The organism is Curtobacterium sp. PhB137 (genome assembly GCF_003814955.1).
Lineage (GTDB): Bacteria > Actinomycetota > Actinomycetes > Actinomycetales > Microbacteriaceae > Curtobacterium.
On record NZ_RKQO01000004.1, the window covers coordinates 1,011,705 to 1,069,375 of the forward strand.

Annotated in this window: 48 protein-coding genes (2 of these 48 cut by a window edge); 39 read left to right on the forward strand and 9 right to left on the reverse strand. The window is 70.9% G+C overall.

Features of this window, described 5'->3' with window-relative positions:
• The 5 genes in view from EDF28_RS05275 to EDF28_RS05295 are tightly spaced (at most 12 nt apart) and all read left to right on the forward strand, a layout consistent with a single transcriptional unit that may run on beyond the window.
• Window positions 1-551 carry the 3' portion of an ABC transporter permease gene (locus EDF28_RS05275; protein ID WP_111085432.1) on the forward strand. Its footprint begins 430 nt before the window's first position, so the window shows 551 of its 981 coding nt (coding positions 431-981); the start codon falls outside the window, past its left edge; the stop codon is at window positions 549-551.
• Window positions 548-1,492: an ABC transporter permease gene (locus EDF28_RS05280; protein ID WP_123293511.1), complete on the forward strand. Its 945-nt coding sequence runs from the start codon at window positions 548-550 to the stop codon at window positions 1,490-1,492. Before EDF28_RS05275 ends, EDF28_RS05280 begins: the two co-directional genes overlap by 4 nt.
• Window positions 1,489-3,285 carry an ABC transporter ATP-binding protein gene (locus tag EDF28_RS05285; protein ID WP_123937402.1) on the forward strand — a complete coding sequence of 599 codons (1,797 nt, stop codon included), beginning with the start codon at window positions 1,489-1,491 and terminating at the stop codon, window positions 3,283-3,285. The genes EDF28_RS05280 and EDF28_RS05285 overlap by 4 nt, the downstream gene beginning before the upstream one ends.
• Window positions 3,282-4,151, forward strand: a complete 870-nt coding sequence (locus tag EDF28_RS05290; RefSeq protein WP_123937403.1) for an alpha/beta fold hydrolase — start codon at window positions 3,282-3,284, stop codon at window positions 4,149-4,151. The genes EDF28_RS05285 and EDF28_RS05290 overlap by 4 nt, the downstream gene beginning before the upstream one ends.
• Before the next feature lie 12 nt (window positions 4,152-4,163).
• Window positions 4,164-5,354, forward strand: coding sequence for a glycoside hydrolase family 1 protein (locus EDF28_RS05295; RefSeq protein ID WP_123937404.1), 1,191 nt, complete (start codon window positions 4,164-4,166; stop codon window positions 5,352-5,354).
• 13 nt (window positions 5,355-5,367) lie between these two features.
• On the opposite strand, the gene EDF28_RS05300 is transcribed toward EDF28_RS05295, so the two are convergent.
• Entirely contained in the window at window positions 5,368-6,567 is a 1,200-nt protein-coding gene (locus tag EDF28_RS05300) for an ankyrin repeat domain-containing protein (protein WP_123937405.1), read from the reverse strand.
• An 86-nt stretch (window positions 6,568-6,653) separates the two neighbouring features.
• On the opposite strand from EDF28_RS05300, the gene EDF28_RS05305 reads away from it, so the two are divergent.
• Both EDF28_RS05305 and EDF28_RS05310 read left to right on the forward strand, forming a co-directional pair.
• Window positions 6,654-8,330, forward strand: coding sequence for a GH39 family glycosyl hydrolase (locus tag EDF28_RS05305; protein WP_123937406.1), 1,677 nt, complete (start codon window positions 6,654-6,656; stop codon window positions 8,328-8,330).
• Entirely contained in the window at window positions 8,323-9,453 is a 1,131-nt protein-coding gene (locus tag EDF28_RS05310; protein WP_123937407.1) for an acyltransferase, read from the forward strand. Before EDF28_RS05305 ends, EDF28_RS05310 begins: the two co-directional genes overlap by 8 nt.
• Here EDF28_RS05310 and EDF28_RS05315 read toward each other — a convergent pair.
• The 4 genes from EDF28_RS05315 to EDF28_RS05330 are packed head-to-tail and all read right to left on the reverse strand — an operon-like array spanning window position 9,426 to window position 13,773.
• Window positions 9,426-10,322 carry a glycosyltransferase family 2 protein gene (locus EDF28_RS05315; RefSeq protein WP_185094135.1) on the reverse strand — a complete coding sequence of 299 codons (897 nt, stop codon included), beginning with the start codon at window positions 10,320-10,322 and terminating at the stop codon, window positions 9,426-9,428. The two genes, EDF28_RS05310 and EDF28_RS05315, sit on opposite strands and share 28 nt — an antisense overlap.
• A 33-nt stretch (window positions 10,323-10,355) precedes the next feature.
• Window positions 10,356-11,273 carry a glycosyltransferase family 2 protein gene (locus EDF28_RS05320; protein ID WP_185094136.1) on the reverse strand — a complete coding sequence of 306 codons (918 nt, stop codon included), beginning with the start codon at window positions 11,271-11,273 and terminating at the stop codon, window positions 10,356-10,358.
• Complete coding sequence (locus EDF28_RS05325) at window positions 11,270-12,349, reverse strand: polysaccharide pyruvyl transferase family protein (RefSeq protein ID WP_123937410.1); 1,080 nt, start codon at window positions 12,347-12,349, stop codon at window positions 11,270-11,272. The genes EDF28_RS05320 and EDF28_RS05325 overlap by 4 nt, the downstream gene beginning before the upstream one ends.
• Window positions 12,346-13,773, reverse strand: coding sequence for a polysaccharide biosynthesis tyrosine autokinase (locus EDF28_RS05330; RefSeq protein ID WP_123937411.1), 1,428 nt, complete (start codon window positions 13,771-13,773; stop codon window positions 12,346-12,348). Before EDF28_RS05330 ends, EDF28_RS05325 begins: the two co-directional genes overlap by 4 nt.
• 91 nt (window positions 13,774-13,864) lie before the next feature.
• Here EDF28_RS05330 and EDF28_RS05335 point away from each other — a divergent pair, with 91 nt between their 5' ends.
• From EDF28_RS05335 to EDF28_RS05340, 3 genes are read left to right on the forward strand one after another with little or no spacing between them, the layout of a single operon-like run.
• A complete protein-coding gene (locus EDF28_RS05335) occupies window positions 13,865-15,199 on the forward strand; it encodes a hypothetical protein (RefSeq protein WP_185094137.1) in 1,335 nt (444 codons plus the stop codon).
• A complete protein-coding gene (locus EDF28_RS19160; protein ID WP_185094138.1) occupies window positions 15,196-15,798 on the forward strand; it encodes a low molecular weight phosphatase family protein in 603 nt (200 codons plus the stop codon). Before EDF28_RS05335 ends, EDF28_RS19160 begins: the two co-directional genes overlap by 4 nt.
• Window positions 15,776-16,903 (forward strand): glycosyltransferase, encoded by a 1,128-nt coding sequence (locus tag EDF28_RS05340; RefSeq protein ID WP_123937412.1) that lies wholly within the window; start codon window positions 15,776-15,778, stop codon window positions 16,901-16,903. Before EDF28_RS19160 ends, EDF28_RS05340 begins: the two co-directional genes overlap by 23 nt.
• 78 nt (window positions 16,904-16,981) lie before the next feature.
• On the opposite strand, the gene EDF28_RS05345 is transcribed toward EDF28_RS05340, so the two are convergent.
• The gene (locus EDF28_RS05345; protein ID WP_185094139.1) at window positions 16,982-18,127 is read right to left on the reverse strand and encodes a glycosyltransferase; all 1,146 of its coding nucleotides are present in this window, start codon (window positions 18,125-18,127) and stop codon (window positions 16,982-16,984) included.
• 104 nt (window positions 18,128-18,231) lie between these two features.
• Between EDF28_RS05345 and EDF28_RS05350 the strand changes: the two genes are divergently transcribed.
• The 3 genes from EDF28_RS05350 to EDF28_RS05360 are packed head-to-tail and all read left to right on the forward strand — an operon-like array spanning window position 18,232 to window position 21,101.
• Entirely contained in the window at window positions 18,232-18,684 is a 453-nt protein-coding gene (locus tag EDF28_RS05350; protein WP_123937414.1) for a DUF3060 domain-containing protein, read from the forward strand.
• Between the two features lie 29 nt (window positions 18,685-18,713).
• Entirely contained in the window at window positions 18,714-20,210 is a 1,497-nt protein-coding gene (locus EDF28_RS05355) for a lipopolysaccharide biosynthesis protein (protein ID WP_123937415.1), read from the forward strand.
• Between the two features lie 15 nt (window positions 20,211-20,225).
• Window positions 20,226-21,101, forward strand: a complete 876-nt coding sequence (locus EDF28_RS05360) for a glycosyltransferase family 2 protein (RefSeq protein ID WP_123937416.1) — start codon at window positions 20,226-20,228, stop codon at window positions 21,099-21,101.
• 289 nt (window positions 21,102-21,390) lie between these two features.
• Here the strand turns inward: EDF28_RS05360 and EDF28_RS05365 are convergent, their stop codons facing one another.
• Complete coding sequence (locus EDF28_RS05365) at window positions 21,391-24,792, reverse strand: Ig-like domain-containing protein (RefSeq protein WP_123937417.1); 3,402 nt, start codon at window positions 24,790-24,792, stop codon at window positions 21,391-21,393.
• 263 nt (window positions 24,793-25,055) lie between these two features.
• On the opposite strand from EDF28_RS05365, the gene dnaK reads away from it, so the two are divergent.
• From dnaK to EDF28_RS19505, 7 genes are all read left to right on the forward strand, one after another.
• Entirely contained in the window at window positions 25,056-26,921 is a 1,866-nt protein-coding gene (gene dnaK, locus EDF28_RS05370) for a molecular chaperone DnaK (protein WP_123293529.1), read from the forward strand.
• Between the two features lie 2 nt (window positions 26,922-26,923).
• Window positions 26,924-27,583: a nucleotide exchange factor GrpE gene (locus EDF28_RS05375; protein WP_123293530.1), complete on the forward strand. Its 660-nt coding sequence runs from the start codon at window positions 26,924-26,926 to the stop codon at window positions 27,581-27,583.
• Between the two features lie 23 nt (window positions 27,584-27,606).
• Window positions 27,607-28,626, forward strand: coding sequence for a DnaJ C-terminal domain-containing protein (locus tag EDF28_RS05380; RefSeq protein ID WP_123937418.1), 1,020 nt, complete (start codon window positions 27,607-27,609; stop codon window positions 28,624-28,626).
• A gap of 125 nt (window positions 28,627-28,751) precedes the next feature.
• Window positions 28,752-29,162 carry a heat shock protein transcriptional repressor HspR gene (locus EDF28_RS05385; RefSeq protein WP_123293837.1) on the forward strand — a complete coding sequence of 137 codons (411 nt, stop codon included), beginning with the start codon at window positions 28,752-28,754 and terminating at the stop codon, window positions 29,160-29,162.
• Window positions 29,163-29,200: 38 nt separating this feature from the next.
• The gene (locus tag EDF28_RS05390; RefSeq protein ID WP_123937419.1) at window positions 29,201-31,606 is read left to right on the forward strand and encodes a M60 family metallopeptidase; all 2,406 of its coding nucleotides are present in this window, start codon (window positions 29,201-29,203) and stop codon (window positions 31,604-31,606) included.
• A gap of 148 nt (window positions 31,607-31,754) precedes the next feature.
• The gene (locus EDF28_RS05395; RefSeq protein ID WP_123937420.1) at window positions 31,755-32,900 is read left to right on the forward strand and encodes a class I SAM-dependent methyltransferase; all 1,146 of its coding nucleotides are present in this window, start codon (window positions 31,755-31,757) and stop codon (window positions 32,898-32,900) included.
• 99 nt (window positions 32,901-32,999) lie between these two features.
• Window positions 33,000-35,054: a lectin-like domain-containing protein gene (locus EDF28_RS19505; protein ID WP_123937421.1), complete on the forward strand. Its 2,055-nt coding sequence runs from the start codon at window positions 33,000-33,002 to the stop codon at window positions 35,052-35,054.
• Window positions 35,055-35,139: 85 nt separating this feature from the next.
• Here the strand turns inward: EDF28_RS19505 and EDF28_RS05405 are convergent, their stop codons facing one another.
• Window positions 35,140-35,970: an aldo/keto reductase gene (locus EDF28_RS05405; RefSeq protein ID WP_123937422.1), complete on the reverse strand. Its 831-nt coding sequence runs from the start codon at window positions 35,968-35,970 to the stop codon at window positions 35,140-35,142.
• A gap of 95 nt (window positions 35,971-36,065) precedes the next feature.
• Window positions 36,066-36,485 carry a pilus assembly protein CpaE gene (locus tag EDF28_RS05410; protein ID WP_123937423.1) on the reverse strand — a complete coding sequence of 140 codons (420 nt, stop codon included), beginning with the start codon at window positions 36,483-36,485 and terminating at the stop codon, window positions 36,066-36,068.
• A 256-nt stretch (window positions 36,486-36,741) separates the two neighbouring features.
• Here EDF28_RS05410 and EDF28_RS05415 point away from each other — a divergent pair, with 256 nt between their 5' ends.
• From EDF28_RS05415 to EDF28_RS05500, 19 genes are all read left to right on the forward strand, one after another.
• Complete coding sequence (locus tag EDF28_RS05415) at window positions 36,742-39,483, forward strand: glycoside hydrolase family 2 protein (RefSeq protein WP_123937424.1); 2,742 nt, start codon at window positions 36,742-36,744, stop codon at window positions 39,481-39,483.
• A gap of 112 nt (window positions 39,484-39,595) precedes the next feature.
• On the forward strand, window positions 39,596-41,092 hold the full coding sequence (locus tag EDF28_RS05420; RefSeq protein WP_123937425.1) for a sugar transferase: 1,497 nt from the start codon (window positions 39,596-39,598) through the stop codon (window positions 41,090-41,092).
• 171 nt (window positions 41,093-41,263) lie between these two features.
• Window positions 41,264-41,551 (forward strand): twin-arginine translocase TatA/TatE family subunit, encoded by a 288-nt coding sequence (gene tatA, locus EDF28_RS05425; RefSeq protein WP_123293839.1) that lies wholly within the window; start codon window positions 41,264-41,266, stop codon window positions 41,549-41,551.
• A gap of 115 nt (window positions 41,552-41,666) precedes the next feature.
• Window positions 41,667-43,067 carry an MFS transporter gene (locus tag EDF28_RS05430; protein ID WP_123937426.1) on the forward strand — a complete coding sequence of 467 codons (1,401 nt, stop codon included), beginning with the start codon at window positions 41,667-41,669 and terminating at the stop codon, window positions 43,065-43,067.
• A 53-nt stretch (window positions 43,068-43,120) separates the two neighbouring features.
• Window positions 43,121-45,289 carry an ATP-dependent Clp protease ATP-binding subunit gene (locus tag EDF28_RS05435; RefSeq protein WP_123937427.1) on the forward strand — a complete coding sequence of 723 codons (2,169 nt, stop codon included), beginning with the start codon at window positions 43,121-43,123 and terminating at the stop codon, window positions 45,287-45,289.
• Window positions 45,290-45,378: 89 nt separating this feature from the next.
• Window positions 45,379-45,933, forward strand: coding sequence for a DUF2231 domain-containing protein (locus tag EDF28_RS05440; RefSeq protein WP_123937428.1), 555 nt, complete (start codon window positions 45,379-45,381; stop codon window positions 45,931-45,933).
• A gap of 55 nt (window positions 45,934-45,988) precedes the next feature.
• On the forward strand, window positions 45,989-46,111 hold the full coding sequence (locus EDF28_RS19510; protein ID WP_260154542.1) for a hypothetical protein: 123 nt from the start codon (window positions 45,989-45,991) through the stop codon (window positions 46,109-46,111).
• A gap of 6 nt (window positions 46,112-46,117) precedes the next feature.
• Window positions 46,118-46,771: a response regulator transcription factor gene (locus tag EDF28_RS05445; protein ID WP_123937429.1), complete on the forward strand. Its 654-nt coding sequence runs from the start codon at window positions 46,118-46,120 to the stop codon at window positions 46,769-46,771.
• On the forward strand, window positions 46,768-47,934 hold the full coding sequence (locus EDF28_RS05450) for a HAMP domain-containing sensor histidine kinase (protein ID WP_123937430.1): 1,167 nt from the start codon (window positions 46,768-46,770) through the stop codon (window positions 47,932-47,934). Before EDF28_RS05445 ends, EDF28_RS05450 begins: the two co-directional genes overlap by 4 nt.
• Before the next feature lie 47 nt (window positions 47,935-47,981).
• A complete protein-coding gene (locus EDF28_RS05455) occupies window positions 47,982-48,503 on the forward strand; it encodes a hypothetical protein (RefSeq protein ID WP_123937431.1) in 522 nt (173 codons plus the stop codon).
• Entirely contained in the window at window positions 48,500-49,561 is a 1,062-nt protein-coding gene (locus tag EDF28_RS05460; RefSeq protein ID WP_123937432.1) for a peptidoglycan-binding protein, read from the forward strand. Before EDF28_RS05455 ends, EDF28_RS05460 begins: the two co-directional genes overlap by 4 nt.
• Window positions 49,558-50,280 (forward strand): ABC transporter ATP-binding protein, encoded by a 723-nt coding sequence (locus EDF28_RS05465; protein ID WP_123937433.1) that lies wholly within the window; start codon window positions 49,558-49,560, stop codon window positions 50,278-50,280. Before EDF28_RS05460 ends, EDF28_RS05465 begins: the two co-directional genes overlap by 4 nt.
• Window positions 50,277-51,467, forward strand: a complete 1,191-nt coding sequence (locus EDF28_RS05470; protein ID WP_260154543.1) for an ABC transporter permease — start codon at window positions 50,277-50,279, stop codon at window positions 51,465-51,467. The genes EDF28_RS05465 and EDF28_RS05470 overlap by 4 nt, the downstream gene beginning before the upstream one ends.
• A 283-nt stretch (window positions 51,468-51,750) precedes the next feature.
• Window positions 51,751-53,076, forward strand: coding sequence for a sugar ABC transporter substrate-binding protein (locus EDF28_RS05475; protein ID WP_123937434.1), 1,326 nt, complete (start codon window positions 51,751-51,753; stop codon window positions 53,074-53,076).
• Between the two features lie 3 nt (window positions 53,077-53,079).
• Window positions 53,080-54,132, forward strand: coding sequence for a carbohydrate ABC transporter permease (locus tag EDF28_RS05480; protein ID WP_123937435.1), 1,053 nt, complete (start codon window positions 53,080-53,082; stop codon window positions 54,130-54,132).
• On the forward strand, window positions 54,129-54,986 hold the full coding sequence (locus tag EDF28_RS05485) for a carbohydrate ABC transporter permease (protein WP_243650121.1): 858 nt from the start codon (window positions 54,129-54,131) through the stop codon (window positions 54,984-54,986). The genes EDF28_RS05480 and EDF28_RS05485 overlap by 4 nt, the downstream gene beginning before the upstream one ends.
• 292 nt (window positions 54,987-55,278) lie before the next feature.
• Window positions 55,279-56,067 carry a DeoR/GlpR family DNA-binding transcription regulator gene (locus tag EDF28_RS05490; protein WP_123340051.1) on the forward strand — a complete coding sequence of 263 codons (789 nt, stop codon included), beginning with the start codon at window positions 55,279-55,281 and terminating at the stop codon, window positions 56,065-56,067.
• Window positions 56,064-57,059 (forward strand): 1-phosphofructokinase family hexose kinase, encoded by a 996-nt coding sequence (locus EDF28_RS05495; RefSeq protein WP_123937436.1) that lies wholly within the window; start codon window positions 56,064-56,066, stop codon window positions 57,057-57,059. The genes EDF28_RS05490 and EDF28_RS05495 overlap by 4 nt, the downstream gene beginning before the upstream one ends.
• A gap of 82 nt (window positions 57,060-57,141) precedes the next feature.
• Window positions 57,142-57,671 carry the 5' portion of a fructose-specific PTS transporter subunit EIIC gene (locus EDF28_RS05500; protein ID WP_123937437.1) on the forward strand. Its footprint extends 1,537 nt past the window's final position, so only the first 530 of its 2,067 coding nucleotides appear in the window; the start codon lies at window positions 57,142-57,144; its stop codon lies beyond the right edge, outside the window.

The following is a 57,671-nucleotide window of genomic DNA, read 5'->3' on the forward strand; positions in this document are numbered from 1 at the left end:
TCATGTCGACGTTCCCGTACTTCTGGACCGCCCTGCTCCTGCTGTTCTTCCTCGGCTACGTGCTGCACTGGTTCCCGACGACGGGTGCCTACTCGGCGACCACCACCCCGGGGCTCAACGGCGCGTTCGCGGCCGATGCCCTGCAGCACGCGGTGCTGCCAGCGGTGACGATCCTCGTGACGAGCCTCGGCGGCTGGATCATCGGCATGCGCAACGCGATGATCAACACCCTCGGTGACGACTACGTGACCTTCGCCGAGGCGAACGGTCTGCGCGGCCGCACCGTGGCCGTCCGGTACGCGGCGCGGAACGCGATCCTGCCGAACCTGACCGGCTTCGGTCTGGCACTCGGTGGCGTGGTCGGCGGTTCGGTGCTGGTCGAGCAGGTCTTCGGCTACCCCGGCATCGGCTACCTGCTGTTCAACGCCGTCATCGGGCAGGACTACCCGCTGATGCAGGCCCTCTTCCTGATGATCACCGTGTCGGTGCTCATCGCCAACTTCATCGTGGACGTCATGTACGGCGTCCTGGACCCGAGGACGCGCCGATGACCAACAACGCCACTGTCGCTGTCCGGACCCAGGACACCGACGAACAACAGGCTCCTTCCAAGTGGAAGAGCATCGCCCGCCAGTTCGGCGTCGTCTGGTCGAACTCGAAGGCCCGGATCGGCATCATCATCCTCGCGGTGTTCGTGCTCGTCGCGATCTTCGCGCCGCTCCTGGCCCCGTACGGTGCCAGCCAGAACGGCTTCGCCCGGTCCGCCGACGCGACCGCCGACCACTGGATGGGCACCACCGCCGCCGGCGAGGACGTCCTGTCCCAGATCATCTACGGCGCACGGATCTCCGTGATGGTGGGTGCCGTCGCCGGCATCCTGTCGACGCTCGTCGCCGTCGCGATCGGCCTCAGCTGGGGCTACGTCCGCGGGTGGATCGGCGAGGTCATCGGCTTCATCGTGAACCTGTTCCTGGTCATCCCGGGCCTGCCCCTGATGATCGTCATCGCGGCGTACCTGCAGAACGGCGGCATCGCGGTCATCATCGCGGTGATCGTCGTCACCGGCTGGGCCTGGGGCGCGCGCGTGCTGCGCAGCCAGACGCAGTCCCTGCGCGGTCGCGACTTCGTGACGGCGGCGCAGTTCTCGGGTGACGGTGCGACCCGCATCGTGTTCCGCGAGATCCTGCCGAACATGACCTCGCTCATCGTCGGCTCGTTCTTCGGAGCGGCCACGAGCGCGATCCTGGCCGAGGCGGGCCTCGAGTTCCTCGGGCTCGGCGACTCGTCGATCGTCAGCTGGGGCACGATCCTCTACTGGGCGCAGAACTCCAACGCGCTGCTCACCGGCCAGTGGATCCTGCTCTTCGCCCCCGGCCTCTGCATCGCGCTGCTCGCGATGAGCCTCACCCTGATCAACTTCGGCGTCGACGCCGTGTCCAACCCGCGGCTGCGCGAAGGCGCGCGCCCGAAGCGCAAGGAGGCGACCGCATGAGCGGCTCGCGTACGACGCAACCAGCAGACGGCCTGGAGGCGCGGGACGGCGCCGCCACGGGCCTCCCGTCCGACGGTGGTGACGCCCAGAGCGTCCTGCTGGACGTCCGCGACCTGTCGGTCGTGTACGAATCGGCCGGCCAGACGGCCGTCCAGGCGGTCGACCACGTGTCGTTCAGCTTGCGGAAGGGCGAGTTCGTCGGCCTCGTCGGCGAGTCCGGTTCGGGCAAGTCGACGCTCGGCTACGCGCTGACGCGTCTGCAGAAGCCGCCGGCGCGGACGAACGGCGGCAGCATCGTCTTCAACGGCCACGACATCCGTGACCTCGACGAGGAAGCGCTCCGGCAGCAGCGCCAGGGCGGCTTCGCGATGGTGCTGCAGTCCGGCATGAACGCGCTCAACCCGGTGCGCACCGTCCGGAACCACTTCATCGACATCTTCAAGGCGCACGGCCACGTGTCGCGCGACCGGTGGGACGCCCGGATGAAGGAGCTCATCGAGAAGGTGAAGCTGCCGACGTCGATGCTCGCCCGGTTCCCCGGGGAGCTCTCCGGCGGCATGCGGCAGCGTGTCTCGATCGCCCTGGCCCTGTCGCTCGAACCGCAGCTCATGGTGTTCGACGAGCCGACCACGGCACTCGACGTGCTCGTGCAGCACGCCGTCATGGACACGATCATCGAGCTGCAGCAGGCCGAGGGCTTCACGGCGATCCTGATCAGCCACGACCTCGGCATCGTGCTCGAGGCCACCGAGCGCGTGCTCGTCATGCACGAGGGCCGCATCGTCGAGGACGGCGGCTCGAAGGAGCTCCTGCGCAACCCGCAGGACGAGTACACGCAGATGCTGCTGTCGCACTACGCCGACCCGCGGGCCGAGATCGTGTCCCTGCCCGGGTTCCCGGACCGGTCGCAGCGTGCGACGTCCGGCGAGAAGCGGCAGGAGGCCACGTCGTCGTTCAGCACCGTCGGGTCGCGTGAGCGCTCGGCGGCGAAGAACCCGATCGTCGTCTCGAACATCGTGAAGACCTACCCGGCGCCGCGCCGCGGCGAGCAGCCCGTGCAGGCGGTGCGCGACGTGTCGTTCACCCTCGAGCCGGGGCAGTCGCTCGCCCTGGTCGGCCAGTCCGGTTCGGGCAAGTCGACCATCGCGAAGCTCCTGACCGGGGTCGAGAAGCCGACGACCGGCACCGTCCGGTTCGGCGACCTCGACGTCGCACGCCTGGGCAAGCGCGGCCTGCGGGACCTCCGCTCCGAGGTGCAGATGGTGTTCCAGGACCCGTACGCGGCGCTCAACCCGCTGCACACCGTGGAGTACACGCTGTCCCGCCCGATCGCGAACTACACGGACCTGACGGGGCAGGACGCCCGGCGCCGCGTGCTCGAGCTCCTCGAGACCGTGGGCCTGACCCCGGTCGAGCAGTTCGCGCAGAAGCTCCCGCACCAGCTCTCCGGTGGGCAGCGGCAGCGCGTCGTCATCGCCCGGGCACTCGCGTCCGACCCGCAGGTGATCATCGCCGACGAGCCGGTCTCGATGCTCGACGTGACGTTGCGCGCCGGCGTGCTCGCCCTGCTCGAGGACCTGCGCGAGCAGTGGGGCGTCTCGCTCCTCTACATCACGCACGACCTGCTCAGCGCGCGGCTCATCACCGACGACATCATGGTGCTCCACGAGGGTGCCGTGGTCGAGCGGGGACGGACGGCCGAGGTGCTGCAGAACCCGCAGGACCCGTACACGATCGCCCTGCTCGACGCCGTGCCGAACCCCCGCCGCGCCCTCGCGGAGGGCCGGCTGTGACCACGCTGCACGACTTCCCGGCGGTGCCGGCGTTCGGCCACCTGCCGACGCCGGACGGGGTCGACGTCGTCGGGATCGACCTGCCGATCGGCCGCCTCACGGCGTACCGGATCGTGCCGTCCGGGGTGTCGAAGGGCGTCGTGCTCATCGTCCCGGGCTACACCGGCTCCAAGGAGGACTGGCGCACGTTCCTGCCGCTCCTCCGCGACGCCGGGTGGTCGGCGGTGGCGATCAGCCGCCGTGGACAGGCCGACTCGGTCTCGCCCGACGACCGCACGGCGTACACGCTCGAGCAGGAGGCCGCCGACGTCGTCCGTGTCGCCGAACTGCTCGACGACGGCGCTCCGGTCCACCTCGTCGGCCACTCGCTCGGCGGCGTGATCGTCCGCGCCGCAGCGATCGCCTCGCCGACGTCGTTCCGCGACGTGACGATGTTCTGCTCCGGCCCGCACGGCTGGTCGTACCGCAAGGCCGCCGAGAAGACGATCGTCGCCGACACGGGCTCCAACCGTGCGCTGTTCGACGCGCAGAACCCGCTCTGGGCCGGCCGCCCCGACGCCGAACTCCCCGACGACGCCCGGATGGTCCGCGAACGCTTCGACCACACGAGCGTCCTCAGCGTCCTCGGCGGCGCGGCGGTCCTCGAGGACCGCGCCGACACCACCGAGGAACTCCGCGCGACCGGACTGCCGGTGCTCGTGGCGCACGGCGTCTGGGACGGCGCCTGGCCGATCCCGTGGCAGGCGGACATGGCGTCGCGTCTCGGTGCGTCGTACGAGGTGATCGCCGAGAGCTACCACGGCCCCCAGATCGAGAACCCGCTCGGCACGGTCGCCGTCTTCGATGCGTTCATGAACGCCCACTGAAAGGACCCCGTCATCAGCACGCTCGACTTCCCGAAGGGCTTCCTCTGGGGCGCCGCCACCGCCGCGCACCAGATCGAGGGCAACAACGTCAACTCGAACTGGTGGGTGCACGAGCACGAGCCGGACACCACCATCGTCGAGCCGTCCGGCGACGCCGCGGACAGCTACCACCGCTACCGCGAGGACATCCGGATCGCCGCCGAGCTCGGCCTGAACTCGTACCGGTTCAGCATCGAGTGGGCGCGCATCGAGCCGGAACGCGGGTCCGTCAGCCGCGCCGAGATCGACCACTACCGCCGCATGGTCGACGCCTGCCACGAGTTCGGCATCGAGCCGATCGTCACGCTCATGCACTTCACGGTGCCCCGCTGGTTCGAACGCGACGGCTTCTGGCGCGCACCCGACGCGGCCGACCTGTTCGCCCGCTACACCGAGGCCGCGCTGCCCGTGGTGTCCGACGGTGTCCGGTACGTCTGCACGATCAACGAGCCGAACATCGCCGCGATGCTCGCCGGCGGCGAGGACGCGTCGAACCTGGTGGCGTACGGCCTGCCGAACCCGGACCTGGGCGTCGCCGACGCCCTGCTCGAGTCCCACAAGCGTTCGCGGGAGGTGCTCTCCCAGGTGGATGGCATCCAGAGCGGCTGGACCGTCGCGACGCAGGCGTTCAAGTCCAACGGTGAGCCCGGCGCGGACGCGATGCTCCGCGAGTACGGGTACCCGCGCGACGACTGGTACCTGGAGAACGCCGCCGGCGACGACTTCCTCGGCGTGCAGGCGTACACCCGGACCTTCATCGGCGCTTCCGGCCCGTTGCCCGTGGCGGACGACGTCGAGACGACCCTGACCGGCTGGGAGTTCTACCCGGAGGCCTCGGCCGACGGGCTGCGCAGCGCGTGGGAGCTGTCCGGCGGTGTCCCGCTGATGATCACCGAGAACGGCATCGCCACCGCCGACGACACCCGTCGACAGGCGTACACGCAGGGCGCGCTCGAGGGCATCCACCGCTGCATCGACGACGGCATCGAGGTCCTCGGCTACCAGCACTGGTCGCTCCTGGACAACTACGAGTGGGCGTCCGGCTTCCGTCCGACCTTCGGCCTGGTGTCGTGGGACCCGGAGACGTTCGAGCGCACGCCGAAGCCGTCCGCGCACTGGTACGGGAAGGTCGCCCAGGCGAACGCCATCGAGACGGCGGAGTAGCCCGCCGGCTCGATCAGCTCCCCGAGTAGTAGTGCGCCAACTGCTCCGCGACCGCTCGGTCGCGGAGCAGTTCTGCGCGAGCGGTGGCGGTCGAGCCCTCGTCGTCCTCGGCGTTCACGTCGACGTCCAGGGCGAGCACGGACCGCACCGTGTCCAGGTCACCGGAGTCGACCGCGGCGATCAGCAGGGACGCGCCCCGTGAGCCGAGCGCCCTGGTGTCCGCACCCGCGGCGGCGAGCGAACGCACGATCGCGGCGTGGCCACCCCAGGCGGCGCGGACGATCGGGGTGTTGCCGTCGGTGTCCCGGGCCTCCAGGTCGGCGCCCGCAGCCACGAGCACGTCGATCGCCCGACGTGCATCGCGGTCGATCGCCAGCGTCAGCGGCGTCCGCCCCTCGGTGTCGGTGAGTTGCAGCGACGCGCCGCGGCGCAGGAGTTCCTCGAGCATCTCGGGCCGGTCGAACCACGCGGCGGCGTGCAGCGGGGCGACGCCCCAGCGCGGGTCGACGTCGTCGACGTCACTCGCGTCGTCGGCCAGGTGCAGTCCGCCCAGGTCGCCGTACGCGGCGGCACGCACCACCTCGGTGGCGTACTCGACCCAGCCGTCCGGCACCGGACCGTGCCAGCCGCGCGCCGGCCGTGCATCGAGCTCCGTGTAGACGGACTCGGGCACGCTGCGGATCGCGACCCGGACGCCCCGGAAGCGGATCGCGACCTCGCCGACGGGGGAGACGAGCAGGCGGAGCTCCCACTGGTCGAGCTCGTGCAGGTACTCGAGCTCACCGCGCACGACGTGGGCGTCCCCGGCGAGCAGTGCTGCGGGGTCGGTGTGGGGTGGGTCCACCACCGCGTCGCGGAGTCGGAGCGTGACCTTGGCGTGGTTCCACCGGCGCCACAGGCCGTCGGGGGTGTCGAGCACCTCGTCGTTGCGGACGATGACCTCGGTGTGCACGACGACCGGGTCGGGGACGCCGTGGCCCGGCAGGTCGACCGCCGTCCCGGTGTCGTCGTCGTCCTCGTCGTCCGGGTGCGCGGGGTCCGGGTGCTCGACGTCCCACCGTGCGATGCGGGAGTCCGTCCACTTGACGGTCAGGAGTGCGGCGACGGCCGGGGGAGCGTCCTCGAGCACGCGGGCGACGTGTTCCCGCTGCCCGTCGAAGTCCTCGAGGGAGACGTAGCCCACGGACGGCCAGTTCACTCGACTCCATCGCACGGCCCGAGACTAGTTGACGCCACTTCCGAACTCGGCGTCATTCAACATGTTTGGCGTCGGTACCGGCACCGGGCGAGCGTGGTGGGATGCCATCGACCCACGTCCCGTCCGACTCCCGACCTCCCGCGACCCGTCCCCGCAGGAGAGCCTCCGGCGTCGTCGTCCTCGCCGCGGCGACGACCCTGCTGCTGTTCGCCGAAGCGACTGTGCGGCAGCCGGCCCACGCCGCCGGAGCATCGACGGCGACCGCTCGACCGACGATCCAGCCGATGTCGGCCAACGGTCTCTTCGCACCGGATCAACCGGTCACGTTCGCAGTCGGTGCCGCGGGGACACCGGCGCTCGCGGACGTGGGCTGGCGGATCACCGACGCCAGAGGCGTGCTCGTCGAAGCCGGCGACGCCGTCGTCGGTTCCTCCGGACGAGCGGAGATCCGTCCGACTCGACGTCTCAACGCGGGCACGTACCGCGTGACGGCGCACGGCCCCGCTCTGCCCGAGACGTCCTTCCGGTTCGTCCGGACGCCGGGCGTCGAGCACCGTGACGCCTTCTTCAACGTCACGATGAACGGCTCGCCCGGGCCGGTCGCCGCGGCGCTCCCGACACTCGACGGGCTGGGCGCCGCGGGCTTCCGCCAGGACCTGCAGTGGTCCACCGTCGAGAAGGTGCCGGGCGTGTTCGACTTCCGTAGCACTGATGCGCGAGTGGACCCCATCGTGCGCGACCGTGGCGTCGCTCCGCTGTTCGTCCTCGACTACGGTCACATGGCGTACACCGGCGGCGCGATGACCCCGCCGGACGTCTCGGACCCGGCGCAGACAGCAGCCTGGCGCCGGTTCGTGTCCGAGGCGGTGACGCACATGCGCGACCGGTACCCGGACGCCGACCGCTCGTTCGAGATCTGGAACGAGTGGACGAACACCCACGGCACCCGGTCCGCCGACCCTGCCGCGTACATCGCGCTGTCACGGGTCACGGCCGCGACGATCAGGAGCGTCGACCCGGATGCACGGATCGTCGGGCCGGCCGAGAACGCCGTGTCGTCGGGCGAACTCCGCTGGCTCGACGAGTGGTTCCGGCTCGGTGGTGCCGACCACATCGATGCGATCAGCGTGCACCCGTACAACCAGCCGTACGCGCCGGAGCACTGTGTCGCGACGAACCCGTGCATCGAGAACGCGCTTCGTTGGCTCCGGGACAAAGCGGCGAAGTACCCCCGTGCGAACGGCGAACCGTTGCCGATCTGGATCACCGAGGTCGGATGGCCGACCCCGAACGGCAGGCCAGGCTGGGTCTCCGAGGACGACCAGGCGGCGTTCCTGGTCCGGACCCACGTGCTCGCCGCGCAGTACGGCGTCGAGCGGGTGTTCTCGTTCGAGATGGCCGCCCCGGACCAACCTGATCCGGACGGCAGTGCCAGGACCTTCGGGCTCGTCGACGCGCCGAGCCGCGCGTACGAGCCGAAGCCCGCTGCCGCTGCGTACGCGACGATGCAGCGCCAGCTCGCCGGCATGCGGTTCGCCGGTCAGTTCGTGACGGGTGCCGTGCGCGAAGCCCGGTTCGTCTCGGCCGACGGCACACGCTCGGTGCGGGTCGTGTGGCAGACCGCTGACCGGTTCGACGAACTGCCCATCAGTGTGGGTCTGCCCGGCGACGGCACCATCGTCGACGCCTACGGGGGCACGAAAGCCGTCCGGGGAACCGGTGGCAAGCTCGCGATGTCGGCGACGTGGAAGCCCCGGTTCGTGGTCTGGAATGGGTGAACCGGCGGACCGCCTCACGCAACTCGACGGGCTCCGCGGCCTCGCGGTCCTGCTCGTCGTCGCGTCGCACACCGCAGAGTCGGTCGTCCCCTACGGCGGGGTCGTCGGGGTGACGACCTTCTTCGTGCTCTCCGGCTTCGTGATCACCCGGGCGCTCCTCGACGAGGCCGAGCGTGCCGGGCGGATCCACCTCGGCCGGTTCTGGCTCCGCCGCGCGGCACGGCTGCTCCCGGCGTGGACGGCCGTCCTGGTGGTGGTGACCGTCGCGGTGATCGTGCTGGCAGACCCGATCCGCGGTGATCTGCCCCGCGTCCTCGCCACCGTCGGGTCCTACACGGGCAACCACGCCCGGGTACTCGGCGTCGAGCTCGGACCGTTCGAGCACACCTGGTCGCTCGCCGTCGAAGAGCAGTTCTACCTCGTCTGGCCCCTCGTCCTCATCCTGCTCGGCGTCCTCGCCCGCACTCGGCCCCGCACTGCCGCGGTCGCGCTCTGCGGACTCGTCGGTGCTGCGGTCACCTGGCGGGTCGTCGGCACGGTCGTGCTGCCGTACGACCGCCTGGCGTACGGGCTCGACACGAGCGCCGCCGCCCTGCTCGTGGGTGCGCTCGCCGCGTTCGCCGTGCGCACGGGCAGTCTCCGCGGTCTCGGTCAGATCGACTTGCGGACCGGACGTCCGAGCGCCGTCGTGCTCGGGGTCGGCGGCGTGGGCGCGACACTGCTCGTGGTGCTGTCGGCGTGCACGCTGCCGATCACGGTCGGGTCCCTGCCCGGTGCGGCTCGCTGGGTCGAGACGGCAGCGGTGGCGGTCGCAGCGCTCGTCGTCGTCGCAGGGGCGCTCGGTGGTGCTCCCGCGCTCGACCTGGCGATCGCCCGCTGGTTCGGGACCATCTCGTACGGGCTCTACTTGTGGCACTACCCGCTGCTCCGAATCGAGCCCGGGGGTGACCCGTCCACCGGTGTGGTGCGCCTGGGGCTCGCTCTGGTGGGCATCGGTGTGGCCTCGGCATCGTGGTACCTGCTCGAGCGGCCGGTGCTCCGCGCGACACGGTCGTGGGGCAGACACCCCACGACCCGTCCCGCGGCCGGCGCACCTCAGCGCGTGCGTGGGTGCACGGGGTGACGGTGCCCGGCGTCATCGCGGCCGAACCACCCCTGCCACCGCCCGGCGAGCTGGGCGTGCTGTTGCTCGACCGCGGCGGCGTCGCGCCGGACGCGAGCGATCACGAGCGCGACCACCGATCGGCTGACCCAGTAGCTCGCCTGCCCCCAGCAACCGTGCTTCCGGAGCACTCGCCCGAACCCGCGGTTGTACCGCCTGACCTTTGCGAGGACCGCGGTGGTGGGTCCGTCGTCGCGGAAGTCGCCGTGGTGCACGTACAGGTCCGCGTCGAAGTCGACCCGCACCCCGGCCTCGACCGCGCGCATGACCAGGTCGTTCTCCTCGCCGGAGCCGAAGGGCTCCACACCCGACCCGAGCGTGTCGTCGAAGTCCCCGATGTCGTCGAGGACCTCTCGCCGGAAGAACACCCCGGAGCAGATGACGGTGCGCGGGACGTCCCGCACCCGGATCCGTCGGGATCGCCCGAGCCACCGGAGCATGGTGCCTCGGCCGGTCGCGTCCTTCGTCGGGATGCACAAACCGCCGAGCCGGGGTTCTTCGTCCACCCTGCTGAACCGGGCATCGATCGCGGACAGCACGCCGGTCGGGTACCAGCAGTCGTCGTCCGGGAACCCGACGAGGTCAGCGCGGAGCATTCGCATCCCAGCGTTCCGGGCGGTACTCACACCGCTGGCGCCGGGCTGGTGGATGTACTCACCGTCGCCGTCCCGGATCATCGCCGCGAGCCGGTCGGGTACTTCGGGGACCGGGCGCTGCGCGACGACCGAGAGGAAGACCCGGTACGGCTCGGCTTGGATCGACCGGATCGCTCGGTCGAGGTACTCGGGCGGCCGGTTCGTGGCGATGATCAAGTGGAATCGATGGTGCATCGGGCCAGTGTCGTGGCGCATCTCGTCGGGATCCTACTTCTCGGTATGTTGTGGACGAAATACCACGGGTCCACAGGCCGGGTACACCCGGCCCTCGTCGTCCCGGCCCCGCCATCCCTGCAACCGAGCGCTCATCTGCGTGTGCTGGAAGCGCGCTCCGTGCCGGTCGCCACGGACGGTCCGGACGACGGTCCCGACCAGGCCGCGACCGATCCAGTACGCGGCCTGCCCGTACAGACCGTGCTTGCGGAGGACCCGACCGAAGCCGCGGTTGTACCGGCGGACCTTCGCGAGGGTCTCGGTCGTCATACCGGCGTCACGGAAGTCCGGGTGCCGCACCGAAAGGTCCGGCATGTAGCGCATCCGCGCACCGGAGGCGAGGGCGCGGAGGACCATGTCGGTCTCCTCGCCGGCCCCGAAGGGCGTTCCGGAGCCCGTACCGAGGTCCTCGTCGAAATCGCCGAGGCGTTCGAGGACGTCGCGACGCATGAAGATCCCCGAGCTCACGACGGTCCGCGGCACCCGCCAACTCGTGACGTCACCCGGGCGCCGGCGCCAGCGGAGCATCGTGCCCTGCTCGTCGCTTCCGCGGGAGGGGATCGAGGCCGCGTCGAGCCCCTGCGTCGCGAACCGGTGCGAGATCGTCGCCAGGACGCCGTCGGGGTACCAGCAGTCGTCGTCCGGGAACGCGATCACCTCACCGCGGAGTCGAGTCATCCCGGCGTTCCTGCCCCGGCTGACGCCACGGACGTCCGGCTGGTGCACGTGTTCGGCGTGCCCGGCGTCGATGAGCGGCTGCAGCACGGCCAGTGCATCCGGAGTCGGTCGCTGCTCGACGACGGTGACGAACACCGACACCCCGGCGCGCTCGATCGTCTCGAGGCAGCGGGCGAGGTGGTCCGGCGTCCGGATCGTCGAGACGACGAGGTGGAAGCGGTGGTCGGCGTTCACGCGTGGGCCTTCGTGCGGGCGAAGAGCTCGGCTGTCGGCGAGCCTGCGGTGTGCCAGTCGAGGAGGCGCTGCTGGACGGAGCCCAGCCGCTCCCGGAGCTCGGCCGTCCGGGCGCGGATCCCGTCACGGTGTCGGGTGGCGATCTGCATCTCGTGGACGAGCTCGTCGACGTCGTGGCCCACCGTGAGCGGCGCGGGGCCGTCCGTGACACTGCGCCAGAAGTCGTCACACTTCGACGCGTACGACAGCGGGACAGTGGGCACGTCGAGCGAAACCGCCGCGATGGCGCCGTGGAGTCGTTCGGACACGACCAGGTCGCATCCCGCGATGGCGGCCATCGTCGTCGGGACGTCGATGTACTCGTGCACGACCGCCGGTGTGCGCAGGCGGGCGGCCAACCCGTGCGCCGCCATGCGGTCGGCCCCGGACAGCGCGAACGCGACGACCTCGGTGGTGCCGGTCGCGGCCGCGTGCCGGTCGACCGCCTCGGCGATCGTGTCGACGTCGAACCTCGTGGTCGGATCAGATCCGATGCTGACGCCGATCCGGCCGTCGGGCCGGACGGTGCGTTGGACGTGGACGAGCTCGGGGTAGAGCAGCGCCGGATCGCCCACGACGTCGACCGGGCACAGGTTCGTGGTGACCTCGTGTTCGGTGAGCGGCCCACGGACACCGTGCAGCGCGAACCGGTCGAGCGAACGCCAGGCGTCCCACTGCTGCGGTTGTGTCCCGAGCGAGTAGCTGTCGTCGGCGGCAGCTGCCCCGAGACCGAGTCCGATGGTGCCGGTCGCGCCGAAGTACCGGGTCGCACGGTCGACGTGTCCGGCCCAGGACGCGAACCCGACGGTCGTGCCGCCACCGAGCAGCACGAGCCGCTCGCGGCCGATCAGCCGGGCGCGGTCGCGAACGAAGCGCGGTGAGCGGCGAGCGTAGTCCCGCCGGGTCAGGGGCGCCTCGACGTCCAAGGGGTGACGGAGCGCGGCACGCCAGGTCTCGTGCAGGAGGTCGTCGCCGAAGTTGCCGTACCCCTGCCAGCCGAGGTAGACGAACGATCGGGGCGGTGTGCTGCGGGTCATCGGGTTTCCTTCTGTTCGGTGGTGGCGGTCGAGTCGTTGCGTGCGCGTGACGAGCGGCGAGGGCTCTCGCTCACCGGCGCCGAGGGCTCGTAGTTGTAGTAGGTCTTCATGCGTCGCTGGGCTGGGAGGCGGTTCACCACGAGCCCGAGCAGTCGTGCGCCCACCTGCCGCAGGGTCTGCTCGGCCGCGACGAAGTCGGCGCGCCGTGTCTGTCCGTTGACGCTCACGACGAGCAGGACCCCGGAGCAGATGGCGCCGAGGACGGCGGGGTCGGTCACCGGGAGGAGCGGCGGGGCGTCGACGATCACGACGTCGTAGCGGGATTCGAGCTCGCGGACGAGGTCCGCCATCCGGCTGGAGCTCAGGAGTTCGCTCGGGTTCGGCGGCACCCGCCCCGCAGCGAGGACGTGCAGGGGGTTGTCCCCACCGACCTCCTGGATGGCATCGTCGAGCGCGACCTGTCGGGTGAGCACGGTGGACAGGCCGACGCGGCTCTCGATCCCCAAGTACGTCCCGGTCGTCGGGCGTCGCAGGTCGGCGTCGACGAGCAGGACCCGCGACCCGTTCTGCGCCAGCATGAGCGCGAGGTTCACGGCGGTCGAGGACTTGCCCTCGCCCGGGGTCGCGCTCGTCACGACGATGCTCTGCGGACCGCCGTCGAGGTTCGTGTACGTCAGGTGCGTCCGCAGCTGCCGGAAGCTCTCGGCCCGGGTGCTGTAGCGGTTGTCGACGGCGACGAGGGGGTGTTTCGCGATGGTGTCGTCCACCCCGAACTCGCCGAGCACACTCGCCGTGGTGAGGCGCCGGAGCGCGTCGAACGACCGCAGCCGGGTGTCGAGGACCTCGCGGAGGACTGCCTGCGCAACACCGAGTGCGAGGCCCGCGAGGACGCCGATCGCGAGGTTGACCGGGATCCGCGGAGCGAACGGCATCGTCGGTGCCTTCGCCTGCTGGAACACGCTCAGGTGGACGAGGTCGCTCTGCTGCGATGAGCGCTCGACCTCGTCCACGACGGCGACGAGCTGCGTGGTGACCGCGTTGGCGATCGCCGCCGCACGGGCCGGGGACGTGGACGTCGCGCTGAGCGAGATGATCACGGTCTCGTCGGTGGAGGACGCCGTCACGACCTTCGAGAGGTCGGTGCCGGCCGGGAGTCCGAGCTGCTTCGCCGCGGCGCCGAGGACGCGCGGGGTCAGCGCCAGCGCCGTGTACGACTTCACGCGCGCCGCCGAGAAGTTGTTGCCCTGACTGAGGTCGGTGACCGACGAGCCGGCGGCGACCGAGACGAAGACCTCGCTCGAGGCGCGGTACTCCGGCGCCTGCACGAGGGTGACGCCGACGGCAGCCGACGTGGCGAGGAGGACCAGCGCGAGCGCGGAGATCCATCGCCGTCTGATCACTTCGAGGAACTGCGAGAGCGTCACTGGGGGCCTTCCGGGAGGCGATCGGATGTGTGATACTTATCGTAGATGATATGAAATACCACCGCAAGCGACAGTGGAATGGAGGGGGATCATGCCGGTCCTCGGAGCCGTCTTCACGGCTGTGCTCGCCGTTGCGCTGATCGCCCGTCGGACGTGGCTCCCCGCGGTGATCGGCGTCGCCGGCGGCCTGCCGTACACGGCTGCCGTCGTCGCCGGAGGGAACGGCGTGCCCCTGTTCTCGGCTGCGGCGCTCGCGTCGGGCATCGCGCTCCTCGGGACCCGCCCGCTGCGCACCACGCACTGGTCGGCGAACGCGCTCGCAGCCTTCGTCGCGTGGGCGACCATCGCCACCGCCGTCGCCCCCTGGATGTTCGCCGGCATCCGTGTCCTCGTCCCTCGTGGCGGTGTGGACGGTCAGGTGCTGGACCCCGGGTACCTCACCTACTCGATCAGCAACCTCGCGCAGCTCGGGTACCTCTTGCTCGCGGTGTGCGCGTTGCTGTACCTCGTCCGCGTCGGGGCGACGGAGACCGCGCTCCGGATCGCGCTGGTCGTCGGCACGGTCGTGACCACCGTGCGCGGGGTGCTCGTGCAGGCAGGTGCGGACGTGCTGGCACCCCTGATGGACACGCTGCCGGGGGTCGCCTATGCGTGGGCGCTCCCGGGGGAGCGGTTGCGGGGGGTCTTCAGCGAACCGAGCGAGCTCGCAGCGTTCGCCCTCCCGGCCGCCGCGTACTTCGCCGTCACGGCACTGCGGTCGTCCGGCGGGCAGCGGATGATCTGGGCCGCGGCGAGTGCGTTGTCGTGCGCGAACCTCCTGCAGGCGGCGTCCGGCACCGCTGTCGTCGCCTCCGCCGTCGTGATCGCCGTCGGCCTGCTCGTGGTCGCCGTGCGGTACGTCGTCCGGGGTGGACGCGGCACCGTCTGGTTCGTCCTCGGGGGGCTGACGATCGCGATCGTGCTGCTCGCGGCCGGCCCGCAGCTCGCCGCACCGGTCGAGGCGATCGTGGACGACAAGGTCGGCAGTCAGTCGTACGACTCCCGGACCGGCGCGGACGGCTTCAGCTGGGGGGTCCTCGCCGACACCCTCGGCATCGGCGCGGGGCTCGGCGCGAACCGGCCGTCGTCCTTCGGGATGACGCTGCTGACCTGCGTCGGGATCCCGGGCACGATCGCGTTCGCCGTCTTCGCGCTCGGCGTGCTCGTGCGCGCGGCGCGGTCACCGGCGACCGTCCCGGCCTCGGTCGCGCTCGCCGCGGTGCTCGTCGCGAAGCTCGTCGGCACCCCGGACTTTTCGACGCCGATCCTCTGGCTGCTCCTCGCCGCATGTGCCTCGAGCGTCTGGCGCCCCGTCGCCGAGCCGCCGGAACCGGGACCGGACGCCGCCCGTGCACGACCCGTCACCCTGACAGGAGCCCATCAGTGATCTCGATCCTCATCGTCTGCGAGGGCAACATCTGCCGTTCGCCGTACGTCGAACGCGTCCTCCGGGCGCGCCTCGACGCAGTGCTGCCCGGAGTCTTCCGCGTGGACAGCGCCGGCACCGCTGCGACAGCGGGTACGCCGATGTTCCCGCGTTCCGCCGCCGCTGTCGGACAGGACGGCGGCGACCCGGGCGCCTTCGTCTCGACGCCGCTGACCGCCGCGGTGCTGCGCGACAGGGACCTCGTGCTCACGCTCGAGCGCGCGCACCGAGCGCAGGTCCTCGACCTCGCGCCGCACCTCCTGCGGCGGACCTTCACCATTGCGGAGTTCGACCGCCTCGTCCGCCCCCTGCTGGACGCCGATGCCGTCGACGAGCGGTTCTGGGCGGAACTCCCGCGCCTCGTGTCCCGCTTCCGGGTCGCGACGGCCCCGACCGACCCGGCGCTCGACGACGTCGCAGACCCGGTACGCGGCGACGAGCACGACTTCCTGACCATGCGCGAGCGGGCGATCTCCGCCATCGCGACCATCGCGGCGTGCGCGGAACGCGCCGCCACCGACCAGAACGGAGCCGACCGTGCGCGGACTGCTCGTCCATGAGTGGATCGAGGCGGTGGGCGGCGCCGAGCGTGTCGTCGACGCATTCGCCGATGCCTACCCTGCCGCCGACGTGTTCGGGCTGTGGAACGACGCCCCCGGGCGATACGCGGATCGGCGGGTGGTCGAGAGCGTCCTGGCGCGGTCGCCCCTCCGCGGCAGGAAGGCGCTGTCGATGCCGTTCCTCCCGGCCCTGTGGAGTCACGGCCTGCGCACCGTCGGCGAGTACGACTGGGCGATCGTGAGCTCGCACCTGTTCGCCCACCAGGCCCGTGTGACCGGGGTCGCCCCGGACCGGCAGTTCACCTACGTGCACACGCCGGCCCGGTACCTCTGGAACCCGGAACTCGATGCCCGCGGATCGACCATGCTCGCCCGCGCGGGTTCGCCGGCACTCCGCTCCGTCGACCGCCGTCGCGCCCAGGGGCTCCGTCACGTCGCCGCGAACAGTCGCTTCGTGCAGCAGCGCATCCGCGACACCTGGGGCATCGACGCTCAGGTGATCAACCCGCCGGTCGGCGTGGAGCGGCTCGCTGCGGTCGCCGACTGGGCGTCCGTGCTCGACGAGCGCGACCGCGCTGTCCTCGAGGCGCTGCCTGCCGACTTCGTCCTCGGTGCCTCGCGGTTCGTTCCGTACAAGCGCCTCGACGTCGTCATCGATGCCGGTCGGGCGTCCGGGCGTCCGGTGGTGCTCGCCGGCGACGGTCCGGATGCCGAGCGGCTGCGCGCGCTGGCTGCCGAGTCGAGGGTCGAGGTGCACTTCGTCTGCACGCCCTCCGACGCGATGCTCGCGGCGCTCCTGCAGCGTGCCGCGGTCTACGTGTTCCCTCCCGTCGAGGACTTCGGGATCCTGCCCGTCGAGGCGCTGGCCCTCGGCACGCCGGTGGTCGCGAACGCCGAGGGCGGGGCTCGCGACTCGGTGCAGGAAGGAACGAGCGGCACGCTCCTCCACGACCTCGCGGATTCGACCCTGGCCGCAGCGGTCGACGGTGCCGTGCGACTCGACCCAGCGGCCTGTCGTGCGCGCGCCACCGCGTTCTCGACCGAGCGGTTCCAGCGCGAGATCGCGGAGTGGACCGGCATCCCGGTGGGGGGCCGGACCGGCTGAGGGTCCGCGGGGGTGGACCGGACCGCCTGGAGGCCCGGTGCCGGTCCGTCGGACCTGCACCGGGCCTCCAGGCGGTCGCTACCTGGCTGCGCTCAGCAGGACGCGCTCGATCTGCGCCACGATGTGCGGCGTCGCGTAGCGCGCGGCGGAGTGGCGCCCGTTGCGGGCGAGTCGGTTCCGTTCCTGCTCGTCACCGGCCAACCGGAGGATCGCGTGCGCGAGGGCATCGACGTCGCCTGGACGGACGAGGAGCCCGTCCTCGCCGTGCGTGAGCACCTCGGCAGGGCCGCCAGCGTCCGCGGCGATGACCGGTCGACCGAGCGCCATCGCCTCGGTGACCACCTGCCCGAACGGCTCTGGGCGGCGGCTGGCGTGCACGAGCAGATCGCACGCGCTGATCTCGGCATCGACGTCCTGCCGGTGTCCCCGGAACTCGACCAGCGCCGTCAGGTCCAGCTCCGTGACCAGGGTGTGCAACTCGGCGGCGTGGTGGTCGTCGGTCCCGAAGTGCGCCGCGCCGATCAGCCGGAGCCGCGCATCGGGGTCGAGACCGAGCGCGCGGGCCGCGGCGAAGGCGCGGACCGCGATGTCCTGCCCCTTCCAACGGGTGAGCCGCCCGACCATGCCGATGGTGAACGGGCCGGGTGCCGACGGGGCGGCCTGGTCCGGGAGGTCCACGGGGCAGCCGATCACCGCGGGTGCCGGACCGGACCGGCCGAGGGAGCGGGCCGTCGTCCGTGAGTTGGCGATTCTGGCTGCGGGGAGCGTCGTCAGCGCCGCGCGGAGTACCAGGGTGTTCGCGCGGGAGGCACCGGCCGCTCCGACGACGTCGTGGACGTACGCCACGACGGGGATGCGTGCGAGCCGGCCGGCCAGTCCGCCGTACACGTGCGCTTTCGCCGAGTGTGTGACGACCACGTCGGCGCCGACGTCGCGGAGCCGTCGCGCGAGGGCCCGCGTGGAGCGGAGCGTCGACACTCCCTTCGCGAGGAGGCCCCCACCCGCATCGGCTGCGTGCTCGGTCACGGACGGGTCGAGCGCGACGACCTCGTGCTCGACGCCGAGCCCGGAGAGCAGGGACTCGAGTGGCCCGTGTTCACCGAGGACGACGATCACCTCGGTCTCGACCCGGGCGGCGGCCACCCGCGCCACGAGGAGCTCCGCCCCGGACAGTGCTGCGCTGTGGGTGAGCATGGCGACGAGCGGGAGGTTCCGGGTTGTCATGCATCTAGAATACCAGTATTCTATAGAGCGTGACATTGAAACGTCACCGGGGTGACAGTGCCAAGCGTCATCCGCCTCGCCGCGATCTCAGAACGGAACCCGACATGCGTCACACCTCCCGCACCGCCCGCATCGCCGCCACGACCCTGGCTGCGATCGGGATCCTCACCGTCGTCACGGCGTGCTCCGGCACCGGCGGCGACGAGCCCACCAAGAAGCCGACGGCCAGCTCGAGCGCCAAGGCAGACGACCGCTTCTCGACGCCGCCGGCCGACATCCAGAAGGCGACGGCGGAGTGCGCCGACGGCAAGGTCGTCATCGACCAGAGCAACAAGGACGTCACCGTGGGCGACTGTGCCTCGGTCGAGATCACCGCGAGCAACGCGGTCGTCCACCTCGGCAAGGTCGACGCGCTCGTCATGAGCGGCACCATCAACGACGTCGACGCCAAGGAGATCGGCAAGGTCACGGTCAGCGGCAACGGCAACCGGGTCACCACGGACGGCAAGCCGAAGGTCACGGACAAGGGCGCCGAGAACCTGTTCGTCACCCGCTGAGTCCGACCCGACCCGAACGGAGGACTGCCATGACCCGCACGACCCTGCCGGACTGGCAGTCCTCCGCTCCGCTCGCGACCGCGGCAGCCCGTGGCGGCATCGTCACCGCCGCCGGCACCGCGACCCGGTTCCTCGTGCAGCTCGTCACCGTCGTGGTGATCGCCAGGATCCTCGGCCCCGCCGAGTACGGGTTCGCGGTCGTCGTGCTCCTGCTCAGCGGTCTCGCCGAGCTCCTCCGCATCGGTGGCATCGGAGCCCTCGTCACCCGTGCGCCGCGCCTGTCCGCCGGCGTCGCCTCCTCGCTCCACCTCCTCAGCGCCGCAGCCGGACTCGCTGTCGGCGCTGCGCTGGCCCTGTCGGCGCCGGCACTCGCGGTCGTCCTCGGCTTCCCAGCGTCCGGCAGGTCCGTGATGCTGCTCGCGGTTCCCTTCGTGGCGGCCGGGGCCAGCGCGGTCCCCACGGCGCTGCTCGCCCGCAACCTCCGCTTCCGTGCCCTCGCCCTGCTCGAGGTCGCGTCGATGGTCTCCGGCGCCGCCCTGGCGCTCGTGCTCGCGATCGCCGGTGCGGGCTCATCGGCGCTCGTCGCCCAGGCGCTCCTCTTCTCGCTCGTGCTCGGCATCGGTTCGATCGCCGTGTGTCCCTGGCGCCCGACCCGCCCCGCGCGGTGGTCCGCCGTCCGGCCGGAACTCGCCTTCGCAGCGAACGTCACCGCGGTCCAGGTCCTCAACTTCGCGGCCCGCAACCTCGACAAGGTGATCGTCGGGGCGTCGTTCGGCCCGCTCGCCGCCGGCTTGTACGCACAGGCCGGGCAGCTGCTCACGATCCCGCTGGAGCAGGTCAACGGGCCGCTCCAGCGCGTCGCGGTCCCCGTGCTCGCCAAGGTCGCCGACGACCGCGAGCGCTTCCGGCGCTACTACCGGCACCTCACAGCCGTGACCGGGTACGTGCTGTGGCCGACCTTCGCGGTGCTGGCAGTGCTCGCCGACGCCGTCGTCACCGTGCTGTTCGGCCCCGCGTGGGCGGGCTCGGTACCGATCTTCCGCGTGCTGGTGCTCGCTGGCATCGCGCAGACTCTCGGCTACGTCACCGTCTGGGTGTTCGTCGCGACCGGCCAGGGCGCTCGTCAGACCATCTGGGCGCTCGTCAGCCGTCCACTCGTCCTCGCCTCGTTCTTCGTCGGCCTGCCGTGGGGCGTCACCGGGATGGCGTGGGCGTTCTCCGTCAGCTCGCTCGTCCTCGTCGTCCCCGGCTTCGTGGTCGCTGGTCGACGCCCAGGGCTCGGGCTCCGTGACCTCGTCGCGCCGATCGTCCGCCCCGGCATCGTGGCCGTGGCGGTGGGTGGTGTCACGCTCCTGACCCGGCTGCTCGACCTCGGCCCCTGGCTCGCGATCACGGTCGGCGGCGCTTCTGCGCTCGTCGTGCTCGCCCTTGCCGTCGTGCTGCCGGGTATCCGCCGCGACGTCATCGCGATGGCGCGCCACGTCGTGCCCGCCCGGTTCGGACGCACCACCGCAACCACACCCTGAGAGAGCGAGTCCGCCGTGCCCGTCTCCGCCGTGCCCGTCTCCGTCGTCGTCCCGGTCGGTCGACCCGACACCGCCCTGAGCGCGCAGCTCGGGGCGATCGCCGTGCAACAGCACGAGGGCGACGTCGAAGTCGTCCTCGCTGCCAACGGCGTCAGGCCCAGCGTCCTGCGCCCGTTCGTCGACGCCACGGAGTGGCCATCCGGCTGGGCCGTGCGCGTCGTCGACGCGACGGACGTCCGTGGGCCGAGCCACGCTCGCAACGTCGGCTGGCGCGCCGCACGACACGACATCGTGCTGTTCTGCGACGCGGACGACGTGCTCGAACCCGGATGGATCTCGGCGATGGCTGCGGCCGTGCAGCAAGACGGCATCGGCGGCGGCCGACTGGCGTACGACCTGCTCAACGCACCCGCGCTCGCGGCCCGGGTGACCGCGTCGACGACGGAGCTGCCCGTCAAGTTCCGGCACCTGCCCTACACGCCGAGCTGTGCGCTCGGCGTGACCCGCGCGCTGCTCGAGGCCGTCGACGGCTTCGACGAGTCCTTGCACTGCGGCGAGGACATCGACTTCTGCTGGCGGGTGGCTGCGGCTGGTTCGCCCATCGTCTTCGTCCCGCAGGCGGTCGTCCAGTACCGCTTGCGCAGCGCGGCCCGCGGTGCGTTCCGCCAGGCGTACCGCTACGGCGTCGACGATGCGCGCCTCCTGCGGGCACACCGCGCCGCCGGTGCACGGTGGCGCGCGGTCGACGGGGTCCGTGAGCTCGCATCGACGGTCAAAGCCGTTCTGCTCGCCGGCACCGGCCAGGAGGCCCGGATCACCGCCGCCTCGCGCGTCGGCGCTACCTGTGGCCGGTTCGCAGGCTCCGTGCGGCACCGCATCGCCGCCTTCTGATCGCAGTCCGCCGCTGAGCGGCCAGGCCGCCGCCCGTCGTCACGACGGGCGGCGGCCTTCGTCGTTGGTGAACGTGGGCTGTGGGCTGTGGGCTGTGGGCTGTGGCAGGGCGGTCGGCGGTCGGCGGTCGGCGGTCGGCGGTGGGTGGTGGGCCGGTGCGGTTGCGGTTGCTGGGTTGTCGTGCCGGTGCCGGTGCCGGTGCCGGTGGCGTTGCGCGTTGCGCAGGTGCCGGGGACGCCGAACGGCCCGACCCCTGGGTGGGGTCGGGCCGTCGGGTCCTGCTGGGGTGTTACTGGGTGACGTTGATGGTCGTGACCACCGCGTCGCCGATCAGGTTGCCCTTCGTGATCTGCTTCGTGTAGAGCACGTAGACCTGCGGGGTCAGCGTGCGGCTGATCGTGATGGACCACTCGCCTTCGGAGTTGACCGTGGCCTCGCCGAGTCGGCTCGTGGTGCCGCCGAGGACGACCTTCGAGCCAGCCTGGCCGGTACCGGTGAACGTGATGCCGGTTCCGGGGACCTGTGCGCCCTCGGCCGGGGTGTTCACGACGACCTGGGTCGCCGTGCCGTAGTCGAGCGTCGCCGTCTTGGCGGGGGAGACCTCACCGTCGACCGTCTGGGTGACGGTGAAGGTACGGACGCCCGCGACGGTGGCCGGGATCGACAGCGAGTACTTGCCGTCGGCACCGGTGGTGGTGCCGATGACGGTGCTGCCCTCGCGGACCACGACGGTCGCGCCGGTCTGGGCGTTGCCGCTGATCGTGGCCTGCTTCTCGACGTCGGCCTGGAACGAGCCGGCCGCGGTGAGCTCCATGACCTGCTTGTCCTGCACCGTGACGGTGATCTCGGCCTGCTTCGTCAGCCCGCCCTTGCTCGTCTGGAGCGCGTGCAGCTCGTAGAGGTTGGGGGTGAGCTGCCGGGAGACGTCGACCGTCCAGGCACCGTTGGCGACCTTCGTGTCACCGATCGACGAGGTCTTGCCGCGCATGTCGAGCTTGGCGCCGGTGGCGCCGGTGCCCGTGAAGCGGATCTGGCCGTTCGTCACGGTGGCGCCGTTCGCCGGGGTGGAGATCACCGGGGCGACGGGGTTGCCGTAGTCGAGCGAGCGGTTCAACGGGGCGGACACGGCGCCGTTGACGGTCTGGGTGACCGTGAACGTGTTGACACCGAACGCGGCCTTGGCCGGCGGGATCGTGATCGTGTACCGACCGCCGGTCGCCTTCGCGGTACCGACGATCGAGCCGTCAGCAGCCTTCACGGTGACCGTGGCGTCCATCTGGGCCGCGCCGGAGATCGTCGCCGGCAGGTTCTCGTCGGTGGTGTTGAACGCCGCCGTCGCGGTGAGCGGGGTGACCGCCTGCTCGTCCGTGACCGTCACGGTGATCGCCTGCTGGGTGGTCAGACCGCCCTTGGTGGTCTGCACCGCCCACAGGTTGTAGAGGTTGCTCGTCAGCGGGAAGTCGACCTTGGCGGTCCACTCGCCGTTCACGACGTCGCCGCTGGCGATCGCGTTCACGGTGCCACGGACGGTGACCTTCGCGCCGGTCTGACCGGTGCCGGTGAAGGTCAGGCCCTCCTTGTTGACGGTCGCGCCGTTCGCCGGCGAGGTGATGTTGATCGGCGTCGGCGTGCCGTAGTCGAGCGAGACGTTCACGGCTGCGGAGGTCTTGCCGTTCAGCGTCTGGGTGACGCTGAACTCGTTCACGCCGAACTGTGCGCGGTTCGCCGGGACCGGGATCGTGTAGCGGCCGTCGCTTGCGACGACGCGGCCGATCTCGTTGCCGAGGCTGTCCTTGACGACGACGGTCGCGCCGGTGGTCGCCGCGCCCGAGATCGTCGCGGGCTTGGTGACGTCCTGGTCGAAGGCGCCCGTGGCGGTCAGCGCCGTGGAGAACTCCGAGGCGTTGATCGTGAACGAGACGGGCTTCGAGTCGGCAGTGCCACGGACCGGGGTCTGCGTCGCGGTGAGGTCGTAGACACCGTTGCCGAGGTCGAACGTCGCCGGGGCGGACCAGTTGCCGTTGTCATCGACCACTGCAGCGGCCACGACGCGGCCGGACGTGCCCTTGACCTCGACACGTGCGCCCTTGTCACCCGTACCGGAGAACACCGGACGCTTCTGGTCGACCGTGGAGCCGTTCGCCGGGGTCTGGACGACGAGCGGGGCCGGGTTCGCCGGGGCCTCGGTGCGGATCGTGAAGTTCACGCGCTTCGTCTCGGCGGAGCCCGTGAGTGGGGTCTGGGTCACGCCGAGGTCGTAGAAGCCCTCGCCGAGGTCGAAGTCCGCCGGAGCGGACCACTTGCCGTCCTTGACCGTCGCCGAGGCGACGACACGGCCGGAGTTGCCCTTGACCTCGATGGTCGCGCCTTCGTCACCGGTACCGGAGAACGTCGGACGCTTGGTGTCCACGACCGAGCCGTTGGCCGGAGTCTGGACGACGAGCGGTGCCGGGTCGGCCGGGATCTCGGCTGCCTTGAGCGTCGTGATCGCGACGGGCGTGGTGGAGGTGTATCCCGGAGGTGCCGTGAACACGGTGAACAGGGTGGCGTCGGCTGTCGGCTGCGTGGTCGCACGGATCTTGAAGGTGCGGGTGGCGACGCCCTTGGCGACGTTCTTCTGCGTGACCGCGGAGACGTTGGTGGCCTTGTAGGTCAGCGTCTGGAGGCCGTTCGAGTTGGTTCCGGTGATCCACTCGTCCTTCCACACGCCGTTGTTCGTCCCGGCGGGGAGGTCGTAGACCTCGTAGCCGCGGGGCATGGTGAACAGCCAGGAGTACGAGGTTCCGCTCTCCATGTCGACGCCGGTCTCGCCGGTCTTGGCTCGTGCGTTCCAGGAGACAGTGCCCTGGGTGCCGTTGGCGAAGGCGTCGCCGGTGTTGGGCTTCCCGGTGAGGTTGTACGTCCCGAGCGTCGTCGAGGGCGCGCCGATGGTGATCGTGACGTTGACGCGGTCGACCTCGGTGCCGTTCACCTTCTGGATGATGGTGCGGCCGTTCGCACCGACGGGGAGGTCGCGGACGGTGAGGGACCACTTGCCGGTGCCGTCCGCGGTGGTCGCGAACGAGGTGCCGCTGACGGAGATCGCGGCGCCGGGGGTGGCGGTGCCGGAGACGACGGCAGTCTTCGCGACGTTGTCCACGGAGTCGACCTTCGCAACGAGTGGGGACTGCGCGGGGCGCATGTCCTTGCCGCTCGCAAGTTCAAGGCTCGACTGGTTGCCAGTCGACAAGCCTGAACCGTTGTGCCACATCGCCCACGGGGCCATCGCCAGCTGACCGGTGGAGTAGTAAGTGCCACTCTGAGCTTGAACCGAGTCGCAGGCTCCCATGAAGAACAGCCGTCCGCCGAAGTCCCAGCCAGGATTCTGTACGCAGCGACCGTCGCTGTTCTTGATGATGCCTGTTGATCCCTTGGCGGGGATCTCCCATCCTGGAGCGGCGTTCTGCAGTGCCGCTTCGTACGTCGAATACCACTTGGAGCCGAAGTTCTTATCAACAGCGGCGTACTGCTCGTTGAAAGGGTATTTGAAGACGATCTTGCCGGTCAGGCGATCACCCGATGCGGTGGGGGACGGGGCCGCGGAAGCGGCGGAGGCGGCCGGACCGAAGGACAAGCCGGAGACGAGCGTGGCTGCGGCGAGACCTGCCGCGCCGAAGGACTTGAGGGCCGTTGCCCTCTTCTTTCGAGACATGTGACGTTCTTTCGGGGAGGGCCGCCGTAAATCCGCGGCACGGTGGGGGATCGCAGTCCAGGACCTCTCGGCCAGCCTGCAAGCCCAGAATATCACATGGCATATGACATGCGAAACATTGCATGGCGCGCTGCTAGCTGGGAGTTGAGTGGGATCGACGCAACTTCGGCCGCCCTGAGTTGACGCGAGCCGGGTCCTGAGTAGAGTTGAGTCCATCGGACGCAAGTCCATCGACTTACCTCGAGCAAGAAGGAGCACCACACATGGGACGTGCAGTAGGCATCGACCTCGGAACCACCAACTCGGTCGTCAGCGTTCTCGAGGGTGGCGAGCCCACCGTCATCGCGAACGCCGAGGGTCTCCGCACCACGCCGTCGATCGTCGCCTTCACCAAGGACGGCGAGGTCCTGGTCGGCGAGACCGCCAAGCGCCAGGCCGTGACGAATGTCGACCGCACCATCGCGTCGGTCAAGCGTCACGTCGGCACCGACTGGACCACCGAGATCGACGGCAAGAAGTACACGCCGCAGGAGATCTCGGCCCGTACCCTCGGCAAGCTCAAGCGCGACGCCGAGCAGTACCTCGGTGAAGACGTCACCGACGCGGTCATCACCGTGCCGGCGTACTTCAACGACGCCGAGCGCCAGGCCACGAAGGACGCCGGTGAGATCGCCGGCCTCAACGTCCTCCGCATCATCAACGAGCCGACCGCGGCCGCTCTGGCCTACGGCCTCGACAAGGGCAAGGAAGACGAGCTCATCCTGGTCTTCGACCTCGGTGGCGGCACGTTCGACGTCTCCCTGCTCGAGGTGGGCAAGGACGACGACTTCTCGACGATCCAGGTCCGTGCGACCTCCGGTGACAACCGCCTCGGTGGCGACGACTGGGACCAGCGCATCGTCGACTACCTGATCAAGAAGTTCAAGGACGAGCACGGCGTCGACCTGTCCACGGACAAGATCGCCAAGCAGCGCCTGAAGGAAGCCGCTGAGCAGGCGAAGAAGGAGCTGTCGTCGCAGATGTCGGCGAACATCCAGCTGCCGTACCTGACGCTCACGGCCGAGGGCCCGCTCAACCTCGACGAGACCATCTCGCGCGCACAGTTCGAGCAGATGACCTCCGACCTGCTCGACCGCACCAAGAAGCCGTTCAACGACGTCATCAAGGAAGCCGGTGTCTCGGTCAACGACATCGCGCACGTGGTGCTCGTCGGTGGCTCGACCCGCATGCCCGCCGTGGCCGAGGTCGTCAAGCAGCTCACCGGTGGCAAGTCCCCGAACCAGGGCGTCAACCCGGACGAGGTCGTCGCCGTCGGCGCGGCACTGCAGGCCGGTGTGCTGAAGGGTGAGCGCAAGGACGTCCTGCTCATCGACGTCACGCCGCTGTCGCTCGGCATCGAGACCAAGGGCGGGCTGATGACGAAGCTCATCGACCGCAACACGGCGATCCCGACCAAGCGGAGCGAGACCTTCACGACCGCTGACGACAACCAGCCGTCGGTCGCGATCCAGGTCTTCCAGGGCGAGCGCGAGTTCACCCGCGACAACAAGCCGCTCGGCACGTTCGAGCTCACCGGCATCGCGCCGGCTCCCCGTGGCGTCCCGCAGGTCGAGGTCACCTTCGACATCGACGCCAACGGCATCGTGCACGTGTCCGCGAAGGACAAGGGCACCGGCAAGGAGCAGTCGATGGTCATCTCCGGTGGCTCGTCGCTGCCGAAGGAGGACATCGAGCGCATGGTCCGCGAAGCCGAGGAGCACGCGGCCGAGGACAAGGCCCGTCGTGAGGCCAACGAGCGTCGCAACCAGGCCGAGCAGCTCGTCTACTCGATCGAGAAGCTCATCAAGGAGAACGACGACAAGCTCCCCGAGGACGTCAAGTCCGAGGTGCAGGCCGACGTCGACGCCCTCAAGTCCGCGCTCGCCGGCGAGGACGAGGACGCCGTGAAGACGGCCTTCGACAAGCTCAACGAGTCGCAGGGCAAGCTCGGCCAGGCCATCTACTCCCAGCAGGACGCAGCAGCCGGTGCAGCCGGTGGCGAGCAGCCCGCGGGTGAGCAGCCGGCGGACGACGAGGACATCGTCGACGCCGAGGTCGTGGACGACGAGGACGACAAGGACAAGAAGTAGCGATGACGGACCCCAAGGACAACGCGCCCAACGAAGACGAACCCCAGGTCGAGGGCGACGCCACGAACGCGGCCGAGCCCGAGGACCTCATCGAGGCGGAGGGGCCCGACGTCGAAGTACCGACCGACGGCCCCGCCGCCGGCGGCCCGGCAACGGACGCGGCGAACGACCTCTCCCCGGAGGACCAGGCCCTGCTCGACGACGCCGCCCGCGGTATCCAGGAGGACAAGCTGTCCGACACGGACCGCGACCTCGTCGCCGAGATGCGTGCCGACATGCTCCGTGCGCAGGCCGAGCTGGTGAACTTCCGGAAGCGCGTCGAGCGCGACCGCGAGGCCAACCGCGAGGTCGCCATCGCCGAAGTGGTGCGGGCCCTGCTGCCGGCGCTCGACGACCTCACCCGGGCCGAGGCCCACGGTGACCTCGCCGAGGGGCCGATGCAGGTCATCGGCCAGAAGATCCGCGGGGGCTTCGACAAGTTCAAGCTCGTGCAGATCGGCGAGAAGGGTGAAGCCTTCGACCCGAACATCCACGAGGCGATCGTCCAGCTCCCGACCCCGGGTGCCACCGGCCAGACCGTGGCGGACGTCGTCGAGCCGGGCTACAAGCTCGGTGAGCGCGTCCTGCGTGCGGCCAAGGTCGCGGTGGCGGTCCCGGCCTGAGCCGGAACGGAAGGTAGGTACCAGTGGCCAGTCAGGACTGGTTCGACAAGGACTTCTACAAGGTCCTCGGAGTGTCGAAGGACGCGTCGGAGGCCGAGCTGAAGAAGACCTACCGGAAGCTCGCGCGGCAGTTCCACCCGGACTCCAACCCGGGTGACGCCGCGGCGGAGAACCGCTTCAAGGAGATCAGCGAGGCCTACTCGGTGCTCTCCGACAAGGAGCAGCGCCAGGAGTACGACCAGGTCCGTGCCATGGGCTCCGGCGCCCGCTTCACGGCGGGCGGCGGAGGCCAGGGTGGTGGCTTCGAGGACGTCTTCGGCGGGATGTTCGGGCAGCAGCAGGGCGGGGGCGGACAGCGCGTCCGCTTCGGCCAGGGCGGCCAGGGCGGCCCGGGCGGCGCCGGCGGCTTCGAGGACATCCTCGGCGGGATGTTCGGCGGCGGTGGTGGCTTCGGCCAGACCTCCGGCGGCTACCGCGGCTTCGGCGGACCGACGAAGGGCCGGGACGTCACGGCGTCGACGACGCTCGACTTCACCACGGCGATCGCCGGCGACACCGTCAAGCTGTCGCAGGGCAACGGTCGCCCGGTGAACGTCCGCATCCCCGCGGGGGTCGCGGACGGCCAGAAGATCCGGCTCCGCGGTCGGGGCGAACCCTCGCCCGACGGCGGCGAGGCCGGTGACCTGGTGGTCGCCGTCTCGGTCCGCAAGCACCCGGTGTTCGAGCGCGACGGGCTGAACCTCCGCGTGGACGTCCCCGTGACGTTCGTCGAGGCAGCGCTCGGCGCGACGATCGAGGTCCCGACGCTCGGCGGTTCGCCCGTCAAGCTGAAGGTCGCTCCCGGCACGCCGTCGGGTCGCGTCCTGCGCGTCAAGGGCCGTGGCGTCGCGACGAAGAACGGCACGGGCGACCTGCTCGCGACCGTCCAGGTCGCGGTGCCGTCGCACCTGTCGGACAAGCAGCGCGAGGCCGTCGAGGCACTCGCGGCGACCCTGCCCGACGAGAACCCGCGCGAGGACATCCTCGCGAAGGCGCGTGACTAGCGTCACGCACCGAATGCAGTAGACCCGGCCTGGAGGCGCGGCGCGGCTCCGTCAGGAAGCCGCACCGCGCCTCCAGGCTGGTTTTCACCCCACGCGAACGACGGAAGGAGCACGCCATGACCGACATGGACGAGAACTCGCCCGTCTTCGCGATCGCGGTCGCCGCGGAACTGTCCGAGATGCACCCGCAGACGCTGCGGCAGTACGACCGGCTCGGCCTGGTCGTACCCGGCCGTACTCGCGGCGGTTCCCGCCGCTACTCGATGCGCGACGTCGCGCAGCTGCGCGAGATCGCGCGCCTCGGCTCCGAGGGGGTGTCGCTGGAGGGGATCCGGCGGGTGCTCGACCTGGAGAACGAGAACAAGGACCTGCGCGACCGGGTGCGCGAGCTCGAGACCGCGTTGGCCGACCAGCTCATCAACCGGCCCGGCGCGCGCGTGTTCGCGGCGACGACGACGGGTGCCGCGGTGTCGCTGCGGGCCGGTGCGCGGCCGCAGCGGAACACGCAGATCGTGTTGTACCGCGGGCCGCGCTGACCCTTCCCGAATCGCCATACCGCATGTAAAATATCTGTATGCGATTGTTTCCTGCCCTCCCTGCTGTCCTCATCGTCACGGCACTCGCCATCGGTGGCGGGGTCGCCGCAGCGGCAACCGGCGGAGTCGACGTCCACGAGACGGTGATCGAGCACTCGGCGAACGGCGACGCGACGAGCGTCCTGGTGCACGGCATCGGTGATGCGGCGGCCGCGGCCACAGCAGAGGGACGGCGGTTCCGGCACAGTGATCTGCAGCCTGCCGGACGGTTCGTCGCCGCCGGCGACGTCGTCACCGTGTCGGTACCGACCGGTGCGCCGGCGATGGACGTCGCCATCGGGCTGATCGGCCCGTACGCGGCGCACAACTCGGGCGCCGATGTCGGGTACCAGCAGACGCGACTGACCGCTGGCGTGAACCGTGTCACGGCTCCGCACGACGGGATGGTCTCGATGGTCAGCGCGGCGGACACCGGGGAAGCGACGGTCACGATCGCCGGCGGTGTTGCCGTCCCGACCTACGTCCGGGGCCAGTCGACCGCCGACTCGTTCGCAGCGGACCTCCGGCGGTTCGCCGATGCACCGTTCGTCGAGGTGGTGTCGGACCGGATGTTCGGCGACTTCCAGAAGCCGAAGACCGGCACGGCCATCGCCGGTGCCGACCTCGCGGAGCGCACCGCGAACTGGGACCGGGTGATCGAGCTCACGAACGAGACGTACGGCCTCGACGAGCGTGCCGTCGGGACCTCGCACAAGTACCCGCACCGGATCCACATCGCTTCACCCGACTCCGGTGCCGGGTACGCCAACGCGAGCAACGCGCGCATCATGTTCCAGACCGGCACCGGTGCTGCCGCCGATCTCTTCCGGCTTCCGTTGAGTGGGCTGTGGGGGCTGTGGCACGAGATCGGCCACACCTACGAAGCACCGATCAACATCTTCCCGGGTACCGCGGAGACCATCACCAACCTGTCCGCGCTCGCCGTGCAGGACGGACTCGGGTTCGGGAGCCGGTGGGACGAGAGCATCCCGCTCCTCGAGCGGTACTTCACCACACCGATCGCGGACCGGGACTGGGAAGGCGCCCACGACCGGGTCCGGCTCCTGGCATGGGAACAGCTGCGCCGCGCGTTCGGCGACGGCTACCTGCCGAGGTTCTTCGCGGCGCTGCGTGCCGAGGCGGCGAAGACGAACGTGAACGCCCTGACCATCGACGACAAGCATGCGATCTTCGTCGAGGTCGCCTCGCGGGTGGCCGACCGTGACCTCGCGCCGTTCTACGACCAGCTCGGGTTCCCGATGTCGGACGCGACCCGCGCCGTCATCGGTGCGCTCCCCGACCTGCGGGAGCCCATCTGGGACAACGTCGACTCACGACACCGCATCGTGGAACGACTCGTCCCCGACTACGACCCGCCGGTCGGCGTGGTCACCGGAGCAGTGTCGCCCGTGCCCGTCGGCGAGCACGTGGTCGCCGCGCCGACGGTCACCGGGCTCGGGACCGCGAGCGGCCGAGGGAGCGCGACCGCCGTGGACGCCGCAGCGGTCGCCGATGCCGTCGGTACCGACACCGGACGGCTCCTCGTGCGGCTCCGGAGCGACACCGGCGCCGAGGACACGATCGTCGTCAGGACTGCGGCCGTCGGCGGGGACTCGATCGTCCTGCGCGGGGCGTCGAACCGCGTCGTCGGCGACCTGTGGCTCGATCAGCGGAACGAGGAACTCCGGTGGCGGGCGGTCACGTCCTACGACGCGCACTGGTCCTGGGGATCGAACGCCTACCTGACCGTCACGCACTTCGCGGCGGACGGCACGGTACTCGCCACGGGCACGGTGCAGGGCAACCAGACGGGCAAGGTCCTCGACGAGACCTTCCGGGACCGCCCGTACGCGGACGGCGAGTTCGTGCTCGTCCTGCACGCGCAACCGACGCTCCTCGCCGCGTACCGTTCCGACTCGCTCATCTCGGACTCGAGCGCGCCCCAGGCGTTCCGGATCGCGGACGGCAAACTGCACCTGACCGTGCCCGAGGCGATCCCGGGGTGGCAGTCCCTGTCCGGACTGCAGGGCCCGAAGACCGCCCTGACCCGCGGCGCCGACGTCGAGGTCGAGGCCGGGTTGCAGGTCCACGCCCAGATCTCGACGATCACCGGGGCGATCACGCTGACCAGTCCGGACGGCACGACCTTCGCACCCGGGCAGTCGACGCTCGCCGGCATGTACCGGAAGCCGGGCGAGGACTGGCGGACGAGCGCGAACCTCGTGCTGCGGGGCGGGACGCTCGCCGACGGCGGCACGACGATGCGGTTCACGCTGCAGACGGGTTCGGGGTTCTCGATGCCCCCGGGTTCGACGCTTCGCTGGAAGCCGGTCGTCCGTGTCCCGGCCGACGCGGTCGCGGGCGACTCGTCGCTGGAGCTGCGTGCGGAGGGCACCACCGGCTGAGTCCCCTGCAACGAGGAGCGCCCCCGGACCGACCTGCCGTCGTGGAGCTCGGGCGGCGACGTGCAGTCGCACGCTGGTCCGCGTGAACTGGACGCGGTCGTCCGCGCCGCTGCGAGGTCCGCCGTCAAGGGATGGGTACGCTGACGCGGTGCCAGACTTCGCCGACCTCTTCCGCCGCCGCGACGACACCGCCCCGGACCTCATCGCGATCGACGGCACCGACCGGTTCCTGATCGACGAGGCGCCGCACGTGCACGGGGACGCCCTGCGGCAGCCCGGCGAGGTGGCGGTCGTCGATGACCGTCTTGGAGTCCTGACCCTCGGGCTCATCACGCAGTACGGCGCATCGGACATCCGCGTCGTGCAGGACTCGCTCGTCGGGGAACGCGCGCTCGAGGCCAACGCTGGCACGTTCGGTCTGCGCGGATTCCACCACCCGGACTCGCTCGAAGACGCCTTCCGCGACGTCCGGCTCGTCGTGCTGCGGCTGTCGAAGTCACACGACCGCCTCGACGAGATCGCCCGGGCCGTCGCGCGGTTCGCCGCTCCTGACGTCGTGCTGCTGTGCGGCGGCAACGTCAAGTACATGAACCTGTCGCAGAACGACGTGCTGCGCCGCTCGTTCGGCGAGGTCACGGCTTCGCGGGGGCGGGGGAAGTCGCGCCTGCTCATCGCGCAGGACCCGTTGCGTGCCCAGGCGAACCGTGCGGCCGCGACCAATCCCTGGCCCAGATCGGTGCACGTCGACGACCTCGGCATGACGCTCGTCGCGCACGGCGGGGTGTTCGCCGGTACCTCGCTCGACCAGGGCACCCGGGTGCTGCTCGAGGCGATGGACGCCGCGGTGCCGACCGCGCGGACCGTCGTCGACCTCGGGTCCGGCAACGGTGTCATCGCCGCGGCGATCGCACTGCGGCGGCCGAACGTCAAGGTGATCGCGACCGATGTGTCCCGGATCGCGGTGGCGTCCACACGGGCGACCGCCGAGGCGAACGGCGTCGCTGACCGGGTGACGGCACTGCGCACCGACGCCGGGGACGAGCTCGCCGCCGGGTCCGCCCAGCTCGTGCTCTGCAACCCCCCGTTCCACGCGGACACCACGGTGACCACCGACGCGGCCGAGGCGATGTTCCGGAACGCGGCCACCGTCCTGCAGCCCGGCGGCGAACTGTGGTGCGTGTGGAACGGGCACCTGCGCTACCGGCCGGTACTGGAGCGCCTGGTCGGGCCGACCCGGCAGGTCCTGCGCACCCCGAAGTTCACGGTCACGGCGTCGGTCGCTGCCCCGCACTGAGGCCCGCCATACCGAACGCGGAATATCGTACGGATAATACTTGCGGACCACTCCGCGGCCCGTGCACAGTCGTCTCCTGCACCGTCAGAGAGGACTCCCATGCACACTCGTTCCACCCGTGCTCTTCCACCGCCGGCCCGTCCGCCTCGTGCCCGTCCGTCCCGCGCGGCCGTCACCGTCGCGCTGGTCCCGATGGTCGCCCTGGGCGCGCTCGTCGCCGGCGCGGGCGTCGTCGCAGATGCACCACCGGCCCACGCCGCCGACCCGTTCCCGGTCCACGATCCGTTCGTGGACCTGCCCGTCGGCACCACGATGCCGTCGGGTTGGGCTCGCATCGCCTCGAACGACCAGCAGGCCGCGATCGTCGAGAACGGCTCGGCGGGCAAGTGGCTGCGGATGACCGACAACGCCAAGTACATGGCCTCGGCGGTGTACAACGAGGTGCCGTACGACTCGAGCAACGGACTGACCGTCGAGTTCGACCAGCGGATGTGGAGCCCCACCGACACCGGGTACGCCGACGGCATCGGGTTCTTCCTGCAGGACGCCGCGATGCCGCTCGACTCCATCGGCCCCGTGGGCGGCGGACTCGGCTACTTCGACGGCAAGTCCGCCTGCTCGGCAGGACTGGACGGCGGTGTCGTCGGCGTCGGGTTCGACCGGTTCGGCAACTTCGCGCTGCCGGAGTTCATCCAGAACGCCGTCACCGTCCGCGGGGCCGAGGCTGAGTGCTACCCCGTGCTGGCGACGACGGGCAACCGCGGCGACGGGTTCCTCGAGGACCGCGGCGTCGACGCCGAGACGGCGACCTACCGGCACGTGAAGGTCGACGTCGTGCCCCGGGACGCCGGTGGCATCACGGCCATCGTCACGATGTCGGACGCCACCCCCGTCGGCTCCGAGCCGGCGGAGCTGCACCACCTGATCTCGACCGACCTGCCGGCGACGGCGTTGCCCGGCCAGATGCGCTTCGGGTTCAGCGCGTCGACCGGCGGGCGGGCCGAGTTCCACGAGATCCGCAACGTGCGGGCCACACAGCCGACCGACGTCGTGACCACGGCGTCAGTGGACACCGAGGGGCCGGTGACCTCAGGCGACGACGTGTCGTTCCGCGTCCGATCGGTCAACGACGGGCCGGCCACGATCGGTGGGCCCACCGACGCAGTGGCGCGGACGACGGCACTGATCGATGCGCTCCCGCTCGAGGACGTCACCTGGTCGTGCGAGGCCACGGGCGGCGCGTCGTGCGGTGCCGATCAGGGCGCAGGAGTCGTGGCGACCGACTGGACGGCGCCGCCCGGAGGACAGATCGAGTTGCTGGCCCGCGGGACCGTGCCGGCGACCACGAGGAGCGGGACGTACTCGGCGCCGGTGGAGAGTGTCACCGACTTCACCACCGGCCGGTTCGACGAAGGGCGGGCCGCGGTCGCGCGGGACGGCTCGGTGAGCGACGTCGACCTGACGAACAACACGGACACGATCGCGTTCGACGTCGTGCTGCCGGACGCCGTCGCCTCGGATGACGCTGCGACCGGACAGCAGGGTGAACCAGTGGTCGTGGACGTCGTGGGGAACGACGCGCTCGACGGCAGCGGTGCCGACCTCGGCTCGCTGCGGCTCACCGACGAGGGACTCGACGGTGCGGAGCTGTCCGGCGACGGCAAACAGCTGCGCGTTCCGGGCGAGGGCACGTACGTCGTGGACGACGCCGGGCGGGTGACGTTCACGCCCGAGGACGGCTTCAGCGGGGTCGCGTCGCCGGTGCGGTACGAGATCACGTCGAACGCCGGGCAGGTCGCGTCCGCCGAGCTCCGGGTGGAGATCGAGGCCGGTGCGGTCGACCCGACGCCGGGGCCCACGCCGGAGCCGACGGCGGAACCCACGCCGGATCCGACCACGGCGCCGACCGCGGGGCCGACGGCCGATCCGACCGCGGTACCGGGTGCCGGTTCCGCCGCTGGGCCCGGGGACGGTCCCCAGAACGCGTCGACCGTCGGCGGACCGTCGTCCGGCGGACCGGACCGGCTCGCGTGGACGGGCTCTGACGGGGTCCTCCTCGCAGCGGTCCTCGGCCTGGGGCTCGCGGCCGCCGGTGGCGTGCTCCTGACGCTTCGACGTCGCCGACTCGAGGTGGGCCCGGACGCCGACGCCTGATCCACACCGGTACGACTCCGGACGCGACGGAGACGACGAAGCCGCCCGGGTCTCCCCGGGCGGCTTCGTCGTGTGTTCCGACCGATCAGGCCGGGATGTAGTCGAACGTGTCCGGGTCCGGACCCGTTCGGTGGCCCTTGTCGAGGGTCGTGATGTCCGTCATGTCCTCGTCCGAGAGCTCGAAGTCGAAGATCGCGAAGTTCTCCTCGACGCGGGCACGCGTGACCGACTTCGGGAACACGATGTCGCCGCGCTGGATGTGCCAGCGGAGCACGACCTGCGCCGGGCTCTTGCCCGTGGCGCCGGCGATGCGGGTGATGGTCTCGTCGTCGAGTACGAGGCCCTGGGCGATCGGGGACCACGCCTCGGTCGCGATGCCGAGCTCGCTGTTCACGGCGCGGAGCTCGTCTTGGGCCAGGTACGGGTGCACCTCGATCTGGTTCACGGCCGGCGGGACGTCCGTCTCGGCACGCAGGCGGCGCAGGTGGTGGGCCTGGAAGTTGCTGACGCCGATCGAGCGGGAGGTGCCAGCGGCGTAGAGCTCCTCGAGCGCCTTCCACGTCGGCACGAAGTCCGAGACGGTGGGCAGCGGCCAGTGGATGAGGAACAGGTCGGTGTAGCCGCCGAGCAGGTCAGCTGACTTCTTGCCGTTCTCGGCAGCTGCCGAAGGGTCGTGGAAGCCGTTGTTGAGCTTCGAGGTGACGAAGATCTCGTCACGCGGGATGCCGGACGACGCGATGGCCTCGCCGACCTCCTTCTCGTTGCCGTACATCTCGGCGGTGTCGATGTGGCGGTAGCCGACCTCGAGTGCCGTGAGCGTCGCTTCCTTGGTCGACGAAGGGTCGATCTGGAAGACGCCGAAGCCGAGCTGCGGGATGGTCTTGCCGTCGTTCAGGGTGATGTTCGGAACGGTCATGGTGCCATGCAACCAAACGCCCCTCAGCGCGCATTCCGGCAACGTCCAGGATCAGCGACCCCGGGCGTGCCGCTCGTGACGAGCGGGCCTGCCGCTCAGGACAGCGCGGCGGCGATGTACGCCTGCAGGGCCTGGCCGTAGGCGACCGCGGGGACCTCGGACGCGAAGCTCCGGTCCGCGCCGGCGATCGTCGCGGTGACCGTGTAGACGATCCGGCCGCTCACCGACACTCGGGTCAACCCGATGAACGACGGCCCGAGGAGCTCGCGCAACTGGTCCTCACGCGGCAGCCAGAGCGACTCCGACGCGGTCACGGAGTCGAGCGCCCACTCGGTCGTCCCGTTGAAGCCGAGGATCGTGCCGGTGGGGGAGTCGTGTCGTTCGACGGTCATCTCGGACACGGTGTAGACGTCCTCGTCCACCTCGGGCTTGTCGATGACGAAGCGGTCGCCCGTCTCGGGGTGCCAGCGCAGGCCGGCGTCGCGGAGGGTCCTGGCGAGTGCAACGGTGATCACCTCCCCACCCTGCACGCGCGAGACCGCGCTGTCACCACGAAGTCGCGCTGTCACCACGTAGGTTGCCGAAAGCATCCCGTACTAGCATCGCCGAGCACCCCCACGCGCGAGCGCCACCCGATCGCGCGCGCGACGTGACGACGCCCGGGCAACCGGTGCCGCGCCTCCAGGCCGACCAACCGGCCACGGGGCGGGCCACCGGCCGGCGTCCCGACCGAGGCGACGGACACCCCGTCCGCCGAAGAGAAGGACCTGCATGACCCTCGAACGCGAGGAACTCCGCGACGGCTGGACCGTGACCATGGCCGGAGGAACCGGCGCGCCGGACGGCGTCGCGGGACGCAGCATCCCGGCGACGGTGCCGGGGCAGGTGCACACCGACCTGGAGCGGGAGGGCCTGCTGCCGGACCCGACCTTCCACCTGAACGAGCAGGCGGCGAAGTGGGTCGGCCGGGCCGACTGGGCCTACCGGACCGCGGTCGACGTCGACCCGCGCGGCCACGAGCGTGTCGACCTGGTCTGCGACGGCCTGGACACGGTGTCCGAACTGAGCCTGGACGGCGTCGTCGTGGGCACGACCCGGAACATGCACCGCCGCTACCGCTTCGACGCACGCGTGCAGACCGGATCCGGCGCGACGACGAAGGACCTCGAGATCCTGTTCGAGTCGCCGTACCGCGAGGCCGGCCGGGTCGCCGCGAAGGCCGGTAGCATGCCGGGCCCGTACGACGAGCCGTTCCCGTACATCCGCAAGAACGCCTCGAACTTCGGCTGGGACTGGGGACTCACGGCCGTCACGAGCGGTCCCTGGCGACCGGTCGCGATCGAGCGGTGGTCGACCGCGCGACTGCGCGAGGTCCGCCCGCTCGTCGACGTCGAGGCCGGCGAGGGCGTGCTCGACGCCCACATCACCGTCGAGCGCTCCGGCCTCAACGACCTGGACCAGGACGGCGAGGACGACGACCTGGTGCTCGTCGTGACCGTGAGCGGCCTGAAGGAGGACGGCACGCCGACGCGGCAGCGCTCGCGGGCGCAGCTGACGCCGAAGGACGACGAGACCGTCGTCACGGTGCGCGTGCCCGAGGCGCTGCGCTGGTGGCCCCGCGGCTACGGCGCGCAGGCGCAGTACGACGTGGTCGTGGAGCTGCAGACGGTCGACGGCGAGGTCCTCGACCGCGACACGTTCCGCACGGGCTTCCGGTCGACGCGGATCGACACGCAGGTCGACGACATGGGGCGCCCCTTCGGCATCCACGTCAACGGGACGCTGATCGACGTGCGCGGGGTGAACTGGATCCCCGACGACGTGATCATCTCGCGCGTCGACCGCGCGCGCCTGCAGTCCCGTCTGACCGCGGCGGCCTCGCTCGGCACGAACCTCGTGCGCGTGTGGGGCGGCGGTGTGTACGAGTCGCGCGACTTCTACGAGGTCTGCGACGAGCTGGGCCTGCTCGTCTGGCAGGACTTCCCGTTCGCGTGCTCGGCGTACCCCGAGGTCGAACCGATCCGCAGCGAGGTCATCGCCGAGGCGCGGGACAACGTCGCCCGCCTCGCCCGGCACCCCTCGCTGGTGCTGTGGAACGGCAACAACGAGAACATCTGGCTGCACGACGTGGACGGCTGGGCGGCCTCGCTCGGTGACCGCGGGTGGGGCCTCGACTACTACCTCGACCTGCTGCCGACGATCGTCGACGCGGTCGACCCGTCGCGCTTCTACACCGTGGCGTCGCCGTGGTCGGGCGCCGAGTCGCTGCCCGCGAACGACGTCGACCACGAGACGCACCACTCGTGGGATGCCTGGAACCGCCTGCCCGACACCGCCTACCGCGGCTCGGTGCCGCGGTTCGTGTCCGAGTTCGGCTGGCAGGCGCCGCCCGCGTGGCGGACGCTGCGGGACGGGGTCGCGGACGAGGTGCTGTCGCAGGACGCACCCGGGGTCGTGCACCACCAGAAGGCTGCCGACGGGATGGGCAAGCTGGCCCGCGGCATCGAGCCCCGGTTCGGCACGGGGCCCTTCTCGTTCGATGCGTGGCACTACCTGACGCAGCTGCAGCAGGCCCGGGCCATCGCGACGGGCGTCGAGCACTGGCGCACGCACTGGCCGCGCAACACGGGCGTGGTGATGTGGCAGCTCAACGACCTGTGGCCGGTGTCGTCGTGGTCGGCGATCGACTCGGCGGGGCGGCTGAAGCCGCTCGCGCACGAGCTGCGTCGGTTGTACGACGACGTCCTGCTGACGATCCGTCCGGTGTCGCGGGTGGCGGTCGCGCCGTCCGCCGTCTCCGGGCCGGCTGCTTCGCCGGCGTCGTCGCCCGTCTCACCGGTCTCCGGAGCGGTCGCGCCCGCCTCGCCGGTCGCGTCTGGTGCGGATCGGACGGGAGGCCCGGATCACCCCGGCCACTCGGCCTCCGCCGGCGAGACGGCTGATCTGGGCGACGTGGCGGACACCCTGTCCCTCGGCGTCTCGCCCGGTGCGTTCGGGTCCTCGCCCGTCGAGGTCGCCGTCCGGTCCACGCGCGGCGGCCACGACAGCGTGGTGCGCGTGCGACGGGTCACCACGGCCGGCACGATCCTGGCCGAGGCGTCGTTGCCCGTGCGCTTGTCGTCCGCCGGGGTCGCCGTCGTCGCCCTGCCCGAGTCCGTCGGCGTGGTCGACGACCCCGCGCGGGAGCTCATCGTGGCGGACATGGACTGGCGTCGGGCGGTCTGGACACCGGGCCCCGACGTCGACGTGCGGTGGGAACCCGCGCGGTACCGCACCTCGTTCACACCCGTCGACGGCGGGCTCGACCTGACCGTCGAAGCCGAGACGCTCGTCCGCGACCTGCTCGTGCAGCCCGACCGGGTGACCGCGTCCGGTGTGGTGGACCGCGGGTTCATGACCCTGCTGCCCGGGGAGCGCGTGACCTTCCGGGTCACCGGTGTGACCGAGGCCGACATCCCGGCGCTCCGTGCCGAACCCGTCCTGTGGAGCCTGGACCGCACGCTCGAACATTGATATACAGAACGACACAGTGATATATTTTGTGGTGCGCCGCTCGCTGTCGTGACCCGACGACTCCGGCGTCCGGTCGACCTCCCGTCGGCCCGGTCGACAGGAGGACCCCACCATGTCGCTCGCGATGCGCCCACCCACCGCTGCCATCACCGTTCCCCCCGCCGCCGCACCGACCACCGCGCCGCCGTCGGCACCCGCGGGTGGTCGCCGAGGCTTCGCCCCCGCCGTTGCCCTGCTGGACGTCGGACTGCTGGTCCTGGCGTTCGCGGTCGCCCACGTCGTGCGCTTCCCCTGGGAGCTGTCGGCCGTGCGACCCCAGGCCGGCTGGATCGAGTTCGCGACGGCTCCGGTGATCATCCTGGTCTGGATGGCCCTGCTGTCGATGTTCCGCACCCGCGACCCACGCATCGCCGGCATCGGCAGTGACGAGTACCGCCGGCTCGTCACCGCGAGTCTGGTCGCCGTCGCCGTGGTGGCGGTCGTGGCGTACGCCGCGCAGCTCGACCTGGCCCGGGGGTACGTGGCCATCGCCTTCCCGCTCGGGCTCCTCTTCCTCGCCGTCGGGCGGAAGGCCGTCCGCACCGTCCTGGCGCGCAGTCGTGCTCGCGGGCAACGGTTGCAGGACGTCCTGATCGTCGGTGACACCGAGGACGTCCGCTACGTCGGGCGACGGATCGCCGCGACGCCCAGCGCCGGGTACCGGGTCCGCGCGGTCGTGACCGACTGCGAGCCGGTGGGCGCGACGATCGACCTCGGTTCGGCGTCCGTCCCGGTGGTCAGCGGGATCGACGACGTCCTCGCGCTGGCTCGTTCCGAGGGAGTCTCGGCGGTCGTCGTCGCCGGCGCCGTACGCGGCGGGCACGAGCGACTGCGCCGCCTCGGGTGGCAACTCGAGGAGCACGGCGTCGAGCTCGTCGTGTCGTCGCCCCTCGCGGACATCGCCGCAGGTCGCGTGCACGAGCGTCCCGTCGACGGCCTGCCCTTGATGCACGTGGAGACCCCCGACTACCGCCGTCGCACGGGCAAGCGTCTGCTCGACGTCGTCGGAGCCGGCTTCGGTCTCCTGCTGCTGGCGCCCGTGCTCGCGGTGATCGCGCTCGTCATCCGGCTCGACGACCGCGGTCCGGTGTTCTTCCGCCAGACCCGTGTGGGCCGTGGGGGCGCGGAGTTCTCGATCCTGAAGTTCCGCACGATGTGCGTGGACGCCGAAGCGCGGATGGCCGCACTGCAGGCAGCGAACGAGGGTGCGGGCCCGCTCTTCAAGATGAAGGACGACCCCCGCGTCACCCGGGTCGGGGCGTTCCTGCGGAAGACGTCGCTCGACGAGCTGCCGCAGTTGTGGAACGTGCTCACCGGTTCGATGAGCCTGGTCGGACCCCGCCCGGCGCTCCCGCGCGAGGTCGCCCTGTACCAGGACTTCGCCGACCGCCGACTCCTGGTCACGCCGGGGATCACCGGCCTGTGGCAGGTCAGTGGCCGGTCGGATCTGGACTGGGCCGAGGGTGTGCGGCTCGACCTGCACTACGTCGAGAACTGGTCGTTCCTGCACGACCTGGTGATCCTCGCCCGGACGGTGCCGTCGGTGCTCCGGTCGCGCGGCGCGTACTGAGGGCGCTGCGGCGGATCGGCCCGGCGCCTTCCCTGTGCGAACGGTGTCCGTTCCGGGTCCCGGCCTGGGCATCGGGGAGCGGGAGAGTTACGATGGGGGGAACACGGACTTCCGCCGCGTGGGTCGAAGAAGACCTGCGGACGGCGACCAGTTCCAGATCAAGGAGTCATGATGCTCGGAAACCTCGGCGGCGTACACCTGCTGATCATCCTCGGGATCGTCATCCTGCTGTTCGGCGCGACGAAGCTCCCGGCGCTCGCCAAGGGCCTCGGGCAGTCGATCAACATCTTCAAGAAGGAGATGACCGACGACGAGAAGAAGGCTCAGGCTGGCGACACCACGGTGCAGAACACCGCGGCCCCGACCAGCACCGTGCCGAACGCTCCCGCCGAGCCCGCTGCCGGTCCGATCCTGAACCCCGGCCCGAGCGCGCAGCCGAACACCGACTCCCGGCGCTAGAACACCAGCTCAGGACACCCAGCCCCGTCCTGTCGGCAGCCCCCGCGACCACTCCGGTCGCGGGGGCTTCGTCGTGCGGGGCGCGCAGCGGTCCGAGGGGGCGCAGGATGAGCACATGACCACTGCCGCACCGCGCGCGACCGCGCCGCTCCGGGACGACCGGCGCACCGTGCTCGTGGTGGCGATCCTGTCGTCGTTCGTCGTCGGGCTCGACTCGAGCGTGGTGAACGTGGCGCTCCCCGCGATCCGGCAGGAGCTCGGCGGCGGACTCGTCGTGCAGCAGTGGACCGTGGACGCGTACCTGGTGACGCTCGGCTCGCTCATCCTCGTCGCCGGATCGCTGTCGGACGTGTTCGGCCGGGTCCGGATCATCACGTGGGGGCTCGTCGTGTTCGGGATCGCCTCGGTCGCGTGTGCGATCGCCCCGACGGGGGAGTTCCTGATCGTCTCGCGGGCGTTCCAGGGCGTCGGCGGCGCCCTGGTGACCCCGAGCGCGCTCGCCCTCATCGTGGCGGCGTTCCGCGGGGCAGCGCAGTCGAAGGCGATCGGCACGTGGACCGCTTGGTCGAGCGCGTCGACGATCCTCGGACCCGTGGTCGGCGGGCTGGTGGTCGACAGCATCGGCTGGCGGTGGATCTTCGTGCTGACCGCGGTCCCGATCGCGGTGACGATCCCGCTCGTGCTGCGGATCACCGGTGACGTGCACCCCGCGATCCGACCGCGCATCGACGTGGTCGGCGCCGTGCTGGCGGTCGTCGGGGTCGGTGGGGCGGTGCTCGGGCTCATCGAGCAGGAGCGGCTCGGGTGGGGCGCGCCCGTGGTGGTCACCGCGCTCGTGCTCGGTGCCCTGGCACTCGGGGCCTTCGTGCCGTGGGAACTCCACGTGACCCGGACGACCGGTTCGCCGCTGGTGCCGCTCGCGCTGTTCCGGGCCCGCAACTTCGCGGTGGGCAACCTCGCCACCCTGTCGATCTACGGCGCCCTGAGCATGGTCTTCTTCGTGGTCACCCTGTTCCTGCAGGAGGTCTGGGGGTTCCCCGCCTGGCTCGCCGGTCTGGCGACGCTGCCCCCGACGGTGGTCCTGCTGCTGGTGTCCTCGGCCGTGGGCGGGCTGGCGGGACGGTTCGGGCCGCGCTGGTTCATGGCCGCGGGCCCGGCGGTGGCGGCGGTCGGTGCGCTCCTGATGCTGCTGGTCGGTGCGCAGCCGGACGGGTACTGGATCGCGGTGTTCCCGGGCCTCGTGCTCATCGGGTTCGGGATCGCGCTCATGGTGACACCGCTGACCAGCGCCGTGCTCGGGTCGGTGCCGCAGTCCGAGGCCGGCGTCGGGTCGGCCGTGAACAACGCGATCGCGCGGATCGCCGGGTTGGTGATGGTCGCGCTCGCGGGCGTGGTCCTCGGCGGCGAGATGAGCGTCGCCGGCCTGCACCGGGCGGTCGTCGTGATGGCGGTCCTCCTGCTGGCCGGCGCGGTCGTCAGCGCCGTCGGGATCCGGAATCTCCCGGCGCCGACGTAAGTTGAGTGCAGTAGACTCAAGTACAACACCACCGCAACGAAAGGACGGAACGCATGGCGAACCTCCAGGGTGCTCCTGACTCGCAAGAGCGACAGAAGACCGCCCTCGAGCAGTACGGCGTCGACCTGACGGCGATCGCTCGCAGTGGCAAGCTCGACCCGGTCATCGGACGCGACTCCGAGATCCGACGCGTCAGCCAGGTGCTCACCCGCCGCACCAAGAACAACCCCGTGCTCATCGGCGAGCCCGGCGTCGGCAAGACCGCCGTCGTCGAGGGGCTCGCGCAGCGCATCGTCGCCGGTGACGTCGCCGACTCGCTCAAGGACAAGCGGCTCGTCTCGCTCGACATCTCCTCGCTCATCGCCGGCGCGAAGTACCGCGGCGAGTTCGAGGAACGCCTCAAGGCCGTGCTCAAGGAGATCAACGACTCCGACGGCCAGGTCATCACGTTCATCGACGAGTTGCACACCCTGATGGGCGCCGGTGGCGGCGAGGGGTCCGTTGCGGCCTCGAACATGCTCAAGCCGATGCTCGCGCGCGGCGAACTGCGGCTCATCGGGGCGACGACGCTCGACGAGTACCGCGAGTACATCGAGAAGGACGCCGCCCTCGAGCGCCGCTTCCAGCAGGTCTACGTGGGGGAGCCCAGCGTCGAGGACGCCGTGGCGATCCTCCGCGGGCTCAAGGAGCGCTACGAGGCGCACCACAAGGTCACGATCAACGACTCCGCCCTCGTCGCCGCGGCCAGCCTGTCGAACCGGTACATCTCCGGCCGCCAGCTGCCCGACAAGGCGATCGACCTGATCGACGAGGCCGCCAGCCGGCTCCGCATGGAGATCGACTCCAGCCCGGTCGAGATCGACGAACTGAAGCGCAACGTCGACCGGCTGCGTGTCGAGGAGTTCGCGCTCAAGCAGGAGAAGGACGACGCCTCGAAGGCGCGGCTCGAGACCCTGCGGAACGAGCTGCGCACGCGCGAGGAACGACTGGGCGAGCTCGAGCAGCGCTGGCAGGCCGAGCGCGCGAGCCTGAACCGCATCGGTGAGCTGAAGCAGCAGCTCGACGACCTGAACATGCGCAGCCAACGTGCCCAGCGCGAAGCCGACTACGCGACGGTGTCGCGCCTGGAGTACGCCGAGAAGCCCCGGATCGAAGCGGAGCTCGCGGCCGCCGAGCAGGCCGAGTCCGCCGACCGCATGGTGAACGACAGCGTCACCGACGAGGACATCGCCGCCGTGATCGCGCAGTGGACGGGCATCCCCCTCGGGCGGCTGCTGCAGGGCGAGACCGAGAAGCTCCTGCACCTGGAGAACGAGCTCGGCCGCCGGATCATCGGACAGCGCACCGCCGTGAACACCGTGTCCGAGGCCGTCCGTCGCACCCGCGCCGGCATCTCCGACCCGGACCGTCCGACCGGATCGTTCCTGTTCCTCGGACCGACCGGTGTCGGCAAGACCGAGCTGGCCAAGGCGCTCGCGGAGTTCCTGTTCGACGACGAGAAGGCCCTCGTCCGCATCGACATGAGCGAGTACGGCGAGAAGCACTCGGTGTCGCGGCTGATCGGCGCCCCGCCCGGGTACGTCGGCTACGAGTCCGGCGGGCAGCTCACCGAGGCCGTCCGGCGTCGCCCGTACTCCGTCATCCTGCTCGACGAGATCGAGAAGGCGCACCCCGAGGTGTTCGACGTGCTGCTCCAGGTGCTCGACGACGGCCGGCTGACGGACGGGCAGGGGCGCACGGTCGACTTCCGGAACACGATCCTCGTGCTGACGTCGAACCTCGGCTCGCAGTTCATGACCGACCTGACGCTGACGGACGAGCAGCGCGAGGACGCCGTGCGCGAGCTCGTGCAGCAGGCGTTCCGGCCGGAGTTCATCAACCGTCTCGACGACATCGTGGTGTTCCAGGCCCTGACGGCCGACGACCTCGGCCAGATCGTGTCGCTGTACGTCGACCGGCTCGCCCGACGCCTGACCGACCGCCGGCTCGAACTCGCGGTCACGCCCGAGGCGCGCGGCTGGCTCGCCGAACGCGGGTACGACCCGCTCTACGGCGCGCGGCCGCTCCGCCGCCTCATGCAGCGGCAGATCGACGACAAGCTGGCGCGGGCGATCCTGTCCGGTGACGTCCGCGACGGCGACACCGTCCGGGTGGACGTCGCCGAGGACGGCGACGGTCTGACCGTCGAGCCGTTCCAGCTGGCGGAGGTCGTCGAGGAGTAGGCGGCGGCCGCGGTGGGTGGGGTGACCGACGGGAGGCCCGGTGCCGGTTCCTGGGACCCGGCACGGGCCTCCCGGGTTGGCTGCAGGGCATGCCTGAGATCCGCGCGATCCGTCGCCTCACCGACACCGTCGAGCACGCGAGCGTGCTCGACAAGGCCGTCGACATCGACCGTTCGGTCGTGAACGCCCTCGCCCGGCCGAAGGCCCTGCGGCAGCTGCTGCACGGTGTGCCGTTCGGGCACCCGCTGCACCCGCTCATGGTGCAGGTGCCGCTCGGGGCCTGGATCTCGGCCGCCGTGCTCGACGTGTTCGGCGGGAAGGGCAACGCGAAGGCCGCGAAGACCCTCGTCGGCGTCGGCCTGGTGTCGTCCGGCAGTGCGAGCCTCGCCGGGTACGTGGACTGGTCCGAACTCGACCGCGAGCAGCTGCGCACGGGTTGGGTGCACCAGGCCGTCAACTGGGTCGGCATCTCGCTGTACGGCCTGTCGTGGTGGCAGCGCAAGAACGGCAACCACGGCGCCGGCAAGCTGCTCGGGTTCGCCGCGCTCGGCGTCGTGGGGGTGGGCGGGTACCTCGGCGGACACCTGGCCTACCGCCAGCGTGCCGGTGTGAGCGACCACGGTGAGGTGCCGTTCGACGCGTGACCACTGATACGGAAACGTTATGTGGACGAAACGCGGTACGTGAAATGCTCGTCCCATGGATCGACTCAGCACCGACACCGTTCCCCTGACCGGCCTTCCCGCCCGCGGCGGCCTCGAGTTCATCGTCCACATCGACGAGGCGGCGGGGGTCGTGTCACTCGACCTCACCGCCGCGTGACCAGCCGTGCGGGTCCTGGTCGTCGATGACGAAGCGGCCCTCGCCGACCTCGTCGCGAAGGGCCTGTCGCGGCAGGACATGGCCGTCGACGTCGCCTACCGCGGCGACGACGCCGACGAACTGCTGGCGGTGAACGATTACGACGTCGTGGTGCTCGACCGTGACGTCCCGGGGGTGCACGGCGACGAGGTCGCACGTCGGCTGGCGTCGCGCGGCAGCCTGACCCGCATCCTCATGCTCACGGCGGCGGCGACCCTGACCGACCGCGTCAACGGGCTCGAACTCGGCGCGGACGACTACCTCGCGAAGCCCTTCGAGTACCCGGAACTGGTCGCCCGCGTGCGCGCGCTCGGTCGGCGCAGCGTGGCCCCGGTCGCGCCCGTGCTCGAACGCGTCGGGATCGTCCTCGACACGAACCGTCGGATGGTCACCCGTGACGGCCGACCGCTCGACCTGACCTCGAAGGAACTCGGGGTGCTCGAGGCGCTCCTGCGAGCCGACGGTCGCATCGTCTCCGCCGAGGAACTGCTCGAGAAGGTCTGGGACATGAACATCGACCCGTTCACCGCTGCCGTACGGGTGACGATGTCGAAGCTCCGCAAGAAGCTCGGCCGCCCCGATCCGATCCGGACGGTCCCGGGCGAGGGCTACGCGCTGTGAGACGGCTCAGGCGGACCTGGAGCATCCGGGCCCGCACGGCGCTGACGTTCGCGCTCGCGGCGATGGCGCTCGCCACCGGGGTGGTGGTGTTCTCGAACGTGATGTCCCTGGCCGGGGTCGGTGCGGGTCTCGACACGACGGCGATCCGCGGTGCCTCCCCGGCGGAGACGTTCGTGACCGCCTCGCCGGTGCCGATCGGCGAGCGCTCGGCAGCGAACGACGCACCACCCTCCACCACGGTCGCGGTGGTCCGGCTCGTCGCCGTGCAGCAGTGGCAGTGGTCCGCGATCGGCATCGCCGGGGCGGGCCTCGTCGCCGGTGGCGTCGGGTGGCTGGTGAGCAGGCGCATGCTCCGACCGATCGACCGGATCACCGCGACGGCGAACCGGATCACGGCGTCGAACCTGCACGAACGCATCGCACTCGAGGGCCCGGACGACGAACTCCGACGGTTGTCCGGCACCGTCGACGACCTGCTCGACCGGCTGCAGACCGCGTTCGAGAGCCAGCGACGGTTCGTCGCGCAGGCGTCGCACGAACTCCGGACCCCGCTCGCGGTCCAGCGTGCCGCGATGCAGATCGGGTTGCACGACGGTGCCGGCGCCGATGACGTCCGAGTGGTGCGCGAGGAACTGCTCGCGCAGAACCGGCGCACCGAGCACCTCGTCGAGTCCTTGCTCGTGCTCGCGGAGGCCGATCGAGGGCTCGCAGGCGTCGGGACGTCGATCGACCTCGTGGCCATCGCCGACGAGGTCGTCGCGGGAGCCGCCGGGAGTGCGCACGAGGCGGGCGTGACCATCACCCGCGAGGGCCGAGCCGCGCCTCCTGGCAGACCCACCATCACGGGTGAGCCGATGCTCGTCCGGCAGTTGCTCGTCAACCTCGTCGGCAACGCCGTCGAGTACAACGAAGCCGGCGGCTTCGTCCGCGTCACCACGCGCGGTGACGGCCTCGTCGTGGAGAACTCCGGGCCGGTCGTGCCGGACGAGGTCGCGCCATTGCTCGTCGAACCGTTCCGACGCTGCCCCGAGGTCGCATCCGGCGGTCGGCACAGCGGCCTCGGCTTGTCGATCGTCGCGTCCATCGTGCACGCGCACGGGTGGCGACTCGTCGTCACCGCGCGCCGTGCGGGCGGCCTGCGCATCGACGTTTCGTCGGTGTGACCCCACGCGTACCGGGGACGAAACACCGGGTCCGCTGTGCTGGTCCCATGAAGCCATCCACGAAACACTCCACCACCATCATCGCCGTCGCCGCAGCCGTCGTGCTCCTGCCCGGCCTCCTCGCCGGCTGTTCCGGAGCGCCGTCGACCGACTCGACCGACACGGCCTCGGGCGGCGGCAAGGGGGCCGGGGCCTCGCTCGCGTCCTGCATGCGTGACCACGGGTACGACATGCCGGATCCGTCGTCGGGTGGGAGCACCCTGTCCCTGTCGGCTCCCGACGGCATCGACGACGAACAGTGGAAGGCGGACCTGCAGGAGTGCATGGGCGACGCCGGAGCCGGTGAGGGGTTCCAGGCGGCGAAGCCCGCCGGGACGCCGGAACAGCGGAAGCAGATCGCGGAGTGCATCCGTGAGAACGGGTTCGCCGACTACCCCGATGGTGACGATGCGATGTCCACGTACCGGCCCGACGACCAGGACGCATTCCAGGACGCGTCGTCGACGTGCTTCGACGAGGTCCTGGGCAAGGGCGGCAGCTCCGGTTCGAACACGACGGTGCAGCCGTGACCACCGTCCTGACCAGGCGTCGAGCGCTCGTCACGAGCGCGTGCCTCGTCGCGGTGCTCGCCGCAGGCGCTGGCACGTGGTCGTTCATCGACCTGCAGGCTGCGCCGTCCTCGGCAGCAGCCGAGTCCGGGAAGCAGCAGCACCCGACCGCCGCGGTCACGAAGGGCGACCTGACGGACTCGAAGGTGTTCGCCGGGAACCTCGGGTACGGCACGGCCACCGGGGTCCCCGGCGCCGCCTCGGGCACGCTGACCTGGCTCCCCGCGCCCGGGCAGGTCATCGGGAGCGACGAGTTCCTGTACGCGGTCGACGAGCGCGGGGTGCGGGCGATGCACGGCACGGTGCCGATGTGGCGCTCGCTCGAACGCGGGCTGACGGGCACCGATGTGCAGCAGCTCAACGACAACCTCGCCGCGCTCGGGTACGACGTCGCGCAGGACGACTCCTTCGGCCCGCGGACGCAGCGCGCCGTGCGGCAGTGGCAGGAGGACCGGGGGCAGGAGGTCACCGGCGTGCTGACCTCGGCGGACATCGCGTTCGTCGACGGGGACGTGCGTGTCGCGACCGTCGACGGGAAGCTCGGCCAGCCGGCGGAGGGAGGGAGCGGCGACGTGCTCTCCGTCACGAGCACGAAGCGCATCGTCGTCGCCACCGTCTCACAGCGCGACGCCGAACGGCTCGCGGTCGGCACGGAGGTGCGGGTCCGGATCAACGGCGCCGGGGCACCGATGACGGGCGAGGTCACCGACGTCCAACCGAGCTCGGGAGACGACGCCGGGTCCAAGGTCGACGTGTCCGTCGCGTTCGACCCCGGCTCGCGACGGCTGCCCGCTGCGGCGTCCGCGCAGATCGACGCCGCGGGAGCCACCGAGAAGGACGTCCTCTCCGTGCCGGTCGCGGCACTCGTGACGACGGGGAACGGCGCGTACGCGGTGGACGTGGTGCGGCGCGACGGCACGACGAAGCGGGTTCCCGTGACCCCCGGGTTCATCGCCGACGGCCGGATCGCGATCACCGGGAAGGTCGCGGAAGGCGACCGCGTGGTGGTGCCGGGATGAGCGGCACGGGGCCGGTCCTCGCCCTGCGCGAGGTCACGAAGACCTACGGCGACGTCGGCGCGCTCCGCGGGGTGACGCTCGACGTCGCCGCCGGGGAGCTCGTCGCGGTCGTCGGTCCGTCCGGGTCCGGCAAGTCCACGATGCTCAACATCGTCGGGACCCTCGACCGTCCCACGCAGGGCTTCGTGTCGATCGCCGGGAACGACGTCGCGACCATGTCCGACAACGCCCTGTCCGCGCTGCGAGCCGAGCACGTCGGCTTCGTGTTCCAGCAGTTCCACCTGCAGGCCGGTGCCACAGCGGCGGAGAACGTCGCCGACGGGCTCCTGTACTCGGCGACCGGGCGACGTGAACGGCGCCGACGCGCCCACGAGGCCCTGGAACGAGTCGGCCTCGGGCACCGCACCGACCACCGCCCGACCCAGCTCTCCGGGGGTGAGAAGCAGCGCGTGGCCATCGCCCGCGCGATCGTCGGGAGCCCCACGATCCTGCTCGCCGACGAGCCGACCGGCGCGCTGGACTCCGCCTCCGGTGCGGCGATCGTGACGCTCCTGCGTGCGTTGAACGCCGCTGGCACCACGGTCCTCGTCATCACGCACGACCTGGGCCTCGCAGCCTCGTTGCCGCGGCAGGTCCGGATGCGCGACGGTCTGGTGGAGCACGACTCGGCGGTCGGGCCGACTGGGGACATCGCCGCTGCCATCGGTGGTGGCCGGTGACCGGCGTGCGAGCACGGTTGGGTGCCGCTGACCTACTCCGGCTCGGGGTGTTCGGGCTGCGCACCAGACCCGGCCGTGTCGTCCTGTCGGCGCTCGGCATCGCGATCGGCATCGCCGCGATGATCGCCGTCGTCGGGATCTCGTCGTCGAGCAAGGCGAAGCTCGACCAGGTGCTCGACGCCCTCGGCACGAACGTGCTCACCGCCACGCAGGCCCAGGGGTTCGGCGACGTGCCGCCGTTGCCGTCCACCGCACTCGAGTCGGCACTCCGCCAGGACGACGTGCAGTCGGCTGCCGCGGTCGGCACCGTGGTCGACGCGGCCGTCTACCGCAACGAGTTCATCCCGCCGCCGGAGACGAAGGGCATCGGCGTGATGGCGGCTTGGGGCGACGTGCCGCGCGTGCTCGGCGGCGAGCTCGGGTCCGGGCGCTGGATCGATGACTCGGTCGTGGCTCCGCCGCAGGTGGTGCTCGGTGCGGCCGCCGCGTCGGCACTCGGCATCGACCGGGTCCGTGCCGACAGCCGCGTCTGGATCGGCGGGCAGTGGGTGCAGGTGGTCGGGATCCTGGAGCCGATCGCGCTCGCCGACGACCTGGACAGCCAGGTGTTCGTCCCCCGCGGCCTCGGCCGGCAGCTCGGGTTCGACGGGGCGCCGACCGCCGTCTACACCCGCGTCGACCCGTCGCGTGTGGCACCGGCTCGCGATGTCCTGGCGAATGCGATCAGTCCGGGGTCCCCGCAGGACGTCGGCGTGACCCGGCCGTCCGACGCGCTCGCCGCGAAGGACGCCACCGACGACTCGTTCACCGGGTTGCTGGTCGGCATCGGCGGCGTGGCCCTGCTCGTCGGCGGCATCGGCGTCGCGAACACGATGGTGATCACCGTGCTGGAACGTCGTGCCGAGGTCGGGGTGCGGCGAGCCCTCGGAGCGCGGCGGCGGAACATCCGCGACCAGTTCCTCGTCGAGTCGCTGCTGCTGTCGTTCCTGGGCGGGGTGGCCGGTGTGGTGATCGGGGTCGGGGTGACGGTCGCCTTCGCCCTGGCGCAGGGGTGGCCGGTGGCGATCCCGCTGTGGGCCGTCGGCGGCGGGCTCGGCGCGACCGTCGTGATCGGCGGAGTGTCCGGGTGGTACCCGGCCGCGCGCGCAGCGCGCATCCCACCGACGTCCGCCCTGGCGGCCGTCTGAGGCCGTGGTGGTGATCCGGGAGGCCCGGTGCCGGTCTGCGGGACCGGTACCGGGCCTCCCGGTCGTTCCGTCCACCCCGTCGACGCGTGGCGCAGATCATGCCTGGTCATGACCAGTCGCGTCAAGCGTTGGCGACGATCTGTTCGCCATCCGTGATCCCCCGGAAACACGCGGATCGAACCCGCTCACAGGGACCGATCCAACGGTTGACAAGGGCTCTCGGAAGGTCTTCTATTGCGAATACGCAACGACCTTTCATAAAGGCCGGACCAAGGGAGTCAACGTGACACGCACGCGTTTCGCCGCACTCGGTGCGCTCGGCCTGGCGGCCGCGCTCGCCCTCACCGGGTGCTCCGCCGGAAGCAACGGAGCTTCCGACGGTGGCACGAAGGCCATCGGCACACCCGATGGCAAGGGCAAGACCATCACCGTCTGGATGATGAACGGCGACCTGAGCGAGAAGGTCCTCGACGCAGCTCAGAAGCAGTTCACGAAGGACACCGGGGCGAAGGTGAAGATCCAGACCCAGCAGTGGGACGGGATCACCACGAAGCTCACCACGGCGCTCGCCCAGGACGACGCCCCGGACGTGGTCGACCTCGGCAACACCCAGGTGCCGGTCTACGCAGCGGCCGGCGGTCTCATGGACCTCACGCCGTACCGCGACGAACTCAAGGACGGCCAGACCTGGCTCACCGGGCTCGAGGGGCCGGCCACGGTGGACGACAAGCTCTACGGCGCTCCGCTGTTCGCCGGCAACCGCGCCGTCGTCTACAACAAGAAGGTCTGGAAGGACGCCGGCGTCACCGACGTACCGACCACCTACGACGAGCTCACCGCCGACCTGGACAAGGTCAAGGCCGCCAACACGGCAAGCGACTTCTCCGCCTTCTACATGCCCGGCCAGTACTGGTACGGCGGGCTGCAGTGGGTCTGGGACGCCGGCGGCGAGATCGCCTCCGACAAGGACGGCAAGTGGACCGGGAAGCTCGACTCCGACGACGCCGTGCAGGGCCTGACGGCGTGGAAGACGTTCCAGAACGACTACTCCGCGAAGTCGACGCAGGACATCAACACCGACAAGCCCTCGCAGAGCGACGTCTTCGCGCAGGGCAACACCTCGGCGTTCCTCGGCTCGGCGTGGGAGATCGGTTCGATCACCACGGCGAAGCCGGCGCTCGCCGACCAGATCGGTACGTTCCCGATGCCCTCGCAGACCGACGGCAAGACGCAGCCGGTGTTCCTCGGTGGCTCCGACCTCGGGATCCCGGCGAAGGCCGCCAACCAGGACCTCGCGCTGTACTACCTGAAGATCCTGACCTCGAAGGAGTTCCAGCAGGACCAGGTGTTCGGTGTGGACGGCTGGGAGCCGAACTCGACCGAGCTGCTCGACGCCGTGGCCGACGACGTCGACACCCTGCACAAGCCGTACTTCGCGGCAGCGGGCACGAGCCGTCCGACCCCGGCGACGCCGGGCTGGGCGACCATCGAGGGCGACGCGTCGTTCCAGTCGATGTTCGCGGACATCGCCACCGGGCGGAAGTCGCCGGAGCAGGCCGCCGAGGGCTTCTCGAAGCACCTCACGACCGCGCTGAACGCGCAGCAGTAGTCGATGACCTCCACTGCAGAGCAGGCGACCGGTTCGGAGCAGTCCGAGCCGGTCGCCGGCGGCGGGGGGACCGGGGGCGCGGGCGCCGGGGGCACCGGGGGCAGCGGCGGTGCCGGGTTCGGGCGGCCGGTTCGTCCCGGCCGCGGGGCGCGTCGTCGGTCGGCGGTGGCGTCGCGCGCACCGCTCGTCCTGCTGGCGCCCGCGGCGATCCTGCTGCTCGCGCTCGTCGTCTACCCGCTCGTCCGGCTCGTCGTCATCTCGTTCCAGGACTACGGGCTCCGGGCGATCTTCACCGGGGAAGCCGGGTTCGCCGGGGTCTCGAACTACACGAACGTCCTGACCGACGCGTCGTTCTGGCCGGTCATCCTGCGCACCGTCCTGGTCACCGGGGCGATGGTGCTCGGCACGATCGTCATCGGGATGGGCGTCGCGCAGCTGCTCACCCGGTTGGGCGTCGCGATGCGCACCGTGGTCAGCGTCGTGCTCGTGCTGGCCTGGGCGATGCCGAACGTCGCATCGAGCCTGGTGTGGCAGTGGCTGTTCCAGCCCTTCTACGGGGTGCTCAACTGGCTCATCACGCAGCTGCGGGTGTTCGGCGACCACACGCAGGACAACTGGGCGTCGCACCCCGGGCAGGCGTACACGATCGTGCTCACGCTCGTGATCTGGCAGGCCGTGCCGTTCGTCGCCCTGACGCTGTACGCCGCACAGTCGCAGATCGCGCCGGAGTACTACGAGGCCGGGGCGCTCGACGGTGCCTCGACGTGGACGATGTACCGCGCGATCACGCTGCCGGCACTCGCCCCGACGCTGCTGCTCGTGTCGATCCTGTCGGTGATCTGGGACTTCAACGTCTTCAACCAGATCTGGTTGCTCACGAGGGGCGGTCCGGAAGAGGCCACCCTGACGCTGGGCATCTGGACGTTCGTGAAGTCGTTCGTCTCCAACGCGTACGGCCAGGGTGCCGCGATCGCCGTCATCTCGACCGTGATCCTCGGCGCGCTCACCAGCTACTACATCCGCCGGCTCGTCCGCAGCGGGGAGGAGGACCTGTGACCGTCTCGAATGCTGCGCCGGTGCGGGCGCGGAAGCGGAAGCCGCGCGTGGTGGCGAACACCATCGCGGTGGTGTTCTGCCTGGTGTGGGTGTTCCCGATCTACTGGATGGTGAACACCGCCTTCAAGCCAGCGGACGAGGTCACCACCATGACCCCGATCTGGGCACCACTGCACCCCACGCTCGACAACTTCACGCGCGCGCTCACCCAAGAGGGCTTCCTCGTCTACCTGCGGAACTCGACCATCGTCGTGGTGGCCGCCGTGCTGCTGTCGATCGTGGTCGGGTTCCTGGCATCGGCGGCGCTGTCGCGGTTCCGGTTCCGCGGGCGGCGGGCGATCCTGGTCGGCATCCTGTTCGTGCAGATGATCCCGTCGGGCGCACTGCTCATCCCGCTGTTCCTGTCGTTCCAGACGCTCGGTCTGCTCAACAGCTACGTCGGGCTGATCCTGGCGTACGTCGCGAGCGTGCTGCCGTTCTCGATCTGGGTGATGCGCGGGTTCTTCGTAGCTGTACCCGTCGAGATCGAGGAGGCCGCGAAGGTCGACGGGGCCGGCACCTTCCGGATCCTGTGGAGCGTGCTGTTCCCGCTCGTGATGCCGGGAGTCATCGCCACGAGCGTGTTCGCGTTCATCGCGGCGTGGAACGACTACCTGATCGCGTACGTGATGCTCAAGGACCAGGGGATGTACACGCTGCCGGTCTGGCTCGCGGGCTTCTCGACGAACAAGGGCACGGACTTCGGCGGGCTGATGGCGGCGAGCGTGCTGTTCTCGATCCCCGTGGTCGTCTTCTTCCTCATCGTGCAGCGTCGCCTGGTCAGTGGCATGACCGCGGGAGCCGTCAAGGGCTGACGTGCTCGACCGAACACCCCGTCGCACACGCGGCGGGGTGTTCGTGCGTGTGGGGCGTTCGTGCGTGTGGGGTGTTCGTGCGTGTGCCGTCCGTCGAGGTTCCACGACATGCCGCGTGCTGGACGCCGAGGTTCCACGGACGGGCTGTGGGCGCCGCGAGATGCCGAGATTTCGGAACCTCGGGGGAGGGGGCGGGGACGGAGCGGGGGAGCGGGACGAGTGCGGGTGGTTGTGTTTGTGTGGGTTTGTGGCTTATGGTTCCTGAAACCCACGGGAACGAAGGAGTTCGGGCATGTACGCAACCGAGCGGCACGACGCGATCGCAGCAGCGCTGCAGGACGCCGGCCGGGTCTCCGTCGCCGATCTGGCCGAGCACTTCGACGTCACCACCGAGACCGTGCGCCGTGACCTCGACACCCTCGAGTCCGCCGGGGTCCTGCGCCGCGTGCACGGGGGAGCGGTGCCCATCGGCCGCTCGAGCGTCGTCGAACTCTCCGTCGCCGAGCGCGAAGGGCAGCACGGTTCCGCGAAGTCCGAGATCGCCCGAGCCGCGATGCGCCTGGTGCCCTCGACCTTCACCGGCTCGATCGCGATCGACGCCGGCACCACCTGCGCCGCCGTCGCCGCCGAACTCGCACGCTGGGAGCCCGCCACCGCCGGCGCGACCCTCACCGTCATCACGAACTCCGTCCCGATCGCCGCGACCCTGCAGCACAGCGAGCACGTCGAGCTGCACCTGCTCGGTGGCCGGGTGCGCGGGGTCACGAGCGCCGCCGTCGGGACCGCCACCGTCGAGCAGATCAGCGCCCTGCGGCCCGACATCGCGTTCGTCGGCACGAACGGCCTGTCCGCCGGCTTCGGGCTGAGCACCCCGGACGAGTACGAGGCCGCGGTCAAGGGCGCCTACGTCCTCGCCGCCCGCCGAGCCGTCGTGCTCGCCGACGCCGCGAAGCACGGGGTCGAGGCCCTGATGCGCTTCGCCCGGCTCGACGAGATCGACACCGTGGTCACCGACCAGGAGCCGCCGGCCGACCTCGCCGGCGCCCTGACCGACGCCGACGTCGAGGTCGTCGTCGCATGAGCCGCCGCATCGTCACCGTCACGCCGAACCCGAGCCTCGACCGCACCATCGAGCTCTCCGGCGAACTGCAGCGCGGCGCCGTCCAGCGTGCCATCCGCTCCACCGCGGAGCCCGGCGGCAAGGGCGTCAACGTGTCCCGCGTCGTGGTCGCGAGCGGTGGGGACACCATCGCCGTGCTGCCCGGCGACGAGCTCGACCCCGTGCTGCTCGGCCTCGCCACGCGCGGCATCCCGACCGCCGCCCTGCCGATCGGCGCGCCGCTCCGCTCGAACGTCACCGTGACCGAGCCGACCGGCACCACCACGAAGCTCAACGAGCCCGGTCCCTCGCTCGCCGGCCGGCTGGACGACCTGGCCGACCTGGTCGCCGACACGGCCGCGGCGACCGCCACCGGACCCGCCGCCCGCTGGGTGGTCTTCGCCGGATCGCTCCCGCCCGGACTCCCCGACGACGCGCTCGCCGTGCTCGTCCGCGCCGTCCGTGCACGCCATGGTGAGGACGTCCGGATCGCGGTCGACTCGTCCGGCGTCCCGTTCACCGCACTGCTGCAGTCCGGCGAGCGGATCGACCTGGTCAAGCCGAACGCCGAGGAGCTCGCCGAGGTCGTCGGCGGCGACCCCGACACCTACGAGCAGGACCTCGACGCCGCCGTGGCCGCTGCCGAGCGGTTGCGCGACCGGAACGTCGGCTCGGTCCTGCTGACCCTCGGCAGCGCCGGAGCCGTGCTGGTGTCGGACGAGGGTGCCTTCGCCGCCGCAGCACCGCGGATCGTCGCCCGCTCCACCGTCGGCGCGGGGGACTCCTCGCTCGCGGGCTACCTGCTCGCCGAGGTGGCCGGAGCGTCGCCCGAGCAGCGCCTCGCCCAGGCCGTCGCGACCGGAGCCGCCGCAGCAGCCCTGCCCGGCAGCGACGTGCCCGCCCTCGACCACACCGACCCGACGGCGATCTCGGTCCGGGTGCTCACGACGCACCCGGCACCCGAGCCCGCCTGACCCCCGCCCCAGCTCGAACACCCCCACTCCCCGAACACCTGCACGACCCGCGCGATCAGCGCCATTGCGAAGGAGCAAGCACATGTCCGCAGACTCGAGTCCGCGCCTCATCAGCGCCCAGCTCGTCGGCCTCGACGAGGACCTCGGTGCCACCTCGGCCGACGTCATCCGCGTCCTCGCCGACCGCGTCGCCGCGACCGGCCGCGCCGCCGACGGCCGGGTCCTGGCCGAGGACGCCATCAAGCGCGAGGCCAGCGTCGGCACCGGCGTGCCCGGCGGCATCGCGATCCCGCACGCCCGTTCGGCATCGGTGTCCGAGCCGACCCTGGCGTTCGCGCGTCTCGCCCGGAAGGTGTCGTTCGGCGCCCCGGACGGCGACGCCGACATCGTGTTCATGATCGCCGTGCCCGAAGGGGCCGACAAGGACCACCTGACGGTCCTCTCGACCCTGGCCCGTGCGCTCATCCGCGACGACTTCACCGCCGCCCTGCGCGCCGCAGCCACCCCGGACGAGATCGTCCAGCTCGTCGACCGCGAGGTGAGCGGCGAGGTGTCCGAAGCCGGCGTCGGGAAGGCGAGCAGCGCCTCCAGTCCGACCGCCGCACCCGCGCC

What these genes read in the sequence shown, in the direction of transcription:
- EDF28_RS05280 (WP_123293511.1), top strand. Translation starts at nt 548, where the DNA reads ATGACCAACAACGCCACTGTCGCTGTCCGGACCCAGGACACCGACGAA.
- EDF28_RS05285 (WP_123937402.1), top strand. Translation starts at nt 1,489, where the DNA reads ATGAGCGGCTCGCGTACGACGCAACCAGCAGACGGCCTGGAGGCGCGG.
- EDF28_RS05305 (WP_123937406.1), top strand. Translation starts at nt 6,654, where the DNA reads ATGCCATCGACCCACGTCCCGTCCGACTCCCGACCTCCCGCGACCCGT.
- EDF28_RS05310 (WP_123937407.1), top strand. Translation starts at nt 8,323, where the DNA reads ATGGGTGAACCGGCGGACCGCCTCACGCAACTCGACGGGCTCCGCGGC.
- EDF28_RS05315 (WP_185094135.1), bottom strand. Translation starts at nt 10,322, where the DNA reads ATGCACCATCGATTCCACTTGATCATCGCCACGAACCGGCCGCCCGAG.
- EDF28_RS05325 (WP_123937410.1), bottom strand. Translation starts at nt 12,349, where the DNA reads ATGACCCGCAGCACACCGCCCCGATCGTTCGTCTACCTCGGCTGGCAG.
- EDF28_RS05335 (WP_185094137.1), top strand. Translation starts at nt 13,865, where the DNA reads ATGCCGGTCCTCGGAGCCGTCTTCACGGCTGTGCTCGCCGTTGCGCTG.
- EDF28_RS05345 (WP_185094139.1), bottom strand. Translation starts at nt 18,127, where the DNA reads ATGACAACCCGGAACCTCCCGCTCGTCGCCATGCTCACCCACAGCGCA.
- EDF28_RS05350 (WP_123937414.1), top strand. Translation starts at nt 18,232, where the DNA reads ATGCGTCACACCTCCCGCACCGCCCGCATCGCCGCCACGACCCTGGCT.
- EDF28_RS05355 (WP_123937415.1), top strand. Translation starts at nt 18,714, where the DNA reads ATGACCCGCACGACCCTGCCGGACTGGCAGTCCTCCGCTCCGCTCGCG.
- EDF28_RS05365 (WP_123937417.1), bottom strand. Translation starts at nt 24,792, where the DNA reads ATGTCTCGAAAGAAGAGGGCAACGGCCCTCAAGTCCTTCGGCGCGGCA.
- dnaK (WP_123293529.1), top strand. Translation starts at nt 25,056, where the DNA reads ATGGGACGTGCAGTAGGCATCGACCTCGGAACCACCAACTCGGTCGTC.
- EDF28_RS05375 (WP_123293530.1), top strand. Translation starts at nt 26,924, where the DNA reads ATGACGGACCCCAAGGACAACGCGCCCAACGAAGACGAACCCCAGGTC.
- EDF28_RS05385 (WP_123293837.1), top strand. Translation starts at nt 28,752, where the DNA reads ATGGACGAGAACTCGCCCGTCTTCGCGATCGCGGTCGCCGCGGAACTG.
- EDF28_RS05390 (WP_123937419.1), top strand. Translation starts at nt 29,201, where the DNA reads ATGCGATTGTTTCCTGCCCTCCCTGCTGTCCTCATCGTCACGGCACTC.
- EDF28_RS19505 (WP_123937421.1), top strand. Translation starts at nt 33,000, where the DNA reads ATGCACACTCGTTCCACCCGTGCTCTTCCACCGCCGGCCCGTCCGCCT.
- EDF28_RS05405 (WP_123937422.1), bottom strand. Translation starts at nt 35,970, where the DNA reads ATGACCGTTCCGAACATCACCCTGAACGACGGCAAGACCATCCCGCAG.
- EDF28_RS05415 (WP_123937424.1), top strand. Translation starts at nt 36,742, where the DNA reads ATGACCCTCGAACGCGAGGAACTCCGCGACGGCTGGACCGTGACCATG.
- EDF28_RS05420 (WP_123937425.1), top strand. Translation starts at nt 39,596, where the DNA reads ATGTCGCTCGCGATGCGCCCACCCACCGCTGCCATCACCGTTCCCCCC.
- tatA (WP_123293839.1), top strand. Translation starts at nt 41,264, where the DNA reads ATGCTCGGAAACCTCGGCGGCGTACACCTGCTGATCATCCTCGGGATC.
- EDF28_RS05430 (WP_123937426.1), top strand. Translation starts at nt 41,667, where the DNA reads ATGACCACTGCCGCACCGCGCGCGACCGCGCCGCTCCGGGACGACCGG.
- EDF28_RS05435 (WP_123937427.1), top strand. Translation starts at nt 43,121, where the DNA reads ATGGCGAACCTCCAGGGTGCTCCTGACTCGCAAGAGCGACAGAAGACC.
- EDF28_RS05440 (WP_123937428.1), top strand. Translation starts at nt 45,379, where the DNA reads ATGCCTGAGATCCGCGCGATCCGTCGCCTCACCGACACCGTCGAGCAC.
- EDF28_RS19510 (WP_260154542.1), top strand. Translation starts at nt 45,989, where the DNA reads ATGGATCGACTCAGCACCGACACCGTTCCCCTGACCGGCCTTCCCGCC.
- EDF28_RS05455 (WP_123937431.1), top strand. Translation starts at nt 47,982, where the DNA reads ATGAAGCCATCCACGAAACACTCCACCACCATCATCGCCGTCGCCGCA.
- EDF28_RS05465 (WP_123937433.1), top strand. Translation starts at nt 49,558, where the DNA reads ATGAGCGGCACGGGGCCGGTCCTCGCCCTGCGCGAGGTCACGAAGACC.
- EDF28_RS05480 (WP_123937435.1), top strand. Translation starts at nt 53,080, where the DNA reads ATGACCTCCACTGCAGAGCAGGCGACCGGTTCGGAGCAGTCCGAGCCG.
- EDF28_RS05490 (WP_123340051.1), top strand. Translation starts at nt 55,279, where the DNA reads ATGTACGCAACCGAGCGGCACGACGCGATCGCAGCAGCGCTGCAGGAC.
- EDF28_RS05495 (WP_123937436.1), top strand. Translation starts at nt 56,064, where the DNA reads ATGAGCCGCCGCATCGTCACCGTCACGCCGAACCCGAGCCTCGACCGC.